This is a genomic window from Arthrobacter globiformis (assembly GCF_046536215.2).
Lineage (GTDB): Bacteria > Actinomycetota > Actinomycetes > Actinomycetales > Micrococcaceae > Arthrobacter > Arthrobacter globiformis_E.
In genome coordinates this window covers 3,940,990-3,997,831 of the sequence record NZ_CM143421.1, presented here as the reverse complement: position 1 = coordinate 3,997,831, position 56,842 = coordinate 3,940,990, and the positions used below count along the sequence as shown (strand labels likewise).

Below are 56,842 nucleotides of genomic sequence, written 5' to 3'. Positions count from 1 at the left end.
GCTGCAGGCCTCCGGAGTGCTCGATTTCGTGGCTGCAGCGGACCCCCGCCCTCCCGCAGACGGAGTCCTCCAGGACTCCGTAGCCGTCTTCGAAACCCTCGATCATCTTCTCCAGGCGGGGACCGCTCCAGATGTCGTCATCCTGGCTACCCCCATCCAGACGCATGTTCCCCTCGCCATGGCCGCCCTATCCGCAGGCGCGGACGTTTATGTCGAGAAGCCGCCGGCAGCGTCCCTGCAGCAGTTCCAGGAACTGCTGCAGGCAGCCGATTCTGAAGGCCGGCTCGTCCAGGTTGGCTTCCAGAGCCTGGGATCTGACGCGCTGCCCGCCATCCGGCGGCTTATCGCGCACGGGGAAATTGGTGATGTGCTCGGACTGGGCGCCACGGGAACCTGGCTCAGGACGCGCGGCTACTTCAAGCGCTCGCGCTGGGCCGGCAAGCGGGCAATCAACGGAACCGATGTTGTTGACGGCGTTGCCACCAACGCGCTGGCGCACGCCGTGGTGACGGGCCTCAGCGTCGCCGCTGCCCGCACCCTCGATGATGTGGCCGGCGTGGAAACCGATCTCTACCGCGCCCACCCCACGGAAAGCGACGACACGTCTGTGATCCGGGTCCGCACCGCCGGGGGACAGGTTCTCACCTGCGCACTCACCCTTTGCGCAGCCCGGCAGACACGTCCGTCCATTACTGTTTTCGGCACGGCAGGCAAGGCAGAGCTCTTTTACACGGACGATGAACTGGTGGTAAGCACCGACCTCGGCGAGCGCCGGAAAGTGTTCCCCCGCACGGATCTGCTGGAGAATCTGCTGGAGGTACGCGCCTCTGGCGGAGAGCTGCTCAGCCCGCTGTCCGGCTCGGGAGCCTTTATGGCTGTCCTCGAAGCGATCCGCACGGCACCCGCACCGCAGCAAATCGACGACAAGTACATCGAGTGGGAAGGCAGCGGCGATGATGCCCACCCCGTCGTGGAGGGAATCGCTGAGCTGATCGAACGGGCCGCCCTCGCCCAGGCAACGTTCGCCGAGCTGGGCGCTCCGTGGGCCAGACCGCTGGAGCCAGCCGCCACCTTCACTGTCGCCGGACGCGAAGTGGCAAGCTATCAGGACGGCGGCCGCATCCGTCCCAGCTCATCCCCGCGGCCGTACCTGCATCCGGTTCGTACTCTGGCCGGCACGGTGGTGACCGATCACCAGCCCACCGATCATGTGTGGCACCTTGGCGCCGGCGTTGCAGTGCAGGACGTCAACGGCATCAACTTCTGGGGCGGGCGGACGTATACGCGCGACGACGGCCGTTACGTCTGGTGCCCGGATCACGGCATGATCGTGCGCACCTCAGTGAGCAGTGACTCGTCCGGAGGTGCGCTGTCTGAGACGCTGCGGTGGGTCGGCCCCGACGGCACGGCGGTCCTGTCCGAGCAGCGGCACTGGCGGTATGCCGCCGTCGGCCCCTCCATGTGGAAGCTGACGCTGGACTTCGAACTTTCGCCCGCCGGACCTGAGCCGGTGGCGCTCGGCAGCCCGGGCTCGAACGGCCGGGAAAACGGCGGCTATGGCGGCTTCTTCTGGCGGCTGCCATCCACCGTCGGCGCGCGGGTCCGGACGGCCGCCGCGGAAGGCGGGGATGCCGTGCACGGAACGGTTGCCCCGTGGCTGGCCTGGAGCGGAGTGTTCGGCGGTGCTGGAACACCCGGCAGTGGCGGCGCAGCCACCCTGGTGTTCCTCGCATCCCCGCAGGCACCTGATCCGTGGTTCGTCCGGGTTGCCGGCTACCCGGGGGTCGGGCTCTCGCTCGCCTGGGACAGGCCGCTCACCGCCACCCGGGACCACCCGGTCCGGCGCACCGTCACCGTACTGGTCGCCGACGGAATCCTGAGCACCGCAGACATTGCACAACTCGCCGAATCTTTGGGGGAATCCGCATGAACGTTGCTGCATCCGCATCTGCGCTGGCCGCATCTGCACTTGCCGGGTCCGCACTTACCGGAGGCACACCGGCTCCAGCCCAACAGCCGGGCATCGCACTGCCCGGCAACCCGGACGACAGGGCGGCCAAACGGCAACGTGTCCTGGACATTCTGGACGTCCGTGGCCATGACGCCCTGCTGCTGACCAGCCACACCGCCCTCACGTGGTATCTGGACGGCAGCCGCGTGCACATCAGCCTGGCCGGCGATCCGATCGCCGCGCTCCTCGTGGACCGCTCCGGGGACCATCTCATCACGTTCAATAACGAGGCGGAACGCCTCGCCGCCGAAGAGCTGCCGCCCGGCGTCGAACTTCACACGGTGCCCTGGCACGGACAGTTTGCCGACGCCGTCGGTGCGCTCACCGGACCCGCCGAGCCGCTGGCAGAGAACGCCGTGGCAGCGGAACTGCGGGCGGCGCGGCAGCCGATGCTGCCCGGCGAGAGCGCCCGCTATGCGCGGCTGTGCGCCGATGCCGCCCGCGCCATGACCGACGTCCTGTCCCGGGCAACGCCGGAGACCACCGAGTTCGAGGTCGCGTCTGCCCTGGCCGCACGGATTGTCGCGGCCGGCGCCGAGCCGCTGGTCCTGCTCTGCAACGGCAGCTCACGCAGCGTGTTCCGGCACCCGCTCCCCACCCGCTCTCCCCTGGGCCGGCGCGCGATGGCCGTGGTCTGCGCCCGGCGGCACGGCCTGGTGGCCAATCTGACCAGGTGGGTGCGGTTCGACGGCGGGACGCCGGAGGAGCGGGACGCCGAGGAACGCATCGCCGCGGTCGAGGCGGACATTTTCGACGCCACGGTTCCGGGCGCCAGGCTCGGCGGCATCTTCGCCGAGATCCGGGCCGCGTACGCCCGGCATGGTTTCGGCGCCGACCAGTGGACGCTGCACCACCAGGGCGGACCCGCCGGCTACGCGGGCCGCGACCCGCGCGCCACCGCCGCGACGCATGACGTCGTGGTGCCCAACCAGACCTTTACCTGGAATCCGTCCGGCCCCGGCGTCAAGATCGAGGACACCGTGCAGCTGACGGCGGCAGGAACCCGCGTCCTGACGCACGACCCAAAGTGGCCGGCGTCGGACGTCAACGGACTCCCCCGGCCGGTGACCCTCCAGCTGTAGCTGACCCAACTAGGTAGCAGCACAGGGCGTTTCCAGACCTGGGAACGCCCTGTGCTGCTACCTAGTTGGGGTGAGGGGCACCTACGAGAGCCGGAACGCCGGGTCCGCCGGCAGGTCGAAGCTGCGGTCGCGCGGCTCGGGCAGGAGTCCGGCAGTGAAGCTGAACCCGAGGCCCGGCAGTCCGGTGCCGTAGAGGCGGCTGTCGCGGATCCGGACCGGCGGCGGGCCGGCCAGGATGCCGAGCTGTTCGAAGGAAGCGTCCTCCACGTCCTCCACGCTGACGGCCTCGGCAAGGGTCAGGGCCAGCTGTCCGGACAGTTCCGGCAGCAGGTGCGGCGCAACCCGGATGCTGTTGGCCCGGGCCAGCTCCACGATGCGGCGGAACGGCGTGATGCCGCCCACCCGGATGATGTTGGGCTGGATGATGTCCACAGCTTCGGCCTCGATGAAGTCCCGGAAACGGTAGATGGTATGGACGTTCTCGCCCAACGCGATCGGCACCGGCGACTGCCTCCGCAGCCGGCGGTAGGCCGAGAGGTCGTCGGCGCGCAGGGGTTCCTCCAGCCAGTCCAGGCCGAACGGGCCCAGCAGGTCCAGGGCACGGAGCGCGGCGGGCAGGTCCCAGCGCTGGTTCGCGTCCACCATGAGCCGGCGGTCCGGGCCAAGCACCGAGCGGACCGCGGCCACACGCTCGGTGTCCTCGGCGAGGTCCGGCTTGCCCACCTTGATCTTCACGGCCTGGTGCCCCGCGGCCACCCACCGTTCGGTCTGGGCCACGAGTTCCTCGAGGGAGTAGTGCAGGTTCACGCCAGAGCCATAGACCTCCACCGATTCCTGCCGCTGGCCCAGCAGCCCGGCCACCGGCACGCCCGCGGTGCGGGCGGCCAGGTCCCAGAGGGCGAGGTCGACGCCGGCCATCGCGATGGTGGTGAGCCCGCCGCCGCCGGCCTCATGCAGCCGTTTCCAGAGCTGGTCCCAGACCACCTCCGGGTTCGCGTCGAGCCCGGCAATGAAGGGGGCGATGTCGTGGTCAAGGAGGGCCTTGACCGCCTGCGGCCCGATGGTGGGCGTCCACGAGAAACCGTGCCCCGCACCGCCGTCGTCCGTAAAAAGGCTGGTGGCGATGATGTGGTTCTCCGGTGCATCGGCACCCCAGCTGCGCCGCAGGGGCACGGTAAGCAGGCGCGTGTGCAGTCCGGTGATCCTGGCCATCAGCGACCGGCCAGCTCGTGGCCCTTGGCCAGGATCGCCTTGAGCTCCACAAGCTGGTCCTCGGTGGGGTCAACCAGCGGGGGCCTGACCGGTCCGACGGCCAGGCCGTTGAGGCGCAGCCCGGCCTTGATCAGGGAGACACCGAAGCCGGGCGTCTGGTCGCGCAGGCGCACGAGCGGCGCATAGAAGCCCTCAAGCAGCGCCTGCCGGCGGTCCTCATCACCGCCCGCGTAGGCGTCATAGTAGGCGGTGGCGATGTCCGGGGCCATGGCGAAGGCCGCCGACGAATACAGCGGGATGCCCAGTCCCCGGTACGCGCCCTGGGTCAGTTCGGCGGTCAGCAGGCCATTGAAGAGCAGGAAGTCGTCGCGGCCGCTGGCTTTGACGGCGGAGACGATCTCCTGGGCCAGGCCGACGTCGCCGATGCCGTCCTTGAAGCCGATGACCTTGGGGTTGCCGGCAAGCAGCGCGATGGCCTTGGCCGTGAACTTTGCCGTGCCGCGGTGGTAGACGATTACCGGCAGGCTGCTCGCGCCGGCCACCGCCTCGATGTAGGCCACCACGCCGTCGGTCGGGCCGGTGACCAGGTAGGGCGGCAGGACCAGCAGGGCGTCGGCGCCCGCCTCCTCGGCGGCACGGGCCGCGGCCAGCGCGTGCCCCAGGGGGCCGCCGGCGCCGGCAATGACCGGCACCTGGCCGTTGACGGTTTCGACGGCGGCCGTCACCACGGTGCGCACCTCGTCGATGCTCAGGGCATGGAATTCACCGGTGCCGCACGCCGGGAACACCCCGCCGGGGCGGTGTTCCAGGCGCGAGGCGATGTGTTCCTTCAGGACCTCAACGTCCACTGCGCCGTCCGCGCCGAAGGGGGTGACGGGAAAGAAGAGCACGCCGTCGAGTTTCATTTGGTCTCCTGTGATCCGGGTGTGGCTGGTCCTGTGCTGGCTGATGCTGCGGTGGTGGCGCCGACGAGTTCTGCCTGGCCAAGCTCCGTGCGCCACGTGCGCCGGGGTTCCCAGCCGAGCAGGCGCCTGGCTTTGTCGATGGAAAAGGCGGGGCTGCTGCCGGCGAGCCCGGCTGCACGCGCTTCGCTGCCGGGAACGAACCTGGGCAGAAGCGTGGCCAGCGGCTCGGTGGCCAGCGCATCGGCGGCGCCCACGAAGAAGGTCTCGCCGTTGGGGATGGCGTCCATGTTCCGCAGGAGGACGTCCAGGAAGTCGGCCACGTCCCGGGCATCCACGTAGTTGAAGAGCGCCGGCGCGGACAGCGACGGGTCGGCGAGCCGCTCGCGGACCGTGTGCCCCTGCTGGGTGGGGGCGCCCGCCCACTCCTCCGGCGAGATGACGTAGCACGGGCGGAACGCCGCATAGCGGATCCGGTCCCCCTGCGCTGCGGCGAACATCTGCACCGTCTGCTCGGCAATCAGCTTGGACAGGGCGTAGGCGTTCCAGGGGCGGGGCGTGGTTTCCTCGTCCACCGGGAAGGACTCCGGCAGCCAGCCGGCCGGCGAGCCGTAGCCCAGGACGGTGGGGCTGCTGGCCGTGATGATCTTCCCGATCCGGAGTTCGGTGGCCGCACTGACCACCGCGAAGGCGAGCCGCGTGTTGGTGCTGAAAATAACGTCCTCGGGTGCACTGAAAGGCACGGCGATAGCAGCGAGGTGGATGACGGCGTCGGGCGCTGTGCGCTTTAGGAGGCGGAGCGCCTCGCCGGGGACCAGCAGATCCGCCGTTTCCTGTTCGACGCCGGCCGGGAACGTGCCGTCCGGGACGGCGTCACGGTCCGCCGAGACCACCTCATGGCCCGCTTCGGTGAGACCGGCGACGACGCTGCGGCCCAGCCGCCCGGCGCCGCCGGTGACAAGAATTCTGCTCATGGTGTTGTTTCCTGTTCCTGCTGGGTTCAGGCCCGGCCGCGGCGCAGTTCGACGCCCAGGTCCAGCTCACTGATGCGGACGGGGAGTTCGGTTTCCAGCGACAGGTTGCCCGCGATGCCCACGGACACCGATCGCAGCCCGTCCAGATAGCCGGAGGGGCGGCCCAGCGGGTCCTCGCCCGGGCCGTTGAAGAGGTCGGAGAGCAGGAGGTTGTCGCCGCCGCCGTGGCCGCCCTCGCCGTTGACGATGGGCACCTCGTAGGCGGGCTCCCAGTGGCGCTGGACCACCAGGCGCTCACCGTTGCGGCGCACGGCGTCGTCCTCCTCCACGGGCGTGGCGGACGGGTCCACCACGGTTTTCTTGTCGGTGCTGTGGACGACGGCGGCACGCTCCACCACCTCCAGCTCGGCCCGGCCTTCGGTGCCGTTGACGGCGACCCGGTAGCCCTCCCAGGGGCTGTGGGCGTTCAGGGAGTAGCTGAGTGTGGGCCCGCCGTCGTAATCCACTGTCAGCGCGAGGTTGTCCTCGATGGTGATGCCCTCGGTGAAGACGTCCTGGTCCCGGCGGTAACCGTCGAACTTCTCGTTGTCGTAGTACAGCCCGCGCAGCCGCTCGTCCTCGCGGAGGTCCAGCGCGAAGGGGTCTTTGGTTGTCCCGCCGCCGGTGGTTCCTTCCGCTTCCGGGACCGTGCCGCGCTCTGTGGTGCCACGTTCGGGCCGGGCGCCGAGACCGCGCTCCGCGGCGTTCTTGGCGCCGTAGAACCGCAGCCCGCCGGAGGCGTACACCCGCTCGGGGACGTCGTCGATCCACCAGTTCACCAGGTCGAAGTGGTGGGAGGCCTTGTGGATGAGCAGGCCGCCGGAGTTCTGCTTGTCGCGGTGCCAGCGGCGGAAGTAGTCGGCCCCGTGGACCGTGTCCAGGACCCAGCTGAAGTCGATGGACGTGACCCTGCCGATCACGCCGTCCTGGATGACATGCTTGAGCGCGCTGTTCCGGGGCGAGTAGCGGTAGTTGAAAGTGACCACCACGTTGCGGCCGGTGGCCGCCACGGCTGCCGTGATGCGGCGGCAGCCCTCCGCGTCGATGGTCAGCGGCTTTTCAACCACGACGTCGGCCCCCGCCTCCAGCGCCTCGACGATGTAGTCCGCGTGGGTGTAGTCGGGGGTGGTGACGATGACCCGGTCGATCGCGTTGGCGCGGATGTATTGGGTCAGGTCGCCGGGTTTGAACGAGTCAGCGGGGCCCGGCGCACCGAGTTCCTGGAGGAGCCGCTGGTAGTACTCCACCCGGCCCGGATTGGCGTCGGAGAGAGCCACCAGCTCGGCCACGTCCGCGTGCTGGTCGAGGATGGCGCGGATGTACATTTCCGAGCGGCCGCCCGTGCCGATCAGGGCGATGCGCGACCGCGTGGCCTGGGTTGTCGTTTCAGGCTGTGGCCGCTGGGCGGTGTCGACATTGACCATGGGTGAGCCCCTTTCCAAAGGCAGTAGGCGGGCTGCTTGACGCCCTGCCCACATGAAGGAAGAATCCTGAGAAAGCGTTTTCTCGAAACGTTATAAGCTTTGTATCAAGACACCGGCGAGCACGTCAACCATCTGTCGCGAGAGCCGGCAAGCCGCGGCAGCGGTGGAGAACAGGAAGGAAGCAGATGGGCAGGAGAACCGGCACCCGGCGGATCGGCATTGCGGACGTCGCCATCAAGGCCGGCGTCTCGCATGCCACCGTCTCCCGCGTCATGAACGGCAACTTCACCGTTGACCCGGCCATTGCCCAGCGCGTCCGGGACGCGGCGGCGGAACTGAATTACCAGCCGAATCCCGTGGGCCGCAGCCTGGCCCTGGGCAAGACCGACACCATCGGCATCGTGGTGCCCGACCTCGCCAACCCCACGTTCCAGGCGATCCTGCGCGGGCTGAGCATGGCTGCAGCCCAGGACGGCTACCGGGTGCTCATCGCCGACTCCTCGGAAGTCTCCAGCGAGGAGGCGATTCTCGCCGGGGAAGCGCGGCGGCGCTGCGACGGGCTGGTGCTGTGCGCGCCGCGCATGGGCGATGCCGAACTCGAGGAGCTGGCGCCGTCACTGCAGCCCATGGTCCTGATCAACCGCAGCACCACGGAAACCCGAGTGCCAAGCCTTGAGGTGGACTACAGCCAGGGCGTGCAGGAGCTCGCGGAACACCTGGTGGGCCTGGGGCATACCAGCATCGCCTTCCTCGCCGGCCCCGCCCGAAGCGCCTCCAACCGGGCACGCATGGCGGGCCTGGACAAGTTCCGGGCCGCACATCCCGGCGTCGAACTCCAGATGCTCGAGGGCGGCTCGAGCTTCGAAACCGGCCACGAAGCGGTGGATGAGGTGCTGGCCAGCGGGGCTACAGGCGTGCTGGCGTTCAACGACCTCGTTGCCATGGGACTGCTCAGCGGACTGCACGAACGCGGGGTCCGTGTTCCCGAGGACGTCTCCATCACCGGCTTCGACGACATCCCCTTCGCCAGGTACACCACCCCGCCCCTGACCACGGCCGCGGTTCCCATCACGGAACTCGGCGAACGCGCGTGGCACAGCCTGCGCGCGCTGATCCGCAACGCCGAGGCACCCGACGAGGAGACCAACTTCCAGCCGCGCCTGGAGATCCGGGGAAGCACGGGCCCCGCGGCGAACTAGCCACCCCCTCTGGACACCCACCTATGGAGTTTTTGTCCAGATAATGGCCGCTCAAGGCCTCCGAAGTCGTGACAAGTGGACAAAACTCCACGCCTGGCGGGCTTTTTGAGGCGTCCCGACTTAGGGTTTGGCCGGAACCAGGAGCACGTCGACGAGCTCCGTCAGTCCGCCCGCCATGTCCACTTTCTTGTCGTACAGCCACTGCAGCTGGAGTCCGTCGAACGCAGCAATGACCAGCCGGGCGAGTGACTCCGCAGCGACGTCGGACCGCACCTCCCCCGCCTCCTGGCGCCGGCCGATATCGAGCGCCAGCTCCTCGACAAGCTGGGAGTATCTGTCCTGGAAGTAGCCGTGCGAGGCGTGCCCGGGGTCATTGGCCGTCGCCGACGCCACAGCGTAGAGCGTGGTCAGGCCGGGCTCGTTCTTGTTCCGCTCCGCCACGCTCGCCAGAACCGGCAGGCCAAACTCGGCCAGCCCGCCGATTTCCCTGCTGCGCCGGTCACGCTCGGCAAGCACCGCCGTCAGCAGTTCCTGCTTGCCGCTGAAGTAGTGGAAGAGCGTGGCTTCCTTGACCCCGACAAGCTCAGCCACGCGCTTGAGGGCCGTCCCCTCGAAGCCTTCGGTAGCAAAGACGTCGGTGGCGGTCTGGATGATCTGCTCGCGGCGTTCGGCGCCTTTGGCGTACTGCCCGCGGGGCTTGGTGGGAGACATTGCGCCAGTTTATTTCACGGCTCCGGCCGCCGGGAGGCCAGTTAATTTTGACCAAAACCTAGTCACACTAGATTTTTGCGACTAGGCTTTTTCCGCACGCAATGAGGCGCCCGCATCAAAGGAGTCAAGTAAATGAACCCCACCCTCTCCGCCCACAAGACCGCCCAGGTGGACGCCGGGCTGCCGGATGACGCCGAGGCGCGCCTGCGCGAACTGGCCGGGAGCCTGAGCCTGGAGCGGCAGGTCGGGCTGCTCACCGGCGCCGATGTCTGGTCCACCCATGTCCTGCCGGAAATCGGGCTGAGCCGGATTGTGCTGTCCGACGGTCCTGCCGGCGTCCGGGGCGAAGACTTCGACGAGCGGCACGACTCCGTCTCCCTGCCGTCGTCGTCCGCCCTGTCCGCCACCTGGAGCGTGGACGTCGCCCGCCGCTACGGCCAGGTGCTGGGCCAGGAGGCGCGCCGCAAGGGCGTCCACGCCGTCCTCGGCCCCACGATCAACCTGCACCGCTCCCCGCTGGGCGGCCGCCACTTCGAATGCATGAGCGAGGACCCGCGCCTCACCGCTACCCTGGCCGCGGGCTACGTCTCCGGGGTGCAGTCCATGGGCGTGGGCGCCACCCCGAAGCACTACATTGCCAACGAGGCCGAGACCGACCGCTTCACCTCAGACTCCGTCGTCGATGAACGGCCACTGCGCGAGCTCTACCTGGCCGCCTTCGAGGACGCCATCACCGAGGCCCGCGCCTGGCTGGTCATGAGCTCCTACAACTCCATCAACGGCACCACGGCCAGCGAGCACAACCTGCTGGAAACCCCGCTGTCCACCGAATGGGGCTTCGACGGCGTCGTGGTCTCGGACTGGACCGGCGTCCGCTCGGTGGAAGCCGCGAACGCCCACCAGGACCTGGAGATGCCCGGCCCGGTGGGCCACTGGGGCGCCAAGCTGCTCGCCGCCGTCGAGGACGGCCGTGTCAGCCGCGAACGCGATCCTGGAAAAGGTCACCCGCATCCTGCGCCTCGCCGCCAGGGTCGGCACGCTCGAAGGCTTCGAGCCGGCCACCGCCTTCCCCACAGAACTCGACGGCGCCCAGATGGCCCGCGAGGTAGCAGTCCGGGGAGCTGTGCTGGTCCGCAACGAGGGCAGCCTCCTCCCGCTCGACACCAAGGCACTCGGCAGCGTCGCGGTCATCGGCCACAACGCCGAGGAGGCACGCACGCAGGGCGGCGGCAGCGCCACTGTCATGCCCAGGTACACCGTTTCGCCGCTGGAGGGCCTGCGCAAGGCACTGCCCGACGACGTCACCGTCACCTACGCCCGCGGCGCCAAGGTGGCCGAGGGGCTGCAGCCCTTCGCCCGCAGGGCACTGCACAACCCGGTCAGCGGCGTGCCCGGCATGCGCGTCACCTTCCTGGCCGCCGACGGCACGGAAATCTCCGGTGAGGACCGGCTGGCTTCGCACCTGATCTGGTTCGGTGTCGGCATCCCGGCAGGCACGGCGGCCATCCGCATGCAGACCGAGTGGACGGCAGAAACCGCCGGCATCCGCCACCTCGGCGTGGGAACGGTTGGCCACATCGCCGTCTCCATCGACGGCACCGGGGTCTTCAACGGCGAACTGGAAGACGATACCGATGTCCTGGGCGCCGCCCTGTTCGACCCGCCCCAGACCATCCACGCCTTCGAGGCCGCGGCCGGCCAGCGGTTCGCCATCGACGCCCTGTACCAGCTGCCGCCGCAGCAGGAGATCCCGCTGACAGCCATCCTGCTCGGCGAGGAAGCCATCGTCGCCGACCCCCAGGCCGAGATCCGGGCGGCCGTCGAGGCTGCCCGGACAGCCGACGTCGCCGTCGTCGTGGTGGGCACCAATGCCGCGATCGAATCAGAGGGCTTCGACCGCAAGGACCTGGACCTTCCCGGCCTCCAGAACGAGCTCGTTGAGGCCGTGGCCGCGGTCAACCCGCGCACCGTGGTGGCGGTCAACTCCGGCTCACCCGTGCTGATGCCGTGGCTGGACAAGGTCAGTTCGGTGCTGCTGGGCTGGTTCGGCGGCCAGGAATTCGGCACCGCCGTGGCGGACATCCTGCTCGGCAAGGAGGAACCGGGCGGCCGGCTGCCCACCACCTGGCCGGCGGCACTGGCGGACGTGCCCGTACTGAACACCACGCCCGTTGACGGCAAGGTGGCCTACAGCGAGGGCATCCACGTCGGCTACCGCGCCTGGCTCAGGCAGCAGGCCGTCGGTGGCGCCGCCCCGCTGTTGCCGTTCGGTTTCGGGCTGGGCTACACGACGTTCGAGCTCGGCACCGCGCACGCGCCGCAGTCCGTTCCCGCCGGCCAGGACATCGTGGTGCATGTCCCCGTCCGAAACACCGGCACCCGCACCGGCCGCGAAGTGGTCCAGGTGTACCTGTCCCGCGAGGATTCCGCGGTGGAGCGGCCCGTCCGCTGGCTGGCCGGATACGCCGGGACGCATCTGGCAGCGGGCGGCACGGACACGGTTGAGGTCAGGATCCCGGCGCGCGCCTTTGGCCATTACGACGGCGGCTGGCAGGTTGAGCGCGGCTTCTTCCGCCTGCTGGTGGGCCGGCACGCGGCCGACGATTTCCAGGCACTTGAGGTCGAGGTCCGCTAACCCTCCCTCCTTTGGAGTTTTTGTCCAGATATCGCGAGTTAAAGCCCCTTTTGCGGCCATTATCTGGACAAAAACTCCAACCACGAGAGGTCAGCTACGGCCGGGCTTGGTCCGAATCCTTCGGGCCCAGCCCGGCTTCTTTGTAGTACCCCCGGATGTGGGCGGCAACGAGCTCGGCCGCCCGGCCGCCGTCGTCCTTCCGGATGGCCGCCAAAATTTCCCGGTGTTCCGCCCGGAGCCGGGACGCGGTGGCATCCCAGTCCGGCAGGTTTGCGGTCAGCTGCCCTGCGTAGCCCTGGATGGCCTCCCGCAGTGACCCCATCATGGCGCTGACCACGGCGTTGCCGGCCGCGTCCGCCAGGGCCAGGTGGAAGCGGACGTCCAGGGCGAGGAAGTCATCGACGGCGTGGCCCTCGTCCATGTCGTCGAGCAGGGCCCCGGCGAGGTTAAGTTCGGGGGCATCCGGCCTGGCGCGGGCGGCTGCCCAGGACTCGAGCAGCACGCGCGTTTCCACCACGTCCTCCACCGGCAGGTGCTGCGTGGCCACGTGCAGCCGCAGCGCGGAGCCGAGTGCCGCCGTCGGATCCGAGATCACCACCGTCCCCGCCTCGGGGCCGGAACCCACGCCCGCCCGGACCACGCCCATGGCCTCGAGGATGCGGATGGCCTCGCGGACGGAGGTGCGGGAGACGCCGAGCTGCTCGGCCAGGGTCCGCTCGGCGGGGAGCCGGCCTCCGACGGCGAGCTGGCCACCGGAGAGCTGGTCCTCGATCCACCGCAGGACAAGTTGGTGCGTACGCATGAGCCCATGGTACTTGATGTGGTTGGACCACATGCCCTAGAGTGTGGTTAGACCACAGCGGGGAGGCTCCAGTCCAGCATCTCCCGGCACGCCCAGGGAGGAAAGCCATGACCCACACCATCCAGCCGAGCAACCCCGAGACCGCCCCGGCCCCGGACGCGACGGACATTCCGGCCACGCAGCCCGCCACCGGCGTCGCCGCGGCAGCCGCGGCCGTTCCGGCCGCACTGAAGCGCCGCATCCCGAAGTACTCGGACCTCGCCCCGCTCATGCAGTTCAAGAAGCCCGAGTTCAGCAAGGAAGCCCGGCTCAAGCGCGCCAGCACCGTCTGGGAACTGCGCGACATCGCCAAGCGCCGCACCCCGCAGGCCCCCTTTGACTACACCGACGGCGCGGCGGAGTCCGAGATCACCCTGCGCCGCGCCCGCGAGGCGTTCCTGGACATCGAGTTCCGCCCCGGCATCCTGCGGAACGTGTCCAGCATCGACCTGAGCACCGACATCCTGGGCAAGTCCTCGCGGCTTCCCGTGGGCATCGCGCCCACCGGCTTCACCCGGATGATGCAGTCCGAGGGCGAATACGCCGGCTCGCAGGCCGCCGAGGCCGCCGGCATTCCCTACACGCTCTCCACCATGGGCACGGCCTCCATCGAGGACGTGGCCGCGGCGGCACCGAACGGCCGGAACTGGTTCCAGCTGTACCTGTGGACGGACCGGGACCGCTCCCTCGAACTTATCGAGCGGGCAGCGAATGCCGGGAACGACACCCTCATGGTTACCGTGGACACCGCCGTCGCCGGCGCGCGGCTGCGCGATGTCCGCAACGGCATGACCATCCCGCCGGCGCTCACGCTGAAGACCGTCCTGGATGCGTCCTACCGCCCGGCCTGGTGGTTCAACTTCCTCACCCACGAGCCGCTGACCTTCGCCTCGCTCTCGCGGTACACGGGCACGGTGGCCGACCTCATCAACTCGATGTTCGACCCCACCCTTACCTTCGAGGACCTGGACTGGCTGCGCGAAACCTGGAAGGGCAAGCTCGTGGTCAAGGGCATCCAGACCGTGGACGACGCCCGCAAGGTGGTGGACCACGGCGCCGACGGCATCGTGCTCTCCAACCACGGCGGCCGCCAGCTGGACCGCGCCCCGATCCCCTTCCACCTGCTCCCGGAGGTCTCCACGGCGCTCAAGGCGGACAACAGCAACGCCGCGATCATGCTGGACACGGGCATCATGAGCGGCGCGGACATCATCGCCGCCCTGGCCCTCGGCGCCGACTTCACGCTCATCGGCCGCGCCTACCTGTACGGGCTCATGGCCGGCGGCCGGGCCGGCGTCAACCGTGTGCTGCAGATCCTCGAAAAGGACATGGCCCGCACTATGGCGCTGCTGGGCGTCGGCAAGATCTCCGAGCTGACCCCGGACCACGTGCGGATCCTCGGCAAGTAGCCTCCCGGCCCAACCAGGTAGCAGTTGAGGGCGTTCTGAGCGTTCAGAACGCCCTCAGCTGCTACTTACTTGGGTGCGGTTACTTTTTGCGGCCGAACTTGGGCAGGTTCGCCAGCAGGTCCGCGGCCTTCGTCGCGGCGCGGCCCACGGTGCGGCCGATCTGCTGCGGGACGGTATCGTCCTGGCCGGCGCTGCCGGGCACCTGTCCGCCGGGAACCACGACGGCGGGACTCAGCTGGCCGCTCGCCGGCCGCCCGGGTGCATGGGTGGCGTCGTCCGCCGCGTTGCCGGTGTGCGCCGCAGCAGCCTGGGTACCCGCTGCGGCGAACGCGTCCGGCACGTCCGCGGCCTGGCCGGCCGCGGCCGGCCCGGGGATTCCGGTCTGGGTTGCAGCGGAAGCTGCGGCACGCGCAGTGCCAGCCTGGGCGTCCTCGGCCTGCTGGGGTGCGGCGTCCGGTGATGCTCCGGCGGAAGCCGCGCGTCCGACGTCGAACGTCTCCAGCCAGTTTGCGACGCCGGCAAGCGGCTTGGGATTGAGCGCGTAGTAGCGCTTCTGGCCCTGCGCGCGCATGCTGACCAGGTCTGCTTCGCGCAGCACCTTGAGGTGCTTGGAGATGGTGGGCTGGCTGGCGGCGAGCTCCTCGACCAGCTCCCCCACAGCTTTGTCCCCCGACTGGAGAGACACGAGAATGTCGCGCCGCGTTGCCTCAGCAATGACGGCAAATACGTCGTCTGTCACCATGAGACCCACCCTAGCGACATATACGCCGAATGGCATCTACTATTTCGCCGCTGGTTGGCCCCGTGAAGTACTAATCGAACCAGGGGTCCAGGCCGTACAGCGGGAAGACTTCCTTACGCGTGGCCATCACGGTCCGGTCGATGTCGTCGTTGGGATCGAAGCCCACCTCCCAGGAGCGCCACCAGACGTCGGCGTCGTCGCCCATGCTCTCGGGCGTGTCCACGCCGTAGCGCTCCTGCACATACGTCCGCCACGCCTCCGGCACGGGCGTGCGGAGCGGCACCGGACGGTTCGCGGCGATGCCGATCAGGTGGCTCCACGTGCGCGGCACCACACCCGTGATGTGGTACCCGCCGCCGCCGGTGGCGATCCAGCGGTCCCCGCAGTACCGGGCGGCCAGGTTGGCGACAGCGGTGGCGGCCTCGCGCTGGCCGTCCACGCTGACGTTGAGATGGGTCAGCGGATCGAGCCGGTGCGAGTCGCAGCCGTGCTGGCTGACGATGACCTCGGGCGCGAAGGCACCCACCAGCTGCGGAACCACGGCGTGGAAGGCCCGCAACCAGCCCGCGTCCCCCGTTCCCGCTGGCAGTGCCACATTCACCGCGCTGCCCTTGGCCTCGGGGCCGCCGATCTCGTTCGCGAAGCCGGTGCCGGGGAACAGCGACATGCCGGTCTCGTGCAGCGAAATGGTGAGCACTCGCGGATCGTCCCAGAAGATGCTCTGCGTCCCGTCCCCGTGGTGGGCGTCGACGTCGATATATGCCACCCGCTGCACGCCGCCGTCGAGCAGTTTCCGGACCGCCAAAGCGGCATCGTTGTAGACGCAAAAGCCGCTGGCGCGGTCCCGGGATGCGTGGTGCAGCCCGCCGCCGAAGTTCACGGCCCGGAGCGCGGAGCCGTCCAGGATGGAGCTCGCCGCGAGGAGGGAGCCACCGGCCAGGCGGGCCGCGGCCTCATGCATGCCGGCAAAGGCGGGATCGTCCTCGGTGCCCAGCCCGTAGGACCCGTCCGCGGCGGCGGGGTCCTCGCTGGCCTGGCGCACCGCAGCCACGAACTCGGGGCTGTGGACGGTGGTGAGCTCGCCGTCGTCGGCGACGTCCGGGGCGGACAGCGTGACGTGGGCAAGGTCAAGCAGGCCCAGGCTCCCGGCCAGCCGGGCGGTGAGGTCCAGCCGCTCGGGCGCCATGGGGTGGCCCGGGCCGAAGTTGTACGCCGTCATGGCGGCGTCCCACACCACCGTCGTTGGCAGTGCGGGGAGGCTGAGTCCGGGCTGGAATGTCATTACTGACAGGCTACCGGAGCCCGGTCTGCTCCCCGGCCCGGCCACGGCGCGGGGTTTAGTGGTTTACTACTGGAGGAAGCAGAGTCAATCGAGGAACAGCCGCACATGACCCAAAGCCAGTCGAGGTCCAAGAGCCCGGCCAGCTGGCAACCCGCAACGCCGGAGCGTGAGGGCCTGTGGATATTCACGGGCATCCGTGACTTCATCGATGACATTGCCAACACGTCGCCGGCCCGGCTTGCCCTGAGCGCCTTCGTGGTGGTCATCGTCCTCTTCACCGCCCTGCTGTCGCTGCCGGCGTCCTCGGCCACCGGCGACTTCACCCCGCTGCACCAGGCCCTCTTCACCGCCGTTTCGGCCGTCTGCGTCACGGGCCTGACCGTGGTGTCCACCGCCGTGCACTGGTCCTTCTTCGGGCAGCTGATCATTCTCGTCGGCATTTTCGTCGGCGGCCTCGGCACGCTGACACTGGCCTCGCTGCTGGCCCTCATGGTGAGCAAGAAGCTTGGGGTCAGGGGCAAGCTCATCGCCCAGGAAGCCATGAACAACGCGGGCAGGCTTGGTGAGGTGGGTACGCTGCTGCGGATCGTCATCACCACGTCCGTGGTCATCGAGGCTGCCCTGGCGATCGCCTTGATTCCGCGCTTCATGGTCCTCGGCGAGCCCTTCTGGCAGTCTGTCTGGCACGGCGTCTTCTACTCGATCTCGTCCTTCAACAACGCGGGTTTCACCCCGCACTCGGACGGCATCGTCCCATACGAAACAGACCTCTGGATCCTCATTCCGCTGATGCTCGGCGTCTTCCTAGGCAGCCTGGGCTTCCCCGTGGTCATGGTGCTGCAGCAAAACGGGCTGAACTGGAAAAAGTGGAACCTGCACACCAAGCTCACCATCCAGGTCTCGTTCATCCTGCTCGCGGCCGGCACCGTGCTGTGGGCGCTCATGGAGTGGGACAACACCCGCACCATCGGCTCCATGAGCCTCGGCGACAAGATCACGCACTCGCTCTTCGCCTCGGTCATGACGCGTTCGGGCGGCTTCAACCTGGTGGACCAGAACCAGATGGAGTCCACCACCAAACTGCTCACGGACGCCCTGATGTTCGCCGGCGGCGGCTCTGCCTCAACGGCAGGCGGCATCAAGGTCACCACCATCGCCGTCATGTTCCTGGCCATCATCGCCGAGGCCCGCGGCGACGCCGACGTCAAGGTCTACGGCCGCACCATCCCCGAGGGCACCATGCGCGTGGCCATCTCGGTGATCGTCGCCGGCGCCACCTGGGTGTCCGCATCCGCCTTCCTGCTCCTGCACATCAGCGGAGCCTCCCTGGACCGGGTGCTGTTCGAAACCATCTCGGCGTTCGCCACCGTCGGCCTCAGCACCAACCTCAGCGCCGAGCTGCCGCCGGAGGGCGTGTACGTGCTGGCCGTCCTGATGTTCGCCGGCCGCGTCGGCACCGTCACGCTGGCCGCCGGCCTGGCCCTGCGCCAGCGCAGCCAGCTGTACCACTACCCGGAAGAGAGGCCCATCATTGGCTAATTCCTCAGGCGCCCCCAACCGCCCCGCCCACAACGCACCCGTCCTGGTGATAGGGCTGGGCCGCTTCGGCTCCTCCACCGCCGAGCAGCTGGTGAAGCAGGGCCGCGAGGTGCTGGCCATCGAGCGCGACAGGTCCCTGGTCCAGAAGTGGTCCCCTGTCCTGACCCACGTGGTGGAGGCCGATGCCACCAACATCGACGCGCTGCGGCAGCTGGGCGCGCAGGAGTTCAGTTCAGCCGTGGTGGGCGTGGGCACGTCCATCGAGTCCTCGGTGCTGATCACCGTGAACCTGGTGGACCTTGGCATCGAGCACCTGTGGGTCAAGGCCATCACGCCGTCCCACGGCAAGATCCTGACCCGCATCGGCGCCAACCACGTCATCTACCCCGAGGCCGACGCCGGCGTCCGCGCCGCGCACCTGGTCTCCGGGCGCATGCTGGACTTCATCGAGTTCGACGACGACTTCGCCATCGTCAAGATGTATCCGCCGCGTGAAACAGTCGGTTTCACGCTGGACGAGTCCAAGGTGCGTTCCAAGTACGGCGTGACCATCGTGGGCGTGAAATCCCCGGGCGAGGACTTCACCTACGCCCGGCCCGAGACCAAGGTGTCCGCCCGCGACATGCTGATCGTCTCCGGCCACGTGGACCTGCTGGAACGGTTCGCCGCCCGGCCGTAACGGGTCAGTAAAGCCCCACGACGGCGTGACCCGCCGTCGTCCGTAACGCACCGCCCGCCGTCGTACCTAACGCACCGCCCGCCGTCGTACCTAACGCACCGCCCGCCGTCGGAAGTTTTTGTCCAGATATCGGCCTCTAAAGGGGCTTTAACCCGCGGTATCTGGACAAAAACTCCGATGCGCCGGTGGGAAGGTGGTGTGGCGGCGGGCGCACGCCCCCAGGGTTCCCTGGGGGTTAGCCGAGCTGCTTGGTGATCTCGGCGGCGCGGTCGGCGGCAGCGCGTGCGCCCGCGGCGATGATGGCCGGCATGCCGCGGTCATCGAACGTGGCGATGGCGCGCTCGGTGGTCCCGTTGGGGCTCGTCACCGCTTTGCGCAGCGCGGACGGTTCGGCGCCGGGCTCTGCCAGCATGAGGCCGGCTCCGGCCACGGTTTCGCGCGCCAGCAGGAGCGCCAGCTCCTCGTCCAGGCCGAGTTCGACGCCGGCGGCGGCCATGGCCTCGGCCAAATAGAACGCATAGGCGGGACCGGAACCGCTGATGGCACTGAGGGCATCCACCTGCTCCTCGGGGATTTCGACGACGGTCCCCACCGCGCCGAGAATGTCTTTCGCCCGCTGGAGCTGCTCCGGCGAGCAGTTGGTGCCGGCAGACACCGAGACGACTCCGCGGCCCAGCTTCGCCGGGGTGTTGGGCATCGTCCGGATCACCGGCTGGCCCGCGGGCAGGGCAGCTTCGAGTTGGGCGATGGAAACGGCCGCAGCAACGCTGATGACGATCGTATCCGGGGCAAGTGAGCCGCTGACTTCCCGGGCCAGCTCGGCGATGCCGACGGGCTTAACGCCGAGAATCACGATGCCAGCACCCTTCGCCGCCTGCTTGTTGTTGTCGGGTTCTTCGCTGCCCGCGATGGCCGTGATGCCGGCGTGCCGTTCGGCCAGCTCCGCAGCCCGCTCCGCGCGGCGCACGGTGGCCACGATCTCCATGGGGTCCGTGCCGCCTTCCAGCAGGCCGCCCAGGATGGCCTCGTTCATTGATCCACAGCCAAGGAATGCGATTCGGTTGCTCATTGCTCCATCATTGCAGTTCAGCGCTCCGGATGCAGACCGTTGCCATTCACAGGAAGCTCACATGTTGGTCGAAGCATTCACACACCTTCGGCGCCTAACTTAGGTATTACCTCATTGAGGGTGCGAGTGATGAAGCAAGCATGGGGATGCTTGTCAGGCACCGACGGTCTGCAGCGGTTTTGCCCATTTTTCTGCAGCAGGCCGTCGGTGTCATTCTTTTTAAACGCCCATCGCGGCTGCAGAAAGATTCCCAGCCTGTATTCAGGTAAATCCCCCAGAACACCCAAACTTCCTCGCTAGAGTCGTAGACGCCTCACAGGTGCGAGTGATGGAGCCGGTCCTTCGGGACCGGCAGGGCGCCGGTCGGTTGCAGAAGTGTTCCCCCCAGCTTCTTCTGCGTAACCGGCCGGCGCTACTCGTTTAAGACGACGGGCCGCAGTTAAGAAGGCTGCCCAAAAGCGCGGCCTTGGAGGGCAGCCTACAGGGCGGGCAGCGCCGAGACCTGCGGGACGCCCACATGCGGTGCAGGTTCCAGCGGGCCGTCAAAGACCAGCTGGTCGAGCCGCCGGAGGATGAGGCCCTCGCGCAGCGCCCACGGGCAGATCTTGATCTTCTTGTACTCAAAGAGCTCCAGCGCCGCTTCAGCCACCAGTGCACCGGCGAGGAGCTGGTTGGCCCGGGCTTCGGAGACGCCCGGCAGGTGCAGCCGGTCCTCGGACTTCATGGCGGAAATCCGCTGGGCCCAGAGGCCAAGGTCCGTGCGGTTGAGGTCGCGCTTCACGTACGGTCCGGCGGCACTGGGGGCTGCCCCGGCGATGCGTGCCAAGGAGCGGAAGGTCTTGGAGGTGCCGGCCACCACGTTCGCCCTGCCCACCTCGTTGAAGCTGCGGACCACCGGTTTGAGGGTGGTCCGGATGTACCGGCGGAGTTCCTTGACGCTCTTCGCGGACGGCGGATCCTCGTGCAGCCAGTCCCGGGTCAGCCTGCTCGCGCCCAGGGGCACGGAGGTTGCCAGTTCCGGCAGCTCATCCTGCCCCAGCGCCATTTCGAAGGAACCGCCGCCGATGTCGAAGTTCAGCACGGTGCCGGCGCCCCAGCCGTACCAGCGGCGGACGGCGAAGAACGTCATGGACGCTTCCTCGCTGCCGGTGAGCTCCTGCAGGGTCACGGTGGTTTCGTGCTTCACCCGTGCCAGCACCGCGGGCCCGTTGGTGGCCTCGCGGATGGCCGAGGTACAGAAGGCCAGCAGGTCGTCGGCCTTGTGCCGCGCCGCGAACTCCCAGGCCTCGAGCACGAACTCCGTGAGCTCGTGCTGGCCGGCGTCGGTGATGTTGCCGTCCGCGTCGAGGTACTGCACCAGCGAGAGGGGGCGCTTGTGCGAGGCGAAAGGCACAGGCCGTGCGCCGGGGTGGGCATCCACCAGCAGGAGGTGGACAGTGTTTGAACCGATGTCGAGGACGCCTAGCCGCATCCTGCCATTATTCCCCCCGCCGGCGCAGCGGACGCAACCAGTCGCTTACATTGCGGGCTTTGGTTTGCGGAGGCCGCCCGGGGTTTACTCGCCTTCGAGGCCGGCGGGGTTGGGGTCCACTTCATCGGCGCGTTTGAAGTCGCGCTTGATGTTGGCGATGCCCTCGGGGTTGATCTCGAAACCGTAGGCAGCGCCGGGGTTGATGACCATTCCCAGCTCATCGCCGATGTTGGCGATGATCGCCGCGCCCTGGGTGCCCAACACGTTCGGGGCGGCCTCCAGGTACTGCGCGTCCACCCGGCTGGGGTGGGAGAACACGGCAAGGACCGGCTGGCCGTCGGCGTTGCCCAGCACCAGCGGCTCAACGTTTGAGTCCTCGCCCTCGAGCGCGTCGGAACTGATGATGTAGACCTCGTTGTTGAGGAACGACAGGATGACGTCCACCGGATCGGCGTCCGGCTCGCCGCCCCGGGCCAGCTTCTCCTCAAGGTCGTTCAGCGGCGTGATGTCTGCGGGTTCCGGCTGTTCAGTCATGCATCTACTCGACCACGTCGCAGGGCACGACGCAATTCCATGACCTTGCTGAAGCGTCGGTTGAGCCTGCCGAAACCAGGCCGGTTTCGGCAGGCCCAACCGGCGGGCGCTACTTCTTCGCAGCAGCCTTCTTGGCCGGGGCCTTGCGCGTGGTGGTGCGCTTGACCGGGCCCTTGGCCCGCTTTTCGGCGAGAAGCTCGACGGCGCGTTCCCGGGTCAGCTCCTCCAGCGAGGTGCTGCGGGGCACGGTGATGTTGGTGATGCCGTCGGTGATGTACGGACCGAAGCGGCCCTCCTTCACCACGATGTTCTTCTCCGACACCGGGTCCGGACCGAATTCGGCCAGCGGCGGCACCGCGGCGCGGGCACCGCGCTGCTTGGGCTGGGAGTAGATCTCCAGCGCCTGCTCCAGCGTGATGGTGAAGATTTCCTCTTCCGAGCCGATGGACCGCGAGTCCGTGCCCTTCTTCAGGTACGGGCCGAAGCGGCCGTTCTGCACTGTGATCGGGTTGCCCTCGGCATCCTCACCGAGGACGCGGGGCAGGCTCATGAGCTGCAGCGCCTCGTCCAGGGTGACAGATTCCACGGTCATGGACTTGAACAGCGAACCGGTGCGCGGCTTGGCCTTGACCGGCTTCTTCGGCGGCTTGGGCTTGCCGTTCTTGTAGTACTCCACCGGCAGGTTGGCCAGCTGCTCCTCGGTCATCTCCGGGATGACCTCGGTGACGTAGGCGCCGTACCGGCCGTTCTTGGCAACAACAGTGTGTCCGGTGTGCGGATCGACGCCGAGGACACGTTCCTCCGGAGCCGCGGTTTCCATGAGCTCCACGGCCTTCGCGGCGGTGAGCTCATCCGGGGCCAGGTCCTCCGGGACGTTGGCGCGGGCGGACTCCACCACTTCGCCGGTCTTCGGATCCACCGTGGGCAGCGAGCTCTCCAGGTACGGACCGAACTTGCCGACACGCAGCGTGATGCCGTCCGCGATGGGCACGGAGTTGATCTCGCGGGCATCGATCTCGCCCAGGTTGTTCACGATGCTCAGCAGGCCGGGATCGGCGTCTTCACCGTAGTAGAAGTGCTTGAGCCAGGCGGCCCCCACGGCCTGGCCGTTGGCGATCTTGTCCAGGTCGCCTTCCATGTCGGCCGTGAACTCGTAGTCCACATAGTCCGTGAAATGCTGCTCGAGGAGCCGCACCACGGAGAAGGCGATCCAGCTCGGCACCAGGGCCGAGCCCTGCTTCCGCACATAACCGCGGTCCTGGATGGTGGAGATCGTGGACGCGTAGGTGGACGGGCGGCCGATGCCCTTCTTTTCCAGCTCGGCGGTCAGCGAAGCTTCCGTGTAGCGCGGCGGCGGCGAAGTCTCGTGTCCGACGGCGATGATCTCGGAAGCTGTCAGCCCGTCACCCTTGGCGACGTTCGGCAGGCGGCGGCCCTCGTCGGAGTCGTCGTCGCCGCGGCTTTCGTCCTTGCCTTCCTCGTAGGCGGCCAGGAAGCCTGGAAACGTGATGACCGTGCCGGAAGCTGAGAACTCGGCGTCGCGGCCGTCGGAGGCCACCGCGCCCAGGCGGATGGTGGCGGTGGAGCCCTTGGCGTCGCCCATCTGCGAGGCGACGGTGCGCTTCCAGATGAGTTCGTACAGCCGGAATTCGTCGCCGCTGAGCTGCTGGGCAACCTGCGCCGGGGTGCGGAAGGAGTCACCGGCGGGACGGATGGCCTCGTGGGCCTCCTGCGCGTTGGCGGCCTTGCTGGTGTAGACGCGGGGCGACTGCGGAACGTACTCGGGGCCGTACAGCTCGGCAGCCTGGCGGCGGGCAGCCGTGACGGCCTCGTCGCTCAGTGCCGAGGAGTCAGTACGCATATAGGTGATGTAGCCGTTTTCATACAGCCGCTGGGCGATCTGCATGGTGCTCTTGGACGAGAACCGCAGCTTGCGGCCGGCCTCCTGCTGCAGCGTGGAGGTGGTGAAGGGCGCTGCCGGGCGGCGGGTGTACGGCTTGGTGTCCACCGAGCGGACGCGGAAGTCAGCGTCCTGCAAGGCAGATGCCAGCGAGGTGGCGAGTTCCTCGTTAAGGTGCGCGACGTTGCGCGAGGTGAGTTCGCCGTCGTCGTTAAAGTCCCGGCCGGTGGCGACCTTGGCGCCGTCAACGGCGGCGAGCTTGGCCTTGAACGAACCGGCGTCGGCACCGAACTGGCCGGTCAGGTCCCAATAGGACGCAGCCTTGAACGCCATGCGCTCCCGCTCGCGGTCCACCACCATGCGCGTGACCACGGACTGCACACGGCCGGCGGACAGGCCGCGCGCCACCTTGCGCCACAGCACCGGGGAAATCTCGTAGCCGTAGAGGCGGTCCAGGATGCGCCGAGTCTCCTGGGCGTCCACCAGGGCGGCATCGACGTCGCGCAGGTTGTCCATGGCACGGTGGATGGCTTCCTTGGTGATTTCGCCGAAGGTCATCCGGTACACGGGGACCTTGGGCTTCAGGACCTCCAGGAGGTGCCACGCGATGGCTTCGCCCTCGCGGTCCCCATCGGTCGCGAGATAGAGCGCGTCGGCGTCTTTGAGCTGGGCCTTGAGCTCGGCCACCTTTTTCTTCTTGTCCGGGGAGACGACGTAGTAGGGCTTGAAGTCGTTTTCGACGTCGACGGCGAACTTGCCCAGGGAGGTCTTCTTCAGGTCCGCGGGGAGCTCGGACGGCTGCGGCAGGTCGCGGATGTGACCGATGGAGGCCTCGACAATGAAGCCCTCGCCCAGGTACTTGGCGATGGTCTTGCTCTTGGCCGGAGACTCCACGATCACGAGTTTCTTGCCGGTTTTGGCCTTGCTTGGCACAGCGCTCCTACAGAAAAAGGTTGCTCGGGCAGATCAGCCCATATTGGCCTAGTTCACCATATTTTGCAGAATTCTGCGCTGTCATGTGGAAAACGGTGGCCCCCGTCACGGCCGGGACTGCCGGCCGCCCGGCGGGGTCCCCGCGCGCCGGAACAGGCCCGCCACCGGCGCCGGTCAGGTGCCCTCGCGGCCGCCCGGGGCGCCGGGCAGGGTGCGGTCGTCCGGAATCATGGACCACATGGTGGCGATCCGCTCGGCACCCGGCGGAATGCGGCTGGGATCCTCAAGTTCGTAATCCCGGAGCAGGTCAAAAACCCTTTCCGTCAGTTCGCTGCGCTGCTCGGCCGTCAGGTAGAGGAGGTTGCTGGCGAGCAGGACCGCCGACGCCGGCTCCCCGGACTCACCGCGTTGGCGCTGTTCGTCCCGAGCCCGGGCGTAGGCGCTGGCGCGGCGGCGGAACGCATCCAGTTCGAGGTCGATCACCGCAAAGTCCGGGCCCGCCACCGCCCCGCCCGAATTGATCGCAAAGTCGGTGCCCGCGGCCTTCCAGCGGCGTTCGCGGGCGTCGGCCGACGCTTCGGCCGGGACCACGATGCCCCACTTCTGCAGTGCCCGCAGGTGGTAGCTCATCGCGCTCGGGGTGAGCCCGGTCTGCTGGGCCAGTTCTGTTGCCGTGCGGCTGGACTGCGTGGAGTACAGCTCGGAGATGACCTCGAGGCGGGCGGCGTGCGCCAGGGCCCGGATCGCCTTGGGGTCGGTGATTTCCACCTTCTTTTCCGGCCGGTTTTTCCGGCGCGGCGCGGCGTCCGCCGGCGGGTTTTCCGCCGGTCCCGCAGACGGCCTGTCAGTACTCACTCCTTCAGTCTACGCAGCCTCAGGAGGCTCTGAAAGAAATGCTTGATATCCAAACTTCCCGGCCTGCCGGCTTGCCCCGGAAATACTAAGCATGCTTTGCTTACATGCGTAAACAGACCTCCCGCAAGCAGTTCGCGGCGGGGCCGCCAGTGTTGGCAGCCCCGTGAGAAGCCCAAAGGACCGCCATGATTACCCTCGACGAAGACGCATTGTTGACTGCGGGCCGGCCCGCCCTTGAAGACAGGGGCGCGGGCCAGGACGCCGGCACGGCCACCGACGGCTCCCTGCCGGCGGCAACCGGCACCCCGCGGCACTGCCGGCGGCCGATGAAGCGCCTCGATCAGGAGTTCTCCCTGGAAATGGCCATCCGGGTGGACGGCCAGCGCCTGATCCGCTCCGTCAAGGCCGTGGGTGCAGCTGACGCCGTGACCTACCGCTGCATGTGCGGCTTCACCATGGACGTCCCCGCTCCCGGGATGGACCGCGCCCTGGTTAACTGACGGACCTGCCGCGCGCCCCTCTGCCCGCGCGAACGTACAGTTGTGGCCCCGGGTCCGCTGCGATTTGGGGCCACAACTGTACGTTCGCGCTGTGGTCGGGCTGTCAGTCCTTGTCGGCCGGGAGCAGGAATCCGTCCCGGACCAGATTGGTCACCTCGGTGAGCAGACCGGCCCGGAAGGCGTCGCCGTCGAACTCCTCCGTCCCGCCGAGCAGCGCCTCAAGGGCGCCGATGATCTGACCGGCGGTCAGGTCGCCGTCGCACGCGGAAACAAAGCCCGCCAGTTCGGTGCTGAGCAGGTTGGTGCGGCGGAGGCCGGCTCCCTGGCGCAGCAGGATGACGCCGGGATGTTCTGCGCCGGGGCGCTGGTGGCGCTCCTCGGTGACGTCCTCGGCAACGAGCAGGTGGGCCGCGGACACGTCGTGGTCCGCCAACCAGTCGGCCCTTTCGACCGCTGCCCCCAGATGCGGCCCGACCGGCTGTTCGATCGGGTAGGTGATCTCCTCGAAGCGGTGGATCCGCCGCGCACCGGCTGGCCGGCGCAGGAAGATCATGCCGAAGCCGATCCCCGCGACATTCCGCGACGCGAAGTCCGCCAGATACGCGGCGTAGGCCTCCTGGTAGTGCCGGCGGTCCCGGCTTTCGGAGGCATCCTGCAGCCAGGTCTCGGCGTACTGCTCGGGACCCACCTGTTCGCGCTGGATGAACCACGCGTCCGTGGCCGGACCGGCCCAGCTTTGCGGCCGCTCATCCCAGTCCGAGCCCGCCGGGATTTCCCAGTTGCCCAAAAGCTGGGCTGTTCCGCCCGGGGCAAGCACATCAGGCAGGGAGCGGATGAGCGTCGCGACGATGTCGTCGCCCGGCAGGCCGCCGTCGCGGTAGGTGAACTGGTCGGCCGGCGCTTCGCCCGCGGTGCGCGGCGTGATGACGAAAGGCGGATTGGACACGACGAGGTCAAAAGCCTCGCCGGCAACGGGCTCGAGGAGTGATCCGAGGCGCAGGCTCACGCGCTCGTCCGGCCGGGCCGGATCGATGTCCAGGGCCCGGGCATTGAGCAGGAGGTTGAAGCGCGTGAAGGCGAGGGCGCGCTCGGAGATGTCAGTGGCGGTGACGTGGCCGCTGTGCTGCAGCAGATGGAAGGTCTGGATGCCGCAGCCGGTGCCCAGGTCCAGCGCCCTTCCGGCCGGCCGGCGGATGGTGGACTGGACCAGGGTGGTGGACGCCTGCCCGATGCCCAGGACGTGGTCGTGCCTGAGGACGCCGGGCCGCTGGTGCGCGGCGAGGTCGCTGGCTACCCAGATTTCAGCGCCGCCGTCGCCCGAGTCCCAGCCGTAGGGGCGCAGGTCCGCTTCGGCGGCCACCTCGGTGCCCGCGGCTTTCGCCAGCCCCAGCGCCACGAGGCCTTCGGCGCGGGTCCGCGGCAGCGCGCCGTCGAGCACCGCCGTTTCCTGCGGAACGGCAAGGAGCCAGAAACGCACGACGGCGGCCAGGGCCGCGGTGCGCGGCTCGCCGGCGGCTGCTGCTTCCGTCGCGATCAGTGCCGGGATGAGCTGGTCCCGGCTGAGGGCAGCGTACGCCGGGTCCCCCAGCAGGTCCGCCACGCCCTCGAGGGTGTAGCCCACCTCGCGGAGGTCCGCGGCCAGTGCCTGCAGGAGATCGGGCAGGTCGCTGCGCGGTGCGTCGGGAGTGTTGCCGGCGGTGAAGTGCGTTGGTTCGGTCACCGGCCAAGTCTATTTCCCTCTGTTTGCGGGGCACGCCTGCGTGCCTGTCCCTGCCCTCCCCTTGCGACTGGGATACCGGGGTGTGGTGACTGATTATTGTCGGCAGCTGAAGCTACAGTGGGGCCATGCTCGGAACCCAGGCAGTGGCGGCCGATCCCGATTGGCTGCGGTACGCGGCGGCATTCGCGCCGCTGCTGGCTGCTGTCATTGCCGCCTGGATCGCGTGGCGTGCGCTCGCCCAGCGGCGCGAGGCGGACCGGCGGGACCAGTGGTGGAAGCGGACCCAGTGGGCCATAGACCTCGCCATGGACCGCGACTTCAGCAGGGCCGTCGTTGGCCTGGTGGCACTGAAGCACCTTGCAGCCAGCGATCTGTGCACCGAGGAGGACTACGAGATGCTGGACAAGATCGGCGGCGCCAAGATCGATGCCCTGACCCTGTCCGAGGAAAGTGCCCGGCGGGAGGCCGCGGAACCACAGCCCCCGCCGCACGAAACTGCGGCGCCGCCCCGCGCCGCGGCACGGGCCACGGTCATTGCCGTGACCCTGGAGTCCCGGGGCGAACGGGTTGTGGCGAACTCCGCGGGCATGGCCAAAGTCCTGGTCGAGGCAGACAGACTTGTCTCTTTTGTGGCCTCGCGGCGGAGCGGGAGGAGGGGAACGGCATCCGGCGGCAGCTCAAACGGGTAAGTTTGAAGTCATGCCTGACCGTTCACCCCTGTTTTCCCGTGCCCTCGGCGGGGCGGCCGCATCCGCCGCCGTACTGCTGGCGACGGCCGCCTGCTCCCCCGTGGTGTCCGTCGAAAATGCCGATGTTCCGCAGTGGCGGGCCACCGCCCTGCCCTCTGACAGTCAGGCAGTGCTGGAGGATTCCGGCAAGATCCTCAACCGGAACAGGATCGTCCAGGAGGCAGCCAGCGTCCCGGCGGGCGACTACACGCTCACGATCACCTGCGACGGCGGCGGCAAGGCGTTCTTCGCCGTGACGCTCGCCGGCAAGGAACTCACGGAAGCCGGAGCAGCCTGCAACGGCAGCCGCGAAACCGCGAAAATCACCGTGCCGAAGACCGGGCGGATGGAGATCAGTGCCTCCAGCGTGGACGCGCCGCTCCTGTATGCCTACCACCTGGTTCCCGCGGGTTAATCCGGGGCCCGTTAGCCACGACACCGAATGGTCCCGGCAGCTCCGGGAGCGCGCTGGGAATTTTTCCTCGGGGCCGATTCCCATCTGAACCGGCTCTATACCGGCGCCGTCGGGAGGCTTAAAGTCGGGGTATGCCCGCGGTGCGGATGGCCTCCGCGCATCGTTTCTTGGGGCGGGCGCAACGCATGCATTGGATGCGGGCGCCGGCAGCCGCCGTCGTGCTTTTCTTTGTGCTGGTGGCAGCCGTCCTGGGCGGCTGCGAATACACGTATGACGACGGCCGGGGCGAACTTCCGGATGCCGCCCCGGTGGTGACGGATCCCGTGTTGCCGCGTGATCCGCTGGAGAACGTGCCCGTGTCGGGTCAGGAGCTCACCGAATGGGCGAAGGAAGTCCTGCCCGACGCCGAGGGACAGGTCTTCCACACCAGCTACGGCAGCGTTGGCCGGGGCCGCAGCAAGACCGAATCCACCAAGCAGCTGCCGGGCGGCACGTACTCCCTCACCCTCGCATGCCGGAGTGAGCGGCGGGTCTCATTCACCGTCCGCGACGCCGAGTTCGCCCTGGTGGACCTGAGTCTCCGGTGCGGCACGTCGCGCGTCAATGTGGTGCACCTGTCCGAGGACTCCGTGCTTCGGGTGACGGTGGAGGCGCGCGCGGACGCCAATTTCGCCTATCGGATCAGCCGGATCTGACGCTGTAGCTCCGGCGGGTCCAGCCTGGCTCAGGCGGCGCAGCCGGGCTCAGGCGGCGGCGCAGCCTTCCGGGCAGCGGAGGGTGTCAGGGTTGGCTGCGCACCCGGCGCAGTACAGGGTGAGCGTGCGGCAGCTGGGGTTGGAGCAGTTCTCGAACTTGCTCGTGGGCGCCTGGCAGCGGACGCACTCGCCGATGGTCTTGGCGTCCTCGCTGAATTCGAGGTGCATGCGCTTGTCGAAGACGTACAGGGAGCCTTCCCAGAGGCCCTGGTCCTTGAACTTTTCGCCGTAGCGCACGATGCCGCCGTCCAGCTGGTAAACCTCTTTGAAGCCGCGGTTCACCATGAGGCTTGACAGCACCTCGCAGCGGATGCCGCCGGTGCAGTAGGTGACGACGGGCTGGTCCTTGAGGTGGTCGTACTTGCCGGAGTCGAGTTCGGTGATGAAGTCGTGGGTGGTGGCGACGTCGGGGACGACGGCGTCCTTGAACTTGCCGATCTGTGCTTCGAACGCGTTGCGGCCGTCGAAGAATACGACGTCCTGGCCGCCGGCCTTCTTCGCGTCGACGAGTTCGTGGAGTTCCTCCGGCTTCAGATGCGTTCCGCCTCCCACGACGCCGTTATCGTCCACCTTCAGCTCGCCGGGTGCACCGAAGGACACAATCTCATCGCGGACCTTGACGCTCAGGCGGGGAAAGTCCTCCGCCCCGCCGTCGGACCACTTGACGTCGATGCCGTGGAAGCCCTTGTATTCACGGGTGGTTTTCACGTACTGCTTGACGGCCCCGATCTCCCCGCCGACGGTGGCGTTAATGCCGTCCTTGGAGATGAGGATCCGTCCGGTCAGGCCGAGCTTTTCGCACAGGGCACGCTGCCATAGCCGGACGGCGTCCGGGTCTGTGATGGGGGTAAAGCCGTAAAAGAGTACGATTCGGTTCAAAGCCACATATTTAAGGGTACTTGGTGGCCGCCCGGGGCCGGATTCGGACCGGGCAAGAGCCTCCTATCACAATTGCATAAGCAAGCGCCAAAGCCCTGTTGCTTATGACAGCGCTGGAATACGCTCGACACATGACGCCAGAAGCCATGGTTGGAGACATCACTCATCTGCTTGAAGTCTGGGTAGCCGGTTGGGCTGGTTGCCGGGGCTATGAGACTCGCACCGAGGGACGGTTCCCCGCTGCCCTGCGTGCGGACACCACCGGGGACTGGGAATACTTCGCCTCCGATCCAACGGACGCCGAGTTCGCAGACCTGGCGGCAAAGACGGCTGAAGCCCCCAAGCGGGTCCTGACCATCCTGACCAATGATGTGGGGCGCTACAAGCTCCTGGCTGAGCAGCACCACCTCAACGCCACATCGGCGTCCCAGACCATGATGGTCGTGGATATGGAAACGCAGGACTCTGAGGACCCGTGGCTCTCGGACGACGACCTGTCCCTGAAAACGTGGGAATCCGGCGGCGTCCACTTTGCCGAAGTACGCTCGGGGGAAACGCTGGCGGTGAGCGGCCGAGTGGTGGTCATCAACGGCACCGCGGTCTTCGACAAGATCGTCACCGAACCGTCCTTCCAGCGCCGGGGTCTGGGCAGTTTCATAATGAAGGCGCTGGCGGCGCAAGCGTTCTCGCACGACGTGGAGGACGGACTGCTGCTGGCGTCCCTGGACGGGCAAAAACTGTATTCGCATCTGGGCTGGTCATCGGTGTGCCACGTGCTGATGCTCTCCGCTTCGGATGAGGGGTCCGACCTCTCCGTGGTCTGACCCGCCCCACGCATACGCGCTCCCCCGGTTCCGTCCTGGCGATTTTTGCCCGGATGAAAGAATGTTGGGGTGAACCCCCATGACTCGCTGATTCCGTTGCTGGGCCGTGGCCCGGACCCGGAGCAGCTCCGGCATGTGCGGACCATTCCGGCGCGCGCCGCTGTGCACGAACCGTGGCCGGACTGGGCGCACCCCGACCTGGTCGCGGCCTACGGCAAACTCGGCATCCACCAGCCGTACCGGCATCAGATCCGGGCAGCGGACATCGCCCATGGTGGCGATCACGTGGTGATCGCCACCGGGACTGCATCCGGGAAATCCCTGGCGTACCAGCTGCCGGCGCTGGACGCGATTCACCGGTCCGAGCTCCGTGTCCTGTCGGACCCCGGAAAAATCCACGACGACGGTGCCGTGACGCTCTACCTCTCCCCCACCAAGGCGCTGGCGGCAGACCAGCTCGCGGCGATCCGGTCCCTGAACCTCCCGACCGTCCGGGCCGAAACTTACGACGGCGACACCGACCAGGCCTCCCGCCGCTGGATCCGCGACCACGCGAACTTCATTCTGGCCAACCCGGACATGCTCCACTTCGGCATCCTGCCGAACCATGCCTGGTGGGCGGGGTTCTTCCGGCGCCTGCGCTACGTGATCGTGGACGAGGCGCACAGCTACCGCGGGGTTTTCGGCTCCCATGTGGCCAACCTGATGCGCCGGCTGCGGCGTATCTGTGCCTACTATGCGACCGATGGCAGCTCCGCGGGACCGGTGTTCATCGCGGCGTCCGCCACGGCTTCGGAGCCGGAGAAGTCCTTCGGCCGGCTCATTGGCGCCACGGTCCGCGGAGTCGCGGAGGACTCCTCGCCGCACGGGTCCACCACCGTGGCGTTCTGGGAACCTGCGCTCACCGAGGTCCGCGGCGAGAACGGCGCCAAGGAGCGCAGGACAGCCGTCGCCGAGACCTCCGACCTCCTCGCGAACCTTGTCTCATCACGGGTCCGGACCATCGCGTTCATCAAATCCAGGCGCGGCGCAGAAACCATCTCCTCCATCACCAAAAGGCTCCTGGACGAGGTTGACCCGAGCCTGCCGCAGCGGGTGGCGGCCTACCGCTCCGGATACCTCCCGGAGGAACGCCGTGCCTTGGAAAGGGCGCTGCGGACTGGCCAGCTGCTTGGCATTTCCAGCACGTCGGCCCTGGAACTGGGCATCGACATCTCCGGGCTCGACGCGGTACTGGTGGCTGGCTGGCCCGGCACGAGGGCGTCCCTCTTCCAGCAGATCGGCCGTGCGGGCCGGGCCGGCCAAGACGCCATCGCCGCTTTCGTGGCCAGCGACGATCCGTTGGACACCTATCTGGTCAACCATCCCGAAGCCATCTTCGACGTGTCCGTCGAGGCCACGGTCTTTGATCCGTCCAACCCCTACGTCCTGGGCCCGCACCTCTGTGCCGCGGCCGCCGAGCTCCCGCTCGGAGTGGCCGAGCTGCCGCTGTTCGGCGCCACTGCGGAGAAACTCCTCGGGCAGCTGGTGGCACAGGGGTACCTGCGGCGGCGCCCTGCCGGCTGGTTCTGGACGCACCCGCAGAGCGCGGCGGCCATGGTGAACCTGCGGGCCGACGGCGGCGGTCCGGTGAGCATTGTGGATGCGGACACCGGTTCGCTGCTGGGGACCATGGATTCGCCGCAGACGCACTACCAGGCCCACACCGGGGCCGTGTACGTCCATCAGGGTGACAGCTACGTGGTGGAGGACCTGAACGAGGACGATCACTGCGTGGTGGTACGCCGGGCGAATCCCGACTACTACACGACTGCCCGGGACGTCACGCAGATCGAGGTCCTCGAGACCCAGCGAACGGTGCAGTGGGGCGACGTGGCTGTGCACTTCGGCGACGTCAAGGTCACAACGCAAGTGATTTCCTTTCAGCGGAAGGCCCTCATTTCCAATGAAGTCCTGGGCGAGGAACCCCTCGATCTGGGAGCCCGGGACCTGTTCACGAAGGCCGTATGGTTTGTGATGGAGAACCGGTCACTCACGGGCGCCGGACTCATCGAAGCGCAGTTCCCCGGAGCCCTGCACGCGGCCGAGCACGCCGCCATCGGCCTGCTGCCGCTGGTTGCCTCGAGCGACCGCTGGGACATCGGCGGGGTTTCAACCGCAATCCATGCCGACACCGGCGTGCCGACGATTTTCGTGTACGACGGGCATCCTGGCGGCGCCGGTTTTGCCGAGCGGGGCTTCGAGAAGGCCAAGGTGTGGCTGAAGGCCACCAGGGACGCGATTGAGGCCTGCGAGTGTGAATCCGGTTGCCCCTCCTGCGTCCAGTCGCCGAAATGCGGCAACAAGAACAACCCGCTGGACAAGGACGCCGCAGTCACCCTGATCGATGTCCTGCTGAAGGACGCACGGGACGCGGCGGGCCCCGAAGATTCCAAGGCGGGCGCGCAGGCGTCCAACGCGGTCTAGGGTCTCCCAGCGAAGTCTAGGGCGGCGGTCCCGCCCTGGACCGGCCGGTGGCAACGCCCAGGAGTGGACCGGCAGACAGCTCCGTGGTGACTTCGACGGACTGGTCGCCTCCGGAGGTGCAGCTAACAAGCGTTGCTTTATGGCGGCCAGCTACCGCGGCAGCCACGACGCAGGGCTCACCCGGTGCAACACCGCGGAGCGCGTCCGCCGCGGCCAACGCGGCCAGGTCGGCCGCGGCTGCAGCCCTGGATGCCGCCGCCGACGCCTGTGCCAGCAGGAGGAGCACGGACATGACCATGACGACCACCATGCCCAGCCCCGCGGCCAGCACAGTGCCCGACCCGCGTTCGGATTCGACTTCGGACACGGAATTCCTGCGCTGACCGAGGGGCTGTTGGCGTCGCCGATTCACAGGGACCGCCCGACAGCAATGGTGTACGCACACCCCGCCGAGGCTGGCCGCCTTGGGAGGTTCGTTCCCGAGGTCGGTACCATTGCGGAGACCGGTGCCATCTCCGGAGGCGGTGCTGATGACGGCGTTTCGCTGCGTGCCTCGGCCCTGGCGCTCAGCGTCCACGGCACCATGCGTCCCAGGGGCCCCGCCGCCCGGTCCGACACTGTGACGCTCATCCATTCGCCGCGGGGCACCACTGCCGACGAGGCCGACGGGCCAGCCAGCTTCCGGACAATACCGTCGACGGCGCCGGGGTCTTCACCCCTGGCGAGTGCCCTGGCGCCGGCCCGGGCCGCGTCCTCCAGCCGCAACTGCGTGATTCCCGCCGCAGACCCCGCCAGCAGCATCGCAAGAAGCAGCAGGACCGCCGGAAGAGCGACCGCAAATTCAGCGGTGACTGCGCCACGGCTCTTGCCGTGCCCGCCCTCGGTGCCGCGGGCCTTCCCCTGGCCGCGGCTCCCAACCTCCTCCCCGGATGGGTCACTGTGCTGCCGGCAGGACGCAGGTCCGTCCGCCGCGAGGGTCTGCGGAGGGGGTTTCACGGCAGGGCCAGCGCCGTACGGATCAGGTTGAGCAGGAAGCCACGGACTTCGTCGCTTCGCAGGATGAACACCAGGAGCCCGGCGAAGCCGACCGCCGCCAGCGTGGCGATGGCATACTCTGCGGTCGCCATGCCCGCTTCCGAGCCCATGAGGCGCCTGCGTGGCCGTGGCTTCACCCGTGGTGCGTTGCTGGCGCCCGGGTAGATCTCCAGCACGTCGGCTTTATCGGAGTCCTGGTGCAAGGGGCGGGCGGCTTCACCCCGGGATTGGTAGTGGAGGGACATGAATTTTCCTTTCAGGCGTTGCCGGCGGATTGCCGGTGCAATCGACTCTCCCGTCCGCCGCCGGCACCGGTAAGGCCTGAACTTCGCTAAGTGGAAAAGCGACGGGTCCGGCCGCATGTGGAGGACGAGTGCGGGTGTGTCCGCAGCGGCGGCTGCGCGGCACGGCGCATGGCGGTGCGGAAGAGCTGGCACGGGGACAATGTTTTGGCGCCAGGAGAAGTGAGCTGCTTGGGGACTCAGCTGCCCGAAGGAACCAGCGCGAGCAGCACAGGCACGACTCCCAGGCAGATGAAGGCTGGCAGTGAGCAGAGCCCCAGCGGAACCACCAGCTTGACCCCGAGGGAGGCCGCGCGCTTCTCCGCGGCCCGGAAACGCTCCCGCCTCATTCTGGCGGCCTGGGCATAAAGGATGGCCGACGACGGCGCACCAGTTAGCGCTGCGAAGCCCAGGGCGTCCCGGAGGGCGAGTATTTCGGGCGAATGCACGTCTGAGCTCCGCCAGGCTGTCTCCCAGTCGGCACCAATGGCCAGGGCTCCCACGACGGGCCGCAGGGCGCGGCCGTACTCGGGCGAGGCCGCAGCAGCTACCAGTTCCAGGGCCCGTCCGATGCCAGCACCTGCGTGGAGCATGGCGGCTATCAGCTCCAGCATCATGGCGGTATCCCGCAACCCGGGTGACTGCTCCGCGTCACTCTGAGAGCCTCCGTCCCCGTCCGCAAGGCCGCTGCCCGCCGCCAGCCCACTCCGGCGGAGGAGCCCAGATCTCGCGTGAGCGGTTCCGGTTAAGGCGAGGCCTGCGGCGGCCGAGAGCGCGAGGAAGACGAGGGCAGCAGCCACAACCGATCCGCTCATTAGCCCGACCCCGTCATGCGTCGGCAACCCGGCCGGCCGGTCCTCATGGCGCAGCCGCTCCGGCCGCTGCCCGCACGAGCCTTGCGGACCAGATGCGGCCAACGACGGTCAGTCCGATGCCCGCGACCAGCGCAGCTACCCCCAACGGGGTGCCCAGCAACATCGCGAGCGGGTCCACACCGAGGCAGACACCCAGTCCGAGTCCCAGCAGGGGCAGCCAGGTCAGCAGGGCGACCGTTGCCTTCGGTCCGGCGAGCGCAGTCTGCCGGGCCGCTTCGGCATCATCTTCAACCTCCAACTGGGCTGCAAAGCGCGTCAGGACGTCAGCCAGCGGACAGCCGCTGGCCGCCGCTATCTCGAAGCAGGCCGCCAGCTCAGCCCAGATCCGCGGCTCACGGCCGCCGGCGCCTTGTCTCGACGACGAACATGCCGACCGTATCGCCTCGGCTACCGGCGCTCCCCGCAGGGCCGCTCCCCGGGCGGCTGACAGGACAGCCGCCGACCCGGGACTGAGCCGGGGCCGGCTGGGATCGTCGTCTGCGGAGCCCTGCTCGACGTAGAGCTGCCACAGTTCGTCCCACAGCCGCGAAGGAGACCGGCCACCCTTCAACAGGGCGGCCAGTTGCTGAACCACAACCGTCAGGGAGACGAAGGCTGCCCTGCGGCGACCCCGGGCGAGGCTAAATCTGCCGCCGCGCGGAACGGCAGGCCTGCCGTTCCGGGAAACACTGCCACCCGCTATACCGCCTATTCCGAAGGTGCCGCGTGCCCGCCGAAGGGGCCCATGCGCAGGGCTCAGGACCAGCCACGCGGCGAGCGCCAACGCACCAACAAAGACGGCTGTCATGCTGCCGCCCTGCGGGTTCCGCGTCGCTCACTCACGGTCCCCGGAGCCTCCTGTCCCGTCGGCCCTGCAACCGCGCCGGGGAGAGACTGCTCCGCCTCCCCAAGCCCTGACCCGGCCAGGCCCGAGTCGCGGACGGAACCGGAAACGCGGGATGGCCCGGCCAGGCCCGAGTCATGGACGGAACCGGAAGCCCGGGCCGGTGCGGCCAGGCCCGAGTCGCGGAGGGAGCCTGCATCGCTGGCTTGGTCGGCACCGGGACGGGAAGCCCGACGGAACGCGGGGTCTGACCCAGCCGGGCCCGGGTCCCGGACGGGCCCCGCATCGCCGGCAGGACCTGAACCGCGGCTGGAGTCGTGCGCATGGATGTGCTCGTGCGCGGGGATGAAGTCGCCTGCAGGGTCGGCACCGGGGATGGCTTTGTCCAGCCCCAGGCCAGGATCAAGGGCCAGCCGCTGGGCAAGGACCTCCCACGCCGGCCCGGGGACCGGCCTGCCGCCTGAAACGTCCAATGCCACAGCGACATCGAGGCCACTGTTCCGCTCGGTCAGGATGCCGATGCACGCAACATGGCGTCCGTGCCTCGACCGGGCCACGTGCACCACCACATCAAGGGCGCTGGCCACCTGCAGGCGGACGGCATCCTGTCCAAGCCCTGCCAGGGCTCCGAGGGCAGCAAGCCTGGCCGGGACCGCACCGGCGGCGTTGGCGTGGATGGTGCCGCCGCCTCCGGTGTGGCCGGTGTTCATGGCCGTAAGGAGTTCGCGCACTTCGGAGCCGCGGCACTCCCCCACAATCAGCCGGTCCGGCCGCATCCGCAGGGCCTGACGGACAAGTTCCCCGAGATCCACGGCGCCGCCTCCCTCGAGGTTCCCGTGCCGCGATTCCAGCGAGACCACGTGCGGGTGTACCGGGTTCAGCTCCGAGGCGTCCTCGATCAGGACCAGCCGCTCCCCCGGATGGCACAGCCCCAGCAGGGTAGACAGGAGGGTGGTCTTTCCGGAGCCGGTGGCTCCGCTGACCAGGAAACTCAGCCGCCGTTCCACCATGCGCTCCAGAACCCTTTGAACCAGCGGCCCGAACATGCCCCCGTCCCGGAGCTCGTCCATGGTGAAGACCTGTTCCCGCCGGATCCTGATACTGAGCAGCGTGCCCGCCGCCGAGATGGGCGGCAGGACCGCATGGACCCGGTAGCCGCCCTCGAGCCGGACATCGACGCACGGCGATCCGTCGTCCAGACGCCTGCCGCCCGATGCCACCAGCCTGGCGGCAAGGGCCCGGAGCTGGGCCTCCCCCGCGAAGGCCACGGATGTCCGTTCGATGCCGCGACCCCTGTCCAGCCAGACGGAGTCCGGGGCGTTCACGAAGATGTCCGTCACCGACGGATCCGTAACCAGGTGCTGCAGCGGCCCAAGGCCGTTGAGCTCGGCACTGATGCGTTCCGCCGCGGCGAGGGAACCGGCTGTGCCCAGCAGCCTGCCGGTGGCCTGCACTGCGGCTGCCACCCGCGACGGGGTGACCGGACCGGCATCCGCCATGACCGACTCGCGGACTGTCTCAAGAAGCCCCGCGTCCAGGACCCTGGCCGCGCGCCGCCGGCCGGGAGTCTCCGCGAGCGCGGCACGGGAAGCCGGTGCGCCGGGGAACGCTGCTGCGGCGCGGCCGCCGGTATCGGCACCCGCCCCGGGCACTCCCAGATGGGCACTCACCGGAGATCCCCCACCTGCAGATCGCCGGCGAGGAGCCCAAGCACGGAGGATGCGAAGCGCCGCACAGACTTCCGCCTGCCCTGGTCCAGCAGACGGCCCAGCTCGGTGGCCGAGGCTGTGCCCCGCACTTCCGGCATCACGCCGTGCAGGGGGAGTCCCACGGATTCGGCGACGAGGGCGGCATCCAGCGCCGCGCCGGCCTTGCCCCTGATGACAAGGGCGGATTCGACGGGCGGAAGCTCCTGCAGCAGCCGGGCAGCGGCAACTGCAGCCTTCAGTTGGGCGGGGACGACAACCAGGAGGCGGTCACAGTCCCACGCGAACGTGCGCAGCGGCTCGGCGCTGCGGCCGATATCGACGATCACCACTTCGTATCCACGTCTGGCGGCGTCGAGGACGCCTCCCACGGTGACCGGGTCCACGGGGGCTGGCCGTTCCCTGCTCCCTGGCCAGGACAGGAACGAGAACCCGCCGGCGACGGGCAAGGCGTCTGCCAGCTGCTGCGGGTCGATGCTGCCACTGGCGTCGGCGAGGTCCGGCCAGCGAAGGCCCGCGGATTCCTCCGCCGCCAAGGCCAGTTCCAGACCGCCGCCCCAGGGATCGGCGTCCACGAGCAGGACCCGTGCACCGAGTTCAGCTGCCGCCTGTGCGAGCCACGCCGCAGCGGTGGTGGCACCTGCCCCTCCGCACCCGCCGGTAACCCCGAGCACCAGGCCTCCGGCTTCCGGTGAACGTGACCGGCTGAGGTACTCGGCAAGCCACGCGGCGGCGTCGGGGAGAACCGCGACGCGTTGGGCACCCAAGGCGGCGCCCAGATGCCATAGGGTGTCCCCTTCCCCGCTCAGTCCCACCAGCACGGCTGGCGCGCGGCGCCGGGGCGGCAGTTCCCGGACATCGCTGCCGACCAGGACGTCGGCTGCGGAATCCCAGAATGGCGCGGCCTCCGCCACGTCGTCGACAACCCGGAGCCGTCCGCCTGCCGCCGCGACAATCCGTTCGACCTCGCCCCGCAGATATTCGAAGCCAGTGACGAGCAGGACGTCGCCCCCGTCAGCGGGAAGCCAGGTTCCCGGTTCGGAACCGGTAAACGGGCCGGCCGGAGCCGGCCTGCGCTGCGCACCAGGCACCTCAGCATCCGGCACAACACTGTCGGGGTCTGCGGGGGGTCGCCGGTTCCGGGCGTGGTGCCTGCTCATGCAGCAACTGTGCCCAAGAGACCGGCTGCGCGTCAGAGGCGAATGAGCGTATGTGGAAAACCATTGGCTCACAGCACCGGGCGCGGCGCCGAACAGCACGGCGGCAGGGCAGAATTGGATACATGTATCTGTTGCTCGCCGCCCACCCCGACGGCGCAGCCATACAGCAACTCACGGCGGCAGGGCACCCCCACCCCGAGAATCCAGAACCCCGGATCGTCAGCCTTTCCCCGCACGGGGCAGAGCGACCCGGCGCCGATGCAACTGCACCCAACGGCGGAGCCGGACTGGGCGCCGTCGTCCGCGAACTCGAGAAGCGGCGCCCGCGCTGGATTTGGCACCGTACCCAGGACTGGTACCCGTCGCTGCTGACGGCGGGCGTCGACGTGGAACGCTGCTATGACCTCTCCTTATGCGGCGCCATCCTCGCCCATTCCGAGTTCACGGCGCACACCCCGTATGCCAGGAACGCCGAGAAGCTCACGCAGGACGACGACCTGCAGCCGCCGCGCCTGCTCCAGCCGCCCCCTCCGCCGGCGGACCAGGGCGCGCTCTTCGATGACCCGGGCACGGCCACCGAACCGCGGCAGACCCTGGCCCAGCTGCGGGCCGAATACGCAGCCCAGCAGGAGGCCCTGTCATCGGCCGGAGCACCCGGAGCGGCCGCAGCACCAGCCGCAGGTGGCAGCAACAGGAGGCAGCGGCTCCAGCTCCTCCTCGCCGCCGAATCGGCCAGCGCCCTGGTGGCGGCCGAGATGCAGCATGCCGGCGTGCCCTGGCGCGAGGAACTGCACGAAAACCTCCTGGCCGAGCACCTGGGCCCGCGTCCGCCGCTGGGCCACCGCCCCGCCAAGCTCGAAGCCCTCAACACCGAGCTCCGGGGCCTGCTGAACGCACCCGCCCTGAATCCGGACTCGCCCCAAGAGCTGATGCGCGCCCTGCACCGCAACGGCATCGAGGTGAAGTCCACGCGGCAATGGGAGCTGAAGGAGTCCAGCCACCCGGCCATTGAACCACTGCTGGCCTACAAGAAACTGTCGCGGCTGCACACCGCCAACGGCTGGGCGTGGCTGGACGCGTGGGTGCGGAACGGGAGATTCCGGCCCGAATACGTTGTGGGCGGAGTCGTCTCGGGCCGCTGGGCGTCACGGGGCGGCGGGGCGCTGCAGATCCCCCGCCAGGTCCGCGGCGCCGTGCATGCAGACCCGGGCCACAAGCTCATCGTCGCCGACGCGTCCCAGCTGGAACCCCGTGTCCTCGCCGCCCTGGCGCAGGATTCGACCATGGCCGAGGCCGCCCGGGACCAGGATCTCTACGCTGGGATCGCGGCCAAGGGGTTCGGCGGCGACCGGAGCAAGGCAAAAATGGCCCTGCTCGGCGCCATGTACGGGGCCACCTCCGGCGAAGCGGGCCGCCTGATGCCGCAGCTGGCGCGGACGTACCCCCGCGCCGTGGGTTTCGTCGAGCGGGCCGCCCGCGACGGCGAGGCCGGAAGGACCGTCACCTCGCGCCTCGGACGCAGCGGCCCGCCGCCGTCGGAACGCTGGTTCCTCAGCCAGCGGTCCACGTCCGCGGAGGAGCAGCGCCGTGCGGACGCCATCGCCCGGTCCCGCGGGCGTTTCACGCGGAACTTCGTCGTCCAGGGTTCGGCGGCGGACTGGGCTGCCTGCTGGTTGGCGGAATTACGACGGCGGCTGCGCACCATGCGTGCCGACGGTTCAGCCACCGGGGAACTCGTGTTCTTCCTGCATGACGAGGTCATGGTCCACGCCCCCGATTCCGCTGTTGACGCCTGCATCCGCGCCATCGAGGAGGCCGCGAACGCCGCCAAGGAGCTCCTCTTCGGGTCCATTCCGGTCGAGTTTCCGGTGAGCGTCGCCGTCGTCGATTCCTACGACAACGCCAAGTAGCGCCCGGCCCGGCCCGCGGACCGAAACGGGGCGCTTGACCGCCGGCCTGCCCGGGGTGCGGCAGGACAATAGCCGCTGCCGAGTGGAAACAAAAGTCACACGGAATACAGGGTTGTACCGAGTAATGTACCGGCCAGTAGTTGGCTTTGTGTGGCGTGGGCCACTAAGGTCATTCGTGGCCGGGCAGTGGCAATAAGTTGGCCCGGCACGTGCGACGAAGCATCAGCAGGGGGTTTCCACGCCAATGGCGGGCAAGTTCGAAGTTCACCAGGATAGCGATCAGTCTTACAAATTCCGCCTCATGGACGGGGACGGAAACATCGTGGCAGAGTCGCCGCGGTTCAAGAGCGTTTCGGGAGTAGTGGCCGGCATCAACGCATTGCGTGAAAACGCCGCCACCGGCCTGGTGGTGGATCTGCGGAAGTCGCAGCACTAAAGCCGGCAGTACAGCCTAGAGGTCCAGCGGGTGAAGCCTGGTCCGGTCCCACGGAACGGCCCAGGCCAGCTGGTCGAACAGCTCGTTCAGGATCATGCCGGTAAATCCCCAGACCACGAGGCTGTTGACGGTGAACGCCGGGCTCTGGAACGTCTGGTCCAGGCGGGTCACAGCCGCCATGGTGCGGTTCTCGGGATCCAGCAGGTCCCGCACCGGTACCCGGAAAACCTGGGCCGACTCGCCGTAGTCCACCACCCGGACCGGCGACGGCGACGCCCACCAGGCAAGGACCGGAGTCACCAGGAAGTTTCCGCGCGGCAGGGCCAGCTCCGGCAGCGCACCCAGCACTTCGACGCCGGACGGGTCCAGGCCGGTCTCCTCCTCCGCTTCCCGGAGGGCAGCCTCCACCGGCGTCTCACCTACGTGGATTCCGCCGCCGGGAAAGGCCACCTGGCCGGGGTGGTCATCGAGGGTGTGGGCGCGTTCCAGGAGCAGGACGTCCAGATCGGCGGCAACGAACGGTTGGTCCGAGGATGCGGGCACATCGTCCAGAGCACCAAAAAGGATCAGGACGGCCGCCTTGCGCGCGACGGATTCGTCAACAGTGAGCTTGCGCCAGTACGGATTCCGGGCAGGACCGGTTCCCGCCCGGATTGAGTCGACGAGGTCCACCAGGTCCTGGCGTGCTGTCATTGCGGCCTCCGCTGCGATTCCATCCGGATCTCGGCGGCGCGGTGCGTCTCAGCCAGCAGCTTCGACAGGAGCTCCTCGTTTCCGGGCGCCAGTTCATACTTCAGCAGCTTCGCGGCCTTGGCGGGGTTCGTCTCGCCCGAACCGAAGCTGGGGCACCAGTTGGCCACGGCGCAGGCGCCGCAGGCGGGCTTGCGGGAATGGCACACCCGCCGGCCGTGGAACACCACGCGGTGGGACAGCATGGTCCAGTCCCGGGGCTCAAACAGCTCGGCCACGTCGGATTCGATCCGGACGGGGTCGTCCGACTCCGTCCAGCCGAAGCGCCGCGCCAGGCGGCCAAAGTGGGTGTCCACCGTGATGCCGGGAATGCCGAAGGCATTGCCCAGCACCACGTTCGCGGTTTTCCGTCCGACGCCGGGAAGTGTCACCAGGTCTTCCAGCCGCCCGGGCACCACGCCGTCGAACTCGTCCACTACCCGGTTCGCCAGCGCGAGGAGGTTCCGCGTCTTGGCGCGGAAAAACCCCGTCGGCTTGATGATGGCTTCAAGCTCCTCGGTGTCCGCTTCCGCCATGGCGCGGGCGTCCGGAAAACGCGAGAAAAGCAGTGGCGTGATCAGGTTGACCGTCACGTCCGTGGTCTGCGCGGAGAGCACCGTGGCCACGAGGAGCTCGAAGGGGTTCCGGAAGTCGAGCTCGGCGTGCGCGTATGGGTACTGTTCGGCGAGGGCCCTGTTGATCCGGCGCGCCCGGCGTTTCAGGGCGAGGGGCGACTCGCCGGAGCGGGCCGGCGGACTGGCCGCCAGCCCGCTTTCCGCGGGGATTTCGGCGGGGACGGGGTCCCCGGAAACCGCAGCCGGCGCGGGGCCCACCGGGGTGCCCGGCGTACCGCGCCGGCGCGAAGCTGAATCGGCCACGGCGGCCGGCTAGCCGCGCTCGATGTTGCTGAGGTCGCGCAGGACGCCCACGCGGCCGTCCGTGTGCTGGACCAGGAACTCGTCCCCGCGGTCCTCAAGCGCCAGGACCCAGCCACCGGGTTCTATTCCGAACAGCGGTGCGCCGGTGCGCTCGTCGACGGCGGTGCGGTGCTGTGCCACGGCGAACCAGAAGGCCTCGTGGACCTGCTCCTGCTCGGACTCCTCCGGCCGGCTCGCGGGGTCGACAGTGGCGCCGATTGGTTCCTGCGACCGCGCCTGCTCCGGCAGCTCCACCCGCGGGTGAACGGCGGTGGCAGGCGTGGCCGAGGCCGCCCGGGCCGCCTCTGCTTCCCGCGAAGCTTCTGCTTCCCGCGCGACAGCGTCGGGCTTGGCCTCGGTTGCAGGAGCTTTGCCTGCCGCTCCTGCACTGGCGGCTCCTGCCCCGGCCGCTCCTGCGGCCGCCGCTGCTGCGCCGGCCGCCGGGGCGACCGTGGCTGCGTCCGGCTGGGTCTGCTCGGCCTCCGGTATGGCCTGCTTTACGTCGGCGCCGGCGTCGGCCTTGGCAGACGGCACTGCCGCAGTTGCACCGGCGCCACCCGCCTGCGCGGGCGTTTCTGTGCCCGTGGGCACCGCGGCGGCCTGTCCCGTTTCCGGGGACGCCGCGGCAATGCTGGCCGCGTTGGCGGCGGGCCATGTTCCGGTCGCCGGCGCTGCGCCGGCTGCTCCGGCAATGGGAGCTGTAGCACCGGGAATTACGGCGCCGGCGGTTCCGGCCTGGGCCGCACCCTGCCCCGGCCGGCCGACCGCCGTCGCACCGTGGGACACAGGGCCGTGAGACACAGGGCCGCGGGATTCAGGACCCGTGCCCGCGGCAGCAGCGCTGCCGGAGAAAACGCCGGCCGAGGCGGCTCCGGCGGAGGCGCCCGCGGAAGAAGTACCCGGCTTGGCGGCGGCAGGCTTCGGTTCCTTGGGTGCTTTGGGCTTGCGGACCGGGACAGCCGAGTCACGCGCCATGATGTGGGCCGGCACCTCGGTGCGGTCCAGGAAGTCGCCCGCGAAGAACGGGATGTAACGGCCCAGCACTGTGGCGGCCAGCAGCACGAGGGAACCGATCAGCGCCACGAGCAGACTGGGCGTGTAGGCGCCGGCGACGGACAGGAAGAAGAAGCCGACGGCGAAAGAGGCAACCACTGAACCGAACTGGTCCACGGAGAGGGAGCCGATGCGGACCCTCGTGTCCGGGGCGAGCCGGCGGGCGGCGAACAGCGCGGCAACGATCAGCGGCAGCACCACGCCAAGCCCCAGGAAGAAGAGGCTTCCCAGGTTCCACAGGTTGTAGCGCACGGCGAACATCGGGATCAACGATGCAATGAAGAGAACCAGGGTGGCTGCGAAGACGGTCAGGTCACGGACGGTGAAGGGTCCAGCAACGGCCTCATTCCGCACACCCTGCTGCTTCATGAAGTTCGGCGCAGCATTGTGCGCTTCCGGCCGCCCGGACGGTCCCGCCCCCTGCGGTGCCTGGCCGGTGCCCTGCTGGGCCGTGCCCTGCTGGCCCGGCTGGCCGTGGCTTTCCTGATTCATTCTGTTCTCCTTAGCGTGGCGGCGCCCGGACTGGCGTCCGTTGCGTGATTCCGCCCTACGGCCGGAGCCTGACCACAAGCGGTCTGGCTGCCTCCGGCCACTGTCACGAGTCCATCTCAGCCTAGCCAAGTGGAGGGTGCTTCACTAGCTGACTGGCCGCGGTGCGGCGCGGTCACAGAAGCCGCACAGCTCTTCCAAAGAACCGTTCACCGCTAAATGGGCACCGTTCACGGCCCGCCATGTGACGCGGCCCACGCGCCGATGCCGGAGGCGCTAGTCTGGTTTCGGAACAGCTCTTTGCGGTTTGTCCGCGACGGGCCGTTGCCCGCCGCCATGCGACGGCCGGGCAATGGCCGGGACCGGCGCACCGCGCAGCAAAGATCGATGAATGATGAGGTTCACCATGTCCCAGGACACCCCCGGCTCGACGGCCACCGCTGCCACACCCAGCCAGCAGGGCGATGCTCTTGAAAACCTGCTGCATGAGAACCGCAAGTTTGCCCCGTCCGCGGATTTCGCCGCCAACGCCGTGGTGGGCGCCGAGGTCTATGAGGAGGCGGCAGCTGACCGGCCGGCTTTTTGGGCGAAGCAGGCCCGTGAGCTGCTGACGTGGAGCAAGGACTTCACCGAAGCCCTTGACTGGTCCAATCCGCCGTTCGCGAAGTGGTTTGTCGGCGGGGAGGTCAACGCCGCCTACAACGCGCTGGACCGGCATGTGGAGAACGGCCTGGGCGACCGGGTGGCCATCTACTTCGAGGGCGAGCCGGGCGATTCCCGCTCCTACACCTACGCCGAGCTCACCGAGGAGGTGAAGAAGGCCGCGAACGCGTTCGAGTCCCTCGGCGTGGCCAAGGGCGACCGCGTCGCCGTGTACCTGCCGATGATCCCCGAGGCCGTCATCACCCTGCTGGCCTGCGCCCGGATCGGCGCGGTGCACTCGGTGGTGTTCGGCGGGTTCTCCGCCGACGCGCTCAGGTCCCGGATCGAGGATGCCGAGGCCAAGCTCGTGGTCACCGCGGACGGCACCTACCGGCGCGGCAAGCCCAGCCCGCTGAAGACCGCCGTCGACGCCGCCCTCGAGCAGTCCGGCCACACCGTGCAGAACGTCGTGGTGGTCAAGCGCAACGGCCAGGACGTGGACTGGCACGAAGGCCGGGACCACTGGTGGGCGGACACCGTCGGAGCAGCCTCGGCCGGGCACACCGCCGTCGGGCATGACTCCGAACACCCGCTCTTCATCCTCTACACCTCCGGCACCACCGGAAAGCCCAAGGGCATCCTGCACACCACCGGCGGCTACCTCGCCCAGACCGCCTACACCCACAAGGCCGTCTTCGACCTGCACCCCGAAACGGACGTGTACTGGTGCACGGCCGACGTCGGATGGGTCACCGGACACTCCTACGTCGCCTACGCCCCGCTCATCAACGGCGCCACCCAGGTCATGTACGAAGGCACCCCGGACTCCCCGCACCAGGGCCGCTGGTGGGAGATCGTGGAAAAATACAAGGTCTCCATCCTCTACACCGCCCCCACCGCGATCCGGACCTTCATGAAGTGGGGCCGGGACATCCCGGACAAGTACGACCTCTCCTCCATCCGGGTCCTGGGCTCCGTGGGCGAACCCATCAACCCCGAGGCCTGGATGTGGTACCGCGACGTCATCGGCGGCAACAAGGCACCCATCGTGGACACCTGGTGGCAGACCGAAACCGGCGCCCAGATGATCGCCCCGCTCCCCGGCGTGACCGAGACCAAACCCGGCTCCGCGCAGGTGCCGCTGCCCGGCATCGCCGTGGACGTCGTGGACGAAAACGGCGCCTCCGTCCCGGACGGGCACGGCGGGTTCCTGGTGATCCGCGAACCCTGGCCGGCCATGCTCCGCGGCATCTGGGGCGACCCGGAACGGTTCAAGGACACCTACTGGTCCCGGTTCGAAACCATGTACTTCGCCGGCGACGGCGCCAAGAAGGACGAGGACGGCGACATCTGGCTCCTGGGCCGGGTGGATGACGTCATGAACGTCTCCGGGCACCGGCTCTCCACCACCGAAATCGAGTCCGCCCTGGTCTCCCACCCGGCGGTGGCGGAGGCCGCCGTCGTCGGCGCCACCGATGAAACCACCGGCCAGGCCGTCGTCGCGTTCGTCATCCTCCGCGGCGACGCCGTGGACTCCGGCGACCAGATCGTCCAGGACCTCCGCAACCACGTCGGCAAGGAGATCGGCCCGATCGCCAAACCCAAGACCATCCTCGTGGTCCCCGAGCTGCCCAAGACCCGCTCCGGCAAAATCATGCGCCGCCTCCTCAAGGACGTCGCCGAAGGCCGCGACGTCGGAGACGCCACCACCCTCGCCGACAACACCGTCATGCAACAGATCGCCGCCTCACTGAAGAAGTAAACGCCTAACCCGAGGCAGGGCCCGTCCGGAACCCCGGACGGGCCCTGCCTTTTCGCTCTCACGGAGGTCCCGCCGTCGGAAGCGCCGCGTGTTGTTTTGCGATCTTTCCTGTTCCCTTTTGCGAGGTTATAGTCAGTGATATGTGACACATGTCACAAGACTCCACTCCCCGGGAGAGATCATGGCACCACATCCGGAAGCGTCCACCAGCGCCGGGCCAGCCCGGCGGACATTCCTCAAAACAATGGGCATCAGTGCCGCGGGCCTGGCCGGCCTGCCGCTGTTGGCGGCGTGCACCGGCGGCAGCGGACCATCCGCCGGCGGCTCGGAATCCTCCGGGCTGACCTTCGGCTCCGGCTCCTCCGACGAGGTTCCCAAGAAGGCGTACCAAGCAGTCACCGACGCGTTCACCCAGAAGACGGGCAAGACGGTCCGCACCAACGTGGTGCCGCACAACGACTTCCAGAACAAAATCAACTCCTACCTGCAGGGCTCGCCGGACGACGCCTTCACCTGGTTCGCCGGCTACCGGATGCAGTTCTATGCGGGCAAAGGGCTCCTGGCACCGGTCGATGACGTCTGGGCCAAGATCGGCGGCAACTTCTCCGACGCCCTGAAGAAGGCGTCCACCGGTCCGGACGGGAAGATGTACTTCGTCCCCAACTACAACTATCCGTGGGGCTTCTTCTACCGGAAGAGCGTGTGGGCCGACAAGGGATACGAGGTGCCTGAAACCTTCGATGCCCTCAAGACCCTGGCAGCCAAGATGAAGGCCGACGGCATCATTCCGATCGGCTTCGCGGACAAGGACGGCTGGCCCGCCATGGGCACGTTCGACTACATCAACATGCGCCTCAACGGCTACCAGTTCCACGTGGACCTGTGCGCCCACAAGGAGTCCTGGGACCAGAAGAAGGTGACAGACGTCTTCGACACCTGGTCCGCCCTGCTCCCCTTCCAGGATCCGGCGGCGCTCGGCCAGACGTGGCAGGACGCGGCGCGGGCGCTGGCTGCGAAGAAGACAGGCATGTACCTGCTCGGCTCGTTCGTCACGCAGCAGTTCACCGATCCCGCGGTGCTGAAGGACATCGATTTCTTCGCCTTCCCGGAGATCGCGGCCGAGGGGCGCGACGCGGTGGAGGCACCCATCGACGGGCTGCTGTTGTCCACCAAGGGCGGTGGGAACGCGGCCGCTCACCAGTTCATGGAATTCATCGGCACCCCCGAGGGGCAGGACATCTACGCCTCGGTGGACGCCTCCAACATCGCCACCGCCAAGGGCGCGGACACCTCCAAGTTCACCCCGCTGAACAAGAAATGCGCGGACACCATCGCGCAGGCGAAGTCCATCAGCCAGTTCTTCGACCGCGATGCCCTGCCCGCCATGGCCAACAACGTCATGATCCCGGCCCTGCAGACCTTCCTCAAGGACGGCAAGATGGACGTCAAGAACCTTGAGGCGCAGGCCAAGTCGCTGTACGCGGCCCAGTAGCGGCCGGGGACCCTCCCATGAGCGCAACAGCACGAGACCTCGTCCCGCCGGAGTCCCGGGAACCCTCCGGTGCCCCGGCGAAGCGGGTCCGCAGCGGAAAGGTCCGCCGGCTCTCGACCCGGGACAAGGCCGTCCTTGCCTTGATGGTGGGCATTCCCACCCTCATCCAGCTGGTGTTCGTGTGGCTGCCCACGGTCATGTCCATCGGGCTGAGCTTCACGCGCTGGAACGGCCTGGCCCTGACCGACATCCGGCCGGCGGGGGCGGACAACTACCAGTACATCTCACAGGATTATCCGCCGTTCTGGCCGGCCATCCAGCACAACCTGCTGTGGCTGGCCTTCCTGGCCCTGGTGGCCACCCCGCTGGGCCTGCTCCTGGCCGTGCTCCTCGACCAGCAAATCCGTGGCAGCAGGATCTACCAAAGCATCTTCTTCACGCCCGTCATGCTGTCGCTGGCACTGATCGGCATCATCTGGCAGCTGTTCTACCAGCGTGACAACGGCCTGCTGAACTTCCTGCTCGGCACCTCCGGGACGCCGCAGGCCGTCGACTGGTTCGGGGACTCCTCGGTGAATATCTGGGCAGCCATGATCGCCGCCACCTGGCGGCACGCCGGCTACGTCATGCTGCTGTACCTGGCGGGGCTCAAGGGCGTGGACCCCAGCCTGAAGGAGGCCGCAGCAATCGACGGGGCCAACGCGGGACAGACCTTCTTCCGCGTGGTGTTCCCGGCCATGCGGCCCATCAACATCGTCATCGTCGTCATCACCATCATCGAGTCCCTGCGGGCGTTCGACGTCGTCTACGTCATCAACCGCGGCACCAACGGCCTGGAGCTCCTCAGCGCCCTGGTGATCCAGAACCTCGTGGGCGAGGGCCAGGTGATCGGTGTCGGATCCGCCCTTGCGGTGGTCCTGCTGGTCATCTCCCTCGTGCCCATCGTGTTCTACCTCAGCCGCACCTTCGGACGGGAGAACAGGGCATGAGCGCCGCCGTCTCCACCGGCACGGCCGTGACCGGGCAAACCGGACGCTCCGGCAGCAAGCCGAAGCGGCACTACGGCACGCATATCTTCCTGACGGCCATGGCGGTCATGTGGCTGATCCCCCTGCTCTGGGCCGTCTTTACCGCGCTGCGGCCGATCGCCTCGACCAACGAGCACGGCTACTTCAGCGTGGCCGGCGACTTCAACTTCGACAACTTCATCCAGGCCTGGACGCAGGGCGGCTTCGCCAAGTACCTCTGGAACTCGGTGATCATTTGCGTTCCGGCGGTCCTGCTGGTGCTCTTCTTCGCCTCCATGATGGCGTTCGCCGTCAGCCGGGTGAGCTGGAAGTTCAACGTCGCCCTGCTCATCATGTTCACGGCGGGGAACCTGCTGCCGCCCCAGGTGCTGGCCGCTCCGCTGTTCGAGATGGCCAAGCACTTCCAGGTGCCCTACTCCTTCAGCGATTCGGGCAACATGCTGAACACGTACATCATCGTCATCGCGGTGAACATGGCGTTCCAGATGGGGTTCTGCACCTTCGTGCTGTCCAACTACATGAAGGCGCTCTCCGCCGACCTGACCGAGGCCGCGCTCGTGGACGGCGCCGGCATCTGGCGGCAGTACCGGGAAATCATCACGCCGCTGTGCCGGCCGGCCTTCGCGGCCCTGGCAACGCTGGAAGTCATCTTCATCTACAACGACTTCTTCTGGCCCCTGCTGTTCATCCAGAGCGGCGACCGGCTGCCCGTCACCACGGCAATCAACAACCTCCAGGGCGAGTTCCTGAACAACTACAACCTGCTCGCGGCCGGCGCGGTCATCACGGTCATTCCCACCCTCATTGTCTATCTGCTCCTGCAGCGGCAGTTTGTTGCGGGCCTGACTCTGGGTTCCAGCAAGGGCTAGGCGATGATGGGCAGTACGAGGTTTCATCCAGCGAAAGGATCCCGATGCTTCCCGCGGCCCGCCACCAGTCCATAGTGGACGCCGTCCGGCGCGAGCGGGTGGTCCGCGTGTCGGACCTCGCCCAGCAGCTGGGTGTGTCCCTGATGACGGTCCGCCGCGACATCGAGATGCTGGAGGAAAGCGGCCAGGTGGAGCGGATTCACGGCGGCGCCAAGCTGCCCGGGGATGCCAGCACGCATGAGCCCGGGTTCGAGCTGAAGTCCACCCAGCTGACGGCGCAGAAACGCGCCATCGCGCTGGAGGCAGCCGCCCTGGTCCACGAGGGCATGGCGGTGGCCCTCAGCGCGGGCACCACCACGTGGGCGCTGGCCAAGGAGCTCGCCAACGGCCCCCGGATCACGGCGGTGACCAATTCGGTGAAGATCGCCGACCTCTTCCACCATGCCTCAGCCCCGGGCTCCGGACGCCACGCGTCAACGGTGATTCTCATCGGCGGCGAGCGCACGCCGTCGGACGCCCTGGTGGGACCGATCGCGACGGCGGCGCTCAGCCAGCTGCACCTGGACCTGCTGTTCCTCGGCGTGCACGGCATGGATGCGGACGCCGGCTACACGACGCCGAACCTGCTGGAGGCCGAGACCAACCGCGCGTTCATCGCCGCCTCCCGGAAGGTGGTGGTCCTGGCGGACCACACCAAGTGGGGCACCCAGGGCATCAGCACCATCGCCAAACTCGAGGAAGCCGACGAGGTGATCTGCGATTCCGGCCTGTCCCCCGACGCCCAGCGGATCCTCCGCGACCGGGTGGGCCGGCTTCGGCTGGTGTAGCGGCCGGCCCGTGCAGTTACGGGCAGCCGCAGGACTGCCTGACCAGGAGCTTCGTCGGGAAGACGCGGTGCTGCGCAGGCTCGCCGCGGTCCGCGCCGACGAGCGCCCGGACGGCGGCCTCCGCCATATCCCGCACCGGCTGCTCCACGGTGGTCAGCGTCGGCCAGGAGTACTCGGCGTCCTCTGACCCGTCGAAGGAGACCAGCGCAATGTCCTCCGGGACGGACAGGCCGGCCTCGTGGAATGCGCGGAGGATGCCGATGGCCTGCATGTCGGAGCTGGCGAAGATGGCAGTGGGCCGGTGACCCGACGCCAGGAACCGCTTCCCCGCGGCGTAGCCGCCAACCCGGGTGAAGGCGCTGCGGGCAATGGGGCCTTCCGGCAGCCCGGCGTCGCGCAGCGCCTGCACCCAGCCCTCTTCGCGGGCGTCCGCTTCGTTGCCGGTGGTGGTGCCCATGGCCAGGCCGATGTTGGTGTGGCCGTGGCCGATCAAATGCTCGACGGCGGTGCGCGCCCCCTTGGCCAGGTCCACGCCCACCGTGGTGATCCCGGCCGGGCTCCCGCTGTGGCTCAGGAGCACGGACGGGATCTCTGCGGACTCAAGGTCCGCCAGGTCCGGTTCGAACAGGACGCTGGCCAGCACCACCCCGTCCACCTGCCGGGCAGCCAGGTTCCGGATGTTCCGGCGCTCCTTGGCCAGGTCGCCGTCCGAGTTGGTCAGCACCAGGGCATACCCGAGTGCCCCCGCCGCGTCCTCCACGGCGTGGGCCAGCATCGAGAAGAACGGGTTGCTGTTGTCCGGTATGACCAAACCGATCGTTTCGCTGGACCCCAGTTTCAGGGCCCGCGCCGCCGCGTTGGGGCGGTAGCCCAGCTGCCGGATGGCCTCCTGGACCTTCGCTTGGGTGGCTGGCGCCACCTTCTTCGGCCCCCCATTCACCACGTAGCTGACGACGGCGGTGCTCACCCCGGCGTACCGGGCAACGTCCTTGCGGGTCACCTGGGTCCGCGGGGCGGGCACTGCCGGAATGGTCATAGTGTCCATGCTAGCTACAGCACGTCCTAGAGCGCGGCCGGGGCATCGCCGAAGTCGCGGATGGGGAGGCGTTCACCGTTCCGCCGGGCCGATTCATGGGCCACGATGCCGGGCAGGGTGTAGCGTGCGGCCGTCCAGGCATTGACCGGGGGCAGCGAGCCCGTGTTCACCGCCGTGACAAAGTCGTCCACGAGGAACTGGTGGCTGCCTTCGTGGCCGTTGGGGGCGCCGCGGAACTCCTGCGGCAGCCTCTCGCTGTCATGCACCGGCGCCAGCCCGGACACGAAGGCGTCCCGGAGTTCCGGCGCCACATTGGCGAGCGACGGATCGTCCAGGGGCACGCTGGGCCGGGACTCCATCTGCTCCGAGATGTCGTGGACATTGGCCTTGTCCTGCCACACCGTCACCTTGGCCAGCTGCTCAAAGCTGGCCTCGGTGCCGAAGAAGCGGAAGCGGGACTCACGGATGTGCGAGGGGTAGCCCACCCGGCGCATCTCGTTGGTCCGCATGGCACCGCCGTCGTTCAGTTCAAAGAGGGCCGTGGCGTTGGAGAAGTCGTTCCCGAACATGCTGATGTCCTTGTCGAACACCCCGTCCTGGCGGTCGTCCTTCACGCCGACGCAGCTGACGCTGACGGCGTGCGCCGGCAGGGCACCGAGGACCCCGCCGATCGCGTGGGTCGGGTACAGCATGGGCGGGTAGCTGGCGGTTTCCTTCCAGCGCTCCCCGCCGCTGTACTGGTAGGCGTCGTAGAAGCCCAGGTCCATGTCGTGGACGTAGTCGCCTTCCGCGTAGAACACCCGCCCGAACCGGCCGGCCGCGTGCTGCTCGCGCGCATAGACGGTGGCCGGGTTGTAGTAGCTGGTTTCACCCATCATGTAGACGTTGCGGGTCTCGCGGACGGCGTCGATGATCTTCGCGATCTCGTCCTCGGTGACGGCCATGGGCACGGCCGAGTAGACGTGCTTTCCGGCCCGGAGTGCCCGCTCCACCAGCGGTCCGTGGGTCCACCGCTGCGTGAAGATGGCCACGGCGTCGACGTCGGACGCCAGCAGCTCGTCGAAGGTGCCGATGGAGCCGGCAAGGTCATACTGTGCGACCGCCTCGGCCGCCCGGTCCGCCCGCTCGTCCACGACGAAGACCTCGCTGACCCCGGGGTGGAGGTTGAAGAGGTGGGCGAACTGGCCACCGAACTGCCCCACGCCGACTACTCCGATTGAAAACGCCATTGTTCCTGCCTTTCAGGATCCGGGCGGCACCGCTTTTCCGGCACGCGCACATGTTTGCGCCACAGTCTTGCATCAGAATCTACTCGAGTCAACGCCTGCAACGTTGGAGAAAGTTAGTCCAGTAATGGCAAGGAAACAGTCCTTGCGCAGTCATATCTACTCGTGTAGATTCGTTGGCGATTGTTAGTTCCATCACACACCCAGGAAGGGTCGATGATGACCACCCTTACCAAGAACCCCCCAGCCAGGAGCGCTCAACGGCCGGCACGGCCCGGCAGGCTCCGCCGCGGCGTCAGCCGCCTGGGCGACCTGAAGATCGCCCTGCTGTTTATCGCCCCGGCAATGATCGGCTTTGTGGCCTTCTACCTGGTGCCCACGCTGCGCGGCATCTACCTGAGCTTCACCGAATACAGCATTCTGGGCGAGCCGGAGTGGATCGGCATCAAGAACTACACGTCGATCTTCGCGGACGAGCTGTTCTGGAACGCCATGGGCGTGACCGTCCAGTACGTCGGCCTGAACATCGGCTTCCAGACCGTGATCGCCCTGGGCCTGGCGCTCCTGATGCACCGGGTGGCGAAGTCAACCTTCATCCGCGGGGCGCTGCTGCTCCCGTTCCTCGTCGCCAATGTGATTGTGGCGCTGCTGTGGTTCTGGATGCTCGACTACCAGCTCGGCATCGTCAACGAGGTCATCAGCTCGCTGGGACTGCCCCGCATTGCCTTCTTCGGCAGCGAGCAGTGGGCCATCCCCACCATCGCCGCCGTCAACGTCTGGCGCCACATGGGCTACACGGCCCTGCTGATCTTCGCCGGCCTGCAGTCCATCCCGAACCACGTCTACGAGGTGGCCTCCCTGGACGGCGCCTCCCCCACCAGGACCTTCTGGTCCATCACCACGCCGCTGCTCCGCCCCGTGCTGGCACTGGTCCTGGTGGTCACCGTTATCGGCTCCTTCCAGGTGTTCGACACCGTCGCGGTCACCACCAACGGCGGCCCGGTCAACGCCTCCCGCGTCATCCAGATGTACATCTACCAAAAAGCCTTCGGTGAGTCGGATTTCGGGTACGCGTCGGCCCTCTCCGTCATTCTCTTCCTGATCCTCGCCCTGGTGGCCTTCGTCCAGATGAAGTTCCTCAAGGGCAACGAATCGGACCTGGACTAAGGAACCCCCGCCATGACCACGCAGATTCTCAACCGCACCGCCCGGAATACCCGCAAGGCCATCAACTGGCGCCGCGCCGGAGCCTGGGCACTCGTCATCCTCGCCCTCCTGGTCACCGTCCTGCCGTTCCTGTGGATGCTGCGGACCGCACTGTCCAGCAACCACTCGCTGGCGTCCAACGCCTCGAATCTCCTTCCCGCGGACTTCAGCTGGGGCGCGTTCAAGCGGGTCTTCGGAATGCAGTCCGCCGAGGAGGCCATCGCCGACGGCGGCTCCGGAGCCAACATCAACTTCTGGCTGTACCTGCGCAACTCCGTCGTCTTCTCCACGGTGACCACCGCGGGCCAGGTGTTCTTCAGCGCGATGGCCGCCTACGCCTTCGCCCGGCTCCGCTGGGCCGGCCGGGACAAGGTGTTCGCACTGTTCCTCGCCACCATGATGGTTCCGCCCATCTTCACGGCGCTGCCCAACTTCCTGCTCATCAAGAACCTCGGCCTGCTCAACTCCTTCGCCGGCCTGGCCCTGCCGTTCCTGTTCATGACCCCCTTCGCCATCTTCTTCCTGCGGCAGTTCTTCCTGAACATGTCACGTGAGGTGGAGGAGGCCGCCATGCTCGACGGCGCCAAGCACCTGCGCATCTTCTTCCAGATCGTGCTGCCCAACGCCGCCGCACCGCTGGCCACCCTTGCCCTGCTGACCTTCATCGGCCAGTGGAACGAATACTTCTGGCCACTGCTGGTGGGCCAGGACGAGAACGTCCGCGTTCTCACCGTGGGCCTGAGCGTGTTCAAGTCCCAGTCACCGCAGGGCGCCCCCGACTGGTCCGGCCTCATGGCCGCAACCATCGTCGCCGCACTGCCTGTACTCCTCCTCTTCTTCGCCTTCGGCAAGAAGGTGGTCAACTCCATCGGCTTCTCAGGCATCAAGTAACCCCCTCCCATTTCATCCCCGGTACACAGCGTGAACCCCCACGAAAGGTCCATCATGAAGAAAACCATCGGCGCCGTCGCTGCCGCCGCAGCCATCGCCCTGTCCCTCTCCGCCTGTGGAGGCGGTTCCTCCGCCAGTTCGTCCGAGGCGAAGGGCGAAATCAACTACTGGCTGTGGGACGCCAACCAGCTCCCGGCCTACCAGCAGTGCGCCGCGGACTTCACCAAGGCCAACCCGGACATCAAGGTCAAGATCACCCAGCGCGGCTGGGACGACTACTGGACCACGCTGACCAACGCCTTCGTGGCCGGGACCGCGCCGGACGTCTTCGCCGACCACCTGTCCAAGTACCCCGAATTGGCCGCGAAGAAGCAGCTGCTCCCCCTGGATGACGCGGTCAAGAAGGACGGCGTGAAGCTGGACGGCTACAACGAGGGCCTGGCGGACCTCTGGGTGGGCCAGGACGGGAAGCGCTACGGCCTGCCCAAGGACTGGGACACCGTGGCCATGTTCTACAACAAGAAGCTCGTCAAGGACGCCGGCTACACCGAGGAACAGCTGGGCAACCTCGACTGGAACCCGCAGGACGGCGGCAGCTACGAGAAGGCCATCGCCCACCTGACCGTGGACAAGAACGGCAAGCGCGGCGACGAGCCCGGCTTCGACAAGAACAACGTGGCCGTCTACGGACTCGGCCTGGAATCCTCCGGTTCGGGCCA

General features: G+C 68.1%; 48 protein-coding genes and 2 pseudogenes (2 of these 50 running past the window's edge). 23 read left to right on the top strand and 27 right to left on the bottom strand.

The features are described from left to right. Positions 1–1,930: the 3' portion of a DUF6807 family protein gene (locus tag R5O87_RS18015; RefSeq protein ID WP_410557267.1), read on the top strand. It extends 128 nt beyond the left edge of the window; 1,930 of the gene's 2,058 nt are visible here — the last part of the coding sequence; its start codon lies beyond the left edge, outside the window; its stop codon occupies positions 1,928–1,930. Beyond that, positions 1,927–3,093, top strand: coding sequence for a M24 family metallopeptidase (locus tag R5O87_RS18010; RefSeq protein ID WP_410557266.1), 1,167 nt, complete (start codon positions 1,927–1,929; stop codon positions 3,091–3,093). The genes R5O87_RS18015 and R5O87_RS18010 overlap by 4 nt, the downstream gene beginning before the upstream one ends. An 81-nt stretch (positions 3,094–3,174) precedes the next feature. Here the strand turns inward: R5O87_RS18010 and R5O87_RS18005 are convergent, their stop codons facing one another. The 4 genes from R5O87_RS18005 to R5O87_RS17990 are packed head-to-tail and all read right to left on the bottom strand — an operon-like array spanning position 3,175 to position 7,644. Then, positions 3,175–4,308 carry a mandelate racemase/muconate lactonizing enzyme family protein gene (locus tag R5O87_RS18005; protein ID WP_410557283.1) on the bottom strand — a complete coding sequence of 378 codons (1,134 nt, stop codon included), beginning with the start codon at positions 4,306–4,308 and terminating at the stop codon, positions 3,175–3,177. Further along, on the bottom strand, positions 4,305–5,210 hold the full coding sequence (locus tag R5O87_RS18000; protein WP_410557265.1) for a 5-dehydro-4-deoxyglucarate dehydratase: 906 nt from the start codon (positions 5,208–5,210) through the stop codon (positions 4,305–4,307). The genes R5O87_RS18005 and R5O87_RS18000 overlap by 4 nt, the downstream gene beginning before the upstream one ends. Continuing rightward, entirely contained in the window at positions 5,207–6,181 is a 975-nt protein-coding gene (locus tag R5O87_RS17995) for an NAD-dependent epimerase/dehydratase family protein (protein WP_410557264.1), read from the bottom strand. Before R5O87_RS17995 ends, R5O87_RS18000 begins: the two co-directional genes overlap by 4 nt. A gap of 26 nt (positions 6,182–6,207) precedes the next feature. Continuing rightward, entirely contained in the window at positions 6,208–7,644 is a 1,437-nt protein-coding gene (locus R5O87_RS17990) for a Gfo/Idh/MocA family protein (protein WP_410557263.1), read from the bottom strand. 185 nt (positions 7,645–7,829) lie between these two features. On the opposite strand from R5O87_RS17990, the gene R5O87_RS17985 reads away from it, so the two are divergent. Continuing rightward, complete coding sequence (locus R5O87_RS17985) at positions 7,830–8,843, top strand: LacI family DNA-binding transcriptional regulator (RefSeq protein WP_410557262.1); 1,014 nt, start codon at positions 7,830–7,832, stop codon at positions 8,841–8,843. Positions 8,844–8,963: 120 nt separating this feature from the next. Here the strand turns inward: R5O87_RS17985 and R5O87_RS17980 are convergent, their stop codons facing one another. Further along, complete coding sequence (locus R5O87_RS17980) at positions 8,964–9,554, bottom strand: TetR/AcrR family transcriptional regulator (RefSeq protein WP_410557261.1); 591 nt, start codon at positions 9,552–9,554, stop codon at positions 8,964–8,966. 132 nt (positions 9,555–9,686) lie between these two features. Here R5O87_RS17980 and R5O87_RS17975 point away from each other — a divergent pair. Continuing rightward, positions 9,687–12,189: pseudogene (locus tag R5O87_RS17975) on the top strand (beta-glucosidase). 94 nt (positions 12,190–12,283) lie between these two features. Here the strand turns inward: R5O87_RS17975 and R5O87_RS17970 are convergent. Then, on the bottom strand, positions 12,284–12,991 hold the full coding sequence (locus tag R5O87_RS17970) for a FadR/GntR family transcriptional regulator (protein ID WP_410557260.1): 708 nt from the start codon (positions 12,989–12,991) through the stop codon (positions 12,284–12,286). Between the two features lie 107 nt (positions 12,992–13,098). On the opposite strand from R5O87_RS17970, the gene R5O87_RS17965 reads away from it, so the two are divergent. Then, positions 13,099–14,439 (top strand): alpha-hydroxy acid oxidase, encoded by a 1,341-nt coding sequence (locus R5O87_RS17965; RefSeq protein WP_410557259.1) that lies wholly within the window; start codon positions 13,099–13,101, stop codon positions 14,437–14,439. Between the two features lie 79 nt (positions 14,440–14,518). On the opposite strand, the gene R5O87_RS17960 is transcribed toward R5O87_RS17965, so the two are convergent. Together R5O87_RS17960 and R5O87_RS17955 are read right to left on the bottom strand one after the other, a co-directional pair. Then, complete coding sequence (locus R5O87_RS17960) at positions 14,519–15,181, bottom strand: ArsR/SmtB family transcription factor (RefSeq protein WP_462836329.1); 663 nt, start codon at positions 15,179–15,181, stop codon at positions 14,519–14,521. A gap of 70 nt (positions 15,182–15,251) precedes the next feature. Then, positions 15,252–16,463, bottom strand: coding sequence for an acetoin utilization protein AcuC (locus tag R5O87_RS17955; RefSeq protein WP_410557257.1), 1,212 nt, complete (start codon positions 16,461–16,463; stop codon positions 15,252–15,254). A 105-nt stretch (positions 16,464–16,568) separates the two neighbouring features. On the opposite strand from R5O87_RS17955, the gene R5O87_RS17950 reads away from it, so the two are divergent. Next, a complete protein-coding gene (locus R5O87_RS17950; protein WP_387104573.1) occupies positions 16,569–18,002 on the top strand; it encodes a TrkH family potassium uptake protein in 1,434 nt (477 codons plus the stop codon). Then, entirely contained in the window at positions 17,995–18,681 is a 687-nt protein-coding gene (locus R5O87_RS17945) for a potassium channel family protein (RefSeq protein ID WP_003797805.1), read from the top strand. Before R5O87_RS17950 ends, R5O87_RS17945 begins: the two co-directional genes overlap by 8 nt. 235 nt (positions 18,682–18,916) lie before the next feature. On the opposite strand, the gene proC is transcribed toward R5O87_RS17945, so the two are convergent. From proC to R5O87_RS17920, 5 genes are all read right to left on the bottom strand, one after another. Then, complete coding sequence (gene proC / locus R5O87_RS17940; RefSeq protein ID WP_410557256.1) at positions 18,917–19,750, bottom strand: pyrroline-5-carboxylate reductase; 834 nt, start codon at positions 19,748–19,750, stop codon at positions 18,917–18,919. A gap of 478 nt (positions 19,751–20,228) precedes the next feature. Continuing rightward, on the bottom strand, positions 20,229–21,221 hold the full coding sequence (locus R5O87_RS17935) for a Ppx/GppA phosphatase family protein (RefSeq protein ID WP_410557255.1): 993 nt from the start codon (positions 21,219–21,221) through the stop codon (positions 20,229–20,231). Between the two features lie 84 nt (positions 21,222–21,305). Next, positions 21,306–21,755 carry an SseB family protein gene (locus R5O87_RS17930; protein ID WP_410557254.1) on the bottom strand — a complete coding sequence of 150 codons (450 nt, stop codon included), beginning with the start codon at positions 21,753–21,755 and terminating at the stop codon, positions 21,306–21,308. 109 nt (positions 21,756–21,864) lie between these two features. After that, the gene (gene topA, locus R5O87_RS17925) at positions 21,865–24,588 is read right to left on the bottom strand and encodes a type I DNA topoisomerase (RefSeq protein WP_410557253.1); all 2,724 of its coding nucleotides are present in this window, start codon (positions 24,586–24,588) and stop codon (positions 21,865–21,867) included. 174 nt (positions 24,589–24,762) lie between these two features. Then, positions 24,763–25,443 (bottom strand): ArsR/SmtB family transcription factor, encoded by a 681-nt coding sequence (locus R5O87_RS17920; protein WP_410557251.1) that lies wholly within the window; start codon positions 25,441–25,443, stop codon positions 24,763–24,765. Between the two features lie 185 nt (positions 25,444–25,628). On the opposite strand from R5O87_RS17920, the gene R5O87_RS17915 reads away from it, so the two are divergent. Further along, entirely contained in the window at positions 25,629–25,943 is a 315-nt protein-coding gene (locus tag R5O87_RS17915; protein ID WP_410557250.1) for a hypothetical protein, read from the top strand. A gap of 103 nt (positions 25,944–26,046) precedes the next feature. Here R5O87_RS17915 and R5O87_RS17910 read toward each other — a convergent pair whose 3' ends face one another. Continuing rightward, positions 26,047–27,663 (bottom strand): DUF7059 domain-containing protein, encoded by a 1,617-nt coding sequence (locus R5O87_RS17910; RefSeq protein ID WP_410557249.1) that lies wholly within the window; start codon positions 27,661–27,663, stop codon positions 26,047–26,049. Positions 27,664–27,788: 125 nt separating this feature from the next. On the opposite strand from R5O87_RS17910, the gene R5O87_RS17905 reads away from it, so the two are divergent. From R5O87_RS17905 to R5O87_RS17895, 3 genes are all read left to right on the top strand, one after another. Then, positions 27,789–28,352, top strand: coding sequence for a hypothetical protein (locus R5O87_RS17905; protein WP_410557248.1), 564 nt, complete (start codon positions 27,789–27,791; stop codon positions 28,350–28,352). A gap of 10 nt (positions 28,353–28,362) precedes the next feature. Next, positions 28,363–28,806 (top strand): hypothetical protein, encoded by a 444-nt coding sequence (locus R5O87_RS17900; RefSeq protein ID WP_410557247.1) that lies wholly within the window; start codon positions 28,363–28,365, stop codon positions 28,804–28,806. A 185-nt stretch (positions 28,807–28,991) separates the two neighbouring features. Then, on the top strand, positions 28,992–29,501 hold the full coding sequence (locus R5O87_RS17895; protein WP_410557245.1) for a hypothetical protein: 510 nt from the start codon (positions 28,992–28,994) through the stop codon (positions 29,499–29,501). A 48-nt stretch (positions 29,502–29,549) separates the two neighbouring features. Here R5O87_RS17895 and trhO read toward each other — a convergent pair whose 3' ends face one another. Then, a complete protein-coding gene (trhO, locus tag R5O87_RS17890) occupies positions 29,550–30,446 on the bottom strand; it encodes an oxygen-dependent tRNA uridine(34) hydroxylase TrhO (RefSeq protein ID WP_410557244.1) in 897 nt (298 codons plus the stop codon). 125 nt (positions 30,447–30,571) lie between these two features. Between trhO and R5O87_RS17885 the strand changes: the two genes are divergently transcribed. Together R5O87_RS17885 and R5O87_RS17880 are read left to right on the top strand one after the other, a co-directional pair. After that, positions 30,572–31,264, top strand: a complete 693-nt coding sequence (locus R5O87_RS17885) for a GNAT family N-acetyltransferase (protein ID WP_410557243.1) — start codon at positions 30,572–30,574, stop codon at positions 31,262–31,264. A gap of 69 nt (positions 31,265–31,333) precedes the next feature. Then, positions 31,334–33,730: a DEAD/DEAH box helicase gene (locus R5O87_RS17880; protein ID WP_410557242.1), complete on the top strand. Its 2,397-nt coding sequence runs from the start codon at positions 31,334–31,336 to the stop codon at positions 33,728–33,730. 16 nt (positions 33,731–33,746) lie between these two features. Here R5O87_RS17880 and R5O87_RS17875 read toward each other — a convergent pair whose 3' ends face one another. The 7 genes and pseudogenes from R5O87_RS17875 to ssd form a co-directional block, all read right to left on the bottom strand. Further along, on the bottom strand, positions 33,747–34,142 hold the full coding sequence (locus R5O87_RS17875) for an Rv3654c family TadE-like protein (protein WP_462836328.1): 396 nt from the start codon (positions 34,140–34,142) through the stop codon (positions 33,747–33,749). Beyond that, positions 34,139–34,726 (bottom strand): TadE family type IV pilus minor pilin, encoded by a 588-nt coding sequence (locus R5O87_RS17870; protein ID WP_410557240.1) that lies wholly within the window; start codon positions 34,724–34,726, stop codon positions 34,139–34,141. Before R5O87_RS17870 ends, R5O87_RS17875 begins: the two co-directional genes overlap by 4 nt. Further along, the gene (locus tag R5O87_RS17865; protein WP_410557239.1) at positions 34,723–35,010 is read right to left on the bottom strand and encodes a DUF4244 domain-containing protein; all 288 of its coding nucleotides are present in this window, start codon (positions 35,008–35,010) and stop codon (positions 34,723–34,725) included. Before R5O87_RS17865 ends, R5O87_RS17870 begins: the two co-directional genes overlap by 4 nt. A gap of 236 nt (positions 35,011–35,246) precedes the next feature. Continuing rightward, positions 35,247–35,861 carry a type II secretion system F family protein gene (locus R5O87_RS17860; RefSeq protein ID WP_410557238.1) on the bottom strand — a complete coding sequence of 205 codons (615 nt, stop codon included), beginning with the start codon at positions 35,859–35,861 and terminating at the stop codon, positions 35,247–35,249. Positions 35,862–35,904: 43 nt separating this feature from the next. Next, on the bottom strand, positions 35,905–36,708 hold the full coding sequence (locus R5O87_RS17855) for a hypothetical protein (RefSeq protein WP_410557237.1): 804 nt from the start codon (positions 36,706–36,708) through the stop codon (positions 35,905–35,907). Between the two features lie 434 nt (positions 36,709–37,142). Beyond that, positions 37,143–38,414 (bottom strand): annotated as a pseudogene (locus R5O87_RS17850) (TadA family conjugal transfer-associated ATPase); the annotation flags it as partial. After that, positions 38,411–39,451, bottom strand: coding sequence for a septum site-determining protein Ssd (gene ssd, locus R5O87_RS17845; protein WP_410557281.1), 1,041 nt, complete (start codon positions 39,449–39,451; stop codon positions 38,411–38,413). The pseudogene R5O87_RS17850 and the gene ssd, both read right to left, overlap by 4 nt. 281 nt (positions 39,452–39,732) lie before the next feature. Between ssd and R5O87_RS17840 the strand changes: the two genes are divergently transcribed. Beyond that, positions 39,733–41,520: a bifunctional 3'-5' exonuclease/DNA polymerase gene (locus R5O87_RS17840; RefSeq protein ID WP_410557236.1), complete on the top strand. Its 1,788-nt coding sequence runs from the start codon at positions 39,733–39,735 to the stop codon at positions 41,518–41,520. A 301-nt stretch (positions 41,521–41,821) separates the two neighbouring features. Then, entirely contained in the window at positions 41,822–41,956 is a 135-nt protein-coding gene (locus R5O87_RS17835; protein ID WP_308410992.1) for a DUF1508 domain-containing protein, read from the top strand. 15 nt (positions 41,957–41,971) lie between these two features. Here the strand turns inward: R5O87_RS17835 and R5O87_RS17830 are convergent, their stop codons facing one another. The 3 genes from R5O87_RS17830 to R5O87_RS17820 form a co-directional block, all read right to left on the bottom strand. Further along, on the bottom strand, positions 41,972–42,649 hold the full coding sequence (locus tag R5O87_RS17830; RefSeq protein WP_410557235.1) for an NUDIX hydrolase: 678 nt from the start codon (positions 42,647–42,649) through the stop codon (positions 41,972–41,974). After that, positions 42,646–43,470 carry an endonuclease III gene (gene nth, locus R5O87_RS17825; protein WP_410557280.1) on the bottom strand — a complete coding sequence of 275 codons (825 nt, stop codon included), beginning with the start codon at positions 43,468–43,470 and terminating at the stop codon, positions 42,646–42,648. The genes R5O87_RS17830 and nth overlap by 4 nt, the downstream gene beginning before the upstream one ends. A 102-nt stretch (positions 43,471–43,572) precedes the next feature. After that, entirely contained in the window at positions 43,573–45,147 is a 1,575-nt protein-coding gene (locus R5O87_RS17820; protein ID WP_410557234.1) for a hypothetical protein, read from the bottom strand. A gap of 403 nt (positions 45,148–45,550) precedes the next feature. On the opposite strand from R5O87_RS17820, the gene acs reads away from it, so the two are divergent. The 5 genes from acs to R5O87_RS17795 all read left to right on the top strand — a co-directional run bounded on the left by acs (position 45,551) and on the right by R5O87_RS17795 (position 51,764). Continuing rightward, the gene (gene acs / locus R5O87_RS17815; protein ID WP_410557278.1) at positions 45,551–47,548 is read left to right on the top strand and encodes an acetate--CoA ligase; all 1,998 of its coding nucleotides are present in this window, start codon (positions 45,551–45,553) and stop codon (positions 47,546–47,548) included. Positions 47,549–47,729: 181 nt separating this feature from the next. Continuing rightward, positions 47,730–49,040: an ABC transporter substrate-binding protein gene (locus R5O87_RS17810; RefSeq protein WP_410557233.1), complete on the top strand. Its 1,311-nt coding sequence runs from the start codon at positions 47,730–47,732 to the stop codon at positions 49,038–49,040. 17 nt (positions 49,041–49,057) lie between these two features. Next, entirely contained in the window at positions 49,058–50,029 is a 972-nt protein-coding gene (locus R5O87_RS17805) for a carbohydrate ABC transporter permease (protein WP_410557232.1), read from the top strand. Beyond that, positions 50,026–50,937, top strand: coding sequence for a carbohydrate ABC transporter permease (locus tag R5O87_RS17800; RefSeq protein ID WP_410557230.1), 912 nt, complete (start codon positions 50,026–50,028; stop codon positions 50,935–50,937). Before R5O87_RS17805 ends, R5O87_RS17800 begins: the two co-directional genes overlap by 4 nt. A gap of 44 nt (positions 50,938–50,981) precedes the next feature. Further along, positions 50,982–51,764, top strand: coding sequence for a DeoR/GlpR family DNA-binding transcription regulator (locus tag R5O87_RS17795; RefSeq protein ID WP_410557228.1), 783 nt, complete (start codon positions 50,982–50,984; stop codon positions 51,762–51,764). 16 nt (positions 51,765–51,780) lie between these two features. Here R5O87_RS17795 and R5O87_RS17790 read toward each other — a convergent pair whose 3' ends face one another. After that, the gene (locus R5O87_RS17790; protein ID WP_410557227.1) at positions 51,781–52,800 is read right to left on the bottom strand and encodes a LacI family DNA-binding transcriptional regulator; all 1,020 of its coding nucleotides are present in this window, start codon (positions 52,798–52,800) and stop codon (positions 51,781–51,783) included. A gap of 26 nt (positions 52,801–52,826) precedes the next feature. Then, on the bottom strand, positions 52,827–54,029 hold the full coding sequence (locus R5O87_RS17785) for a Gfo/Idh/MocA family protein (RefSeq protein WP_410557226.1): 1,203 nt from the start codon (positions 54,027–54,029) through the stop codon (positions 52,827–52,829). Positions 54,030–54,245: 216 nt separating this feature from the next. On the opposite strand from R5O87_RS17785, the gene R5O87_RS17780 reads away from it, so the two are divergent. The 3 genes in view from R5O87_RS17780 to R5O87_RS17770 are tightly spaced (at most 54 nt apart) and all read left to right on the top strand, a layout consistent with a single transcriptional unit that may run on beyond the window. After that, a complete protein-coding gene (locus tag R5O87_RS17780) occupies positions 54,246–55,193 on the top strand; it encodes a carbohydrate ABC transporter permease (protein ID WP_410557276.1) in 948 nt (315 codons plus the stop codon). Between the two features lie 12 nt (positions 55,194–55,205). After that, the gene (locus tag R5O87_RS17775) at positions 55,206–56,123 is read left to right on the top strand and encodes a carbohydrate ABC transporter permease (protein WP_410557225.1); all 918 of its coding nucleotides are present in this window, start codon (positions 55,206–55,208) and stop codon (positions 56,121–56,123) included. 54 nt (positions 56,124–56,177) lie between these two features. Then, a protein-coding gene (locus R5O87_RS17770) for an ABC transporter substrate-binding protein (RefSeq protein WP_410557224.1) crosses the window boundary here: on the top strand, positions 56,178–56,842 show its 5' portion. Its footprint extends 679 nt past the window's final position; the window shows 665 of its 1,344 coding nt (coding positions 1–665); the start codon lies at positions 56,178–56,180; its stop codon lies beyond the right edge, outside the window.

Excerpts from the sequence above, each read along its gene's own strand:
- R5O87_RS18010 (WP_410557266.1), top strand. The coding sequence starts at position 1,927 with ATGAACGTTGCTGCATCCGCATCTGCGCTGGCCGCATCTGCACTTGCC.
- R5O87_RS18000 (WP_410557265.1), bottom strand. The coding sequence starts at position 5,210 with ATGAAACTCGACGGCGTGCTCTTCTTTCCCGTCACCCCCTTCGGCGCG.
- R5O87_RS17995 (WP_410557264.1), bottom strand. The coding sequence starts at position 6,181 with ATGAGCAGAATTCTTGTCACCGGCGGCGCCGGGCGGCTGGGCCGCAGC.
- R5O87_RS17990 (WP_410557263.1), bottom strand. The coding sequence starts at position 7,644 with ATGGTCAATGTCGACACCGCCCAGCGGCCACAGCCTGAAACGACAACC.
- R5O87_RS17985 (WP_410557262.1), top strand. The coding sequence starts at position 7,830 with ATGGGCAGGAGAACCGGCACCCGGCGGATCGGCATTGCGGACGTCGCC.
- R5O87_RS17980 (WP_410557261.1), bottom strand. The coding sequence starts at position 9,554 with ATGTCTCCCACCAAGCCCCGCGGGCAGTACGCCAAAGGCGCCGAACGC.
- R5O87_RS17970 (WP_410557260.1), bottom strand. The coding sequence starts at position 12,991 with ATGCGTACGCACCAACTTGTCCTGCGGTGGATCGAGGACCAGCTCTCC.
- R5O87_RS17965 (WP_410557259.1), top strand. The coding sequence starts at position 13,099 with ATGACCCACACCATCCAGCCGAGCAACCCCGAGACCGCCCCGGCCCCG.
- R5O87_RS17960 (WP_462836329.1), bottom strand. The coding sequence starts at position 15,181 with ATGGTGACAGACGACGTATTTGCCGTCATTGCTGAGGCAACGCGGCGC.
- R5O87_RS17955 (WP_410557257.1), bottom strand. The coding sequence starts at position 16,463 with ATGACATTCCAGCCCGGACTCAGCCTCCCCGCACTGCCAACGACGGTG.
- R5O87_RS17950 (WP_387104573.1), top strand. The coding sequence starts at position 16,569 with ATGACCCAAAGCCAGTCGAGGTCCAAGAGCCCGGCCAGCTGGCAACCC.
- proC (WP_410557256.1), bottom strand. The coding sequence starts at position 19,750 with ATGAGCAACCGAATCGCATTCCTTGGCTGTGGATCAATGAACGAGGCC.
- R5O87_RS17935 (WP_410557255.1), bottom strand. The coding sequence starts at position 21,221 with ATGCGGCTAGGCGTCCTCGACATCGGTTCAAACACTGTCCACCTCCTG.
- R5O87_RS17930 (WP_410557254.1), bottom strand. The coding sequence starts at position 21,755 with ATGACTGAACAGCCGGAACCCGCAGACATCACGCCGCTGAACGACCTT.
- R5O87_RS17915 (WP_410557250.1), top strand. The coding sequence starts at position 25,629 with ATGATTACCCTCGACGAAGACGCATTGTTGACTGCGGGCCGGCCCGCC.
- R5O87_RS17905 (WP_410557248.1), top strand. The coding sequence starts at position 27,789 with ATGCTCGGAACCCAGGCAGTGGCGGCCGATCCCGATTGGCTGCGGTAC.
- R5O87_RS17900 (WP_410557247.1), top strand. The coding sequence starts at position 28,363 with ATGCCTGACCGTTCACCCCTGTTTTCCCGTGCCCTCGGCGGGGCGGCC.
- R5O87_RS17895 (WP_410557245.1), top strand. The coding sequence starts at position 28,992 with ATGCATTGGATGCGGGCGCCGGCAGCCGCCGTCGTGCTTTTCTTTGTG.
- R5O87_RS17885 (WP_410557243.1), top strand. The coding sequence starts at position 30,572 with ATGACGCCAGAAGCCATGGTTGGAGACATCACTCATCTGCTTGAAGTC.
- R5O87_RS17865 (WP_410557239.1), bottom strand. The coding sequence starts at position 35,010 with ATGTCCCTCCACTACCAATCCCGGGGTGAAGCCGCCCGCCCCTTGCAC.
- R5O87_RS17860 (WP_410557238.1), bottom strand. The coding sequence starts at position 35,861 with ATGAGCGGATCGGTTGTGGCTGCTGCCCTCGTCTTCCTCGCGCTCTCG.
- R5O87_RS17855 (WP_410557237.1), bottom strand. The coding sequence starts at position 36,708 with ATGACAGCCGTCTTTGTTGGTGCGTTGGCGCTCGCCGCGTGGCTGGTC.
- R5O87_RS17840 (WP_410557236.1), top strand. The coding sequence starts at position 39,733 with ATGTATCTGTTGCTCGCCGCCCACCCCGACGGCGCAGCCATACAGCAA.
- R5O87_RS17835 (WP_308410992.1), top strand. The coding sequence starts at position 41,822 with ATGGACGGGGACGGAAACATCGTGGCAGAGTCGCCGCGGTTCAAGAGC.
- R5O87_RS17830 (WP_410557235.1), bottom strand. The coding sequence starts at position 42,649 with ATGACAGCACGCCAGGACCTGGTGGACCTCGTCGACTCAATCCGGGCG.
- R5O87_RS17820 (WP_410557234.1), bottom strand. The coding sequence starts at position 45,147 with ATGAATCAGGAAAGCCACGGCCAGCCGGGCCAGCAGGGCACGGCCCAG.
- acs (WP_410557278.1), top strand. The coding sequence starts at position 45,551 with ATGTCCCAGGACACCCCCGGCTCGACGGCCACCGCTGCCACACCCAGC.
- R5O87_RS17810 (WP_410557233.1), top strand. The coding sequence starts at position 47,730 with ATGGCACCACATCCGGAAGCGTCCACCAGCGCCGGGCCAGCCCGGCGG.
- R5O87_RS17805 (WP_410557232.1), top strand. The coding sequence starts at position 49,058 with ATGAGCGCAACAGCACGAGACCTCGTCCCGCCGGAGTCCCGGGAACCC.
- R5O87_RS17800 (WP_410557230.1), top strand. The coding sequence starts at position 50,026 with ATGAGCGCCGCCGTCTCCACCGGCACGGCCGTGACCGGGCAAACCGGA.
- R5O87_RS17795 (WP_410557228.1), top strand. The coding sequence starts at position 50,982 with ATGCTTCCCGCGGCCCGCCACCAGTCCATAGTGGACGCCGTCCGGCGC.
- R5O87_RS17790 (WP_410557227.1), bottom strand. The coding sequence starts at position 52,800 with ATGACCATTCCGGCAGTGCCCGCCCCGCGGACCCAGGTGACCCGCAAG.
- R5O87_RS17785 (WP_410557226.1), bottom strand. The coding sequence starts at position 54,029 with ATGGCGTTTTCAATCGGAGTAGTCGGCGTGGGGCAGTTCGGTGGCCAG.
- R5O87_RS17780 (WP_410557276.1), top strand. The coding sequence starts at position 54,246 with ATGACCACCCTTACCAAGAACCCCCCAGCCAGGAGCGCTCAACGGCCG.
- R5O87_RS17775 (WP_410557225.1), top strand. The coding sequence starts at position 55,206 with ATGACCACGCAGATTCTCAACCGCACCGCCCGGAATACCCGCAAGGCC.